Source organism: Sulfitobacter dubius (assembly GCF_027214245.1).
Lineage (GTDB): Bacteria > Pseudomonadota > Alphaproteobacteria > Rhodobacterales > Rhodobacteraceae > Sulfitobacter > Sulfitobacter dubius_A.
In genome coordinates, this window is sequence record NZ_JAPWHM010000004.1 from 169934 (window position 1) to 225225 (window position 55292).

General features: G+C 61.9%; 57 protein-coding genes (2 of these 57 running past the window's edge). 21 read left to right on the forward strand and 36 right to left on the reverse strand.

Translation table 11 applies throughout. The annotated features are described in order from the left end of the window. A protein-coding gene (locus O4H31_RS10885; protein ID WP_269345644.1) for a hypothetical protein crosses the window boundary here: on the forward strand, window positions 1-51 show its final stretch. Its footprint begins 294 nt before the window's first position; 51 of the gene's 345 nt are visible here — the last part of the coding sequence; its start codon lies off the left edge, out of view; it ends in the stop codon at window positions 49-51. A 1-nt stretch (window position 52) separates the two neighbouring features. Beyond that, the gene (grxD, locus tag O4H31_RS10890; protein WP_269345646.1) at window positions 53-415 is read left to right on the forward strand and encodes a Grx4 family monothiol glutaredoxin; all 363 of its coding nucleotides are present in this window, start codon (window positions 53-55) and stop codon (window positions 413-415) included. A 176-nt stretch (window positions 416-591) separates the two neighbouring features. Here grxD and rpiB read toward each other — a convergent pair whose 3' ends face one another. The 4 genes from rpiB to O4H31_RS10910 all read right to left on the reverse strand — a co-directional run bounded on the left by rpiB (window position 592) and on the right by O4H31_RS10910 (window position 2398). After that, a complete protein-coding gene (gene rpiB, locus O4H31_RS10895; RefSeq protein WP_132443529.1) occupies window positions 592-1041 on the reverse strand; it encodes a ribose 5-phosphate isomerase B in 450 nt (149 codons plus the stop codon). 102 nt (window positions 1042-1143) lie between these two features. Then, window positions 1144-1479 (reverse strand): MliC family protein, encoded by a 336-nt coding sequence (locus O4H31_RS10900; RefSeq protein WP_269345650.1) that lies wholly within the window; start codon window positions 1477-1479, stop codon window positions 1144-1146. Next, window positions 1476-1868 carry a cell division protein ZapA gene (locus tag O4H31_RS10905; protein WP_269345652.1) on the reverse strand — a complete coding sequence of 131 codons (393 nt, stop codon included), beginning with the start codon at window positions 1866-1868 and terminating at the stop codon, window positions 1476-1478. The genes O4H31_RS10900 and O4H31_RS10905 overlap by 4 nt, the downstream gene beginning before the upstream one ends. Next, window positions 1868-2398 carry a hypothetical protein gene (locus tag O4H31_RS10910; protein WP_067629153.1) on the reverse strand — a complete coding sequence of 177 codons (531 nt, stop codon included), beginning with the start codon at window positions 2396-2398 and terminating at the stop codon, window positions 1868-1870. The genes O4H31_RS10905 and O4H31_RS10910 overlap by 1 nt, the downstream gene beginning before the upstream one ends. 329 nt (window positions 2399-2727) lie before the next feature. On the opposite strand from O4H31_RS10910, the gene tkt reads away from it, so the two are divergent. Continuing rightward, entirely contained in the window at window positions 2728-4743 is a 2016-nt protein-coding gene (gene tkt, locus O4H31_RS10915; protein ID WP_269345655.1) for a transketolase, read from the forward strand. A gap of 83 nt (window positions 4744-4826) precedes the next feature. Here tkt and O4H31_RS10920 read toward each other — a convergent pair whose 3' ends face one another. Further along, entirely contained in the window at window positions 4827-5801 is a 975-nt protein-coding gene (locus O4H31_RS10920; protein WP_269345657.1) for a DUF808 domain-containing protein, read from the reverse strand. Between the two features lie 218 nt (window positions 5802-6019). Here O4H31_RS10920 and gap point away from each other — a divergent pair, with 218 nt between their 5' ends. Both gap and O4H31_RS10930 read left to right on the forward strand, forming a co-directional pair. Next, window positions 6020-7021, forward strand: a complete 1002-nt coding sequence (gene gap / locus O4H31_RS10925; RefSeq protein WP_269345659.1) for a type I glyceraldehyde-3-phosphate dehydrogenase — start codon at window positions 6020-6022, stop codon at window positions 7019-7021. 58 nt (window positions 7022-7079) lie between these two features. Beyond that, the gene (locus tag O4H31_RS10930) at window positions 7080-7223 is read left to right on the forward strand and encodes a hypothetical protein (RefSeq protein WP_201721995.1); all 144 of its coding nucleotides are present in this window, start codon (window positions 7080-7082) and stop codon (window positions 7221-7223) included. A gap of 322 nt (window positions 7224-7545) precedes the next feature. On the opposite strand, the gene coaD is transcribed toward O4H31_RS10930, so the two are convergent. From coaD to O4H31_RS10945, 3 genes are all read right to left on the reverse strand, one after another. Beyond that, window positions 7546-8043 carry a pantetheine-phosphate adenylyltransferase gene (coaD, locus tag O4H31_RS10935; protein WP_067629160.1) on the reverse strand — a complete coding sequence of 166 codons (498 nt, stop codon included), beginning with the start codon at window positions 8041-8043 and terminating at the stop codon, window positions 7546-7548. Window positions 8044-8175: 132 nt separating this feature from the next. Next, window positions 8176-8610, reverse strand: coding sequence for a CBS domain-containing protein (locus tag O4H31_RS10940; RefSeq protein WP_269345664.1), 435 nt, complete (start codon window positions 8608-8610; stop codon window positions 8176-8178). Window positions 8611-8671: 61 nt separating this feature from the next. After that, window positions 8672-9592 (reverse strand): LysR family transcriptional regulator, encoded by a 921-nt coding sequence (locus O4H31_RS10945; protein ID WP_269345665.1) that lies wholly within the window; start codon window positions 9590-9592, stop codon window positions 8672-8674. A 110-nt stretch (window positions 9593-9702) separates the two neighbouring features. Here O4H31_RS10945 and O4H31_RS10950 point away from each other — a divergent pair, with 110 nt between their 5' ends. The 6 genes from O4H31_RS10950 (at window position 9703) to O4H31_RS10975 (ending at window position 16676) form a co-directional block, all read left to right on the forward strand. After that, entirely contained in the window at window positions 9703-11202 is a 1500-nt protein-coding gene (locus tag O4H31_RS10950; protein WP_269345666.1) for a CoA-acylating methylmalonate-semialdehyde dehydrogenase, read from the forward strand. Between the two features lie 54 nt (window positions 11203-11256). Beyond that, entirely contained in the window at window positions 11257-12366 is a 1110-nt protein-coding gene (locus tag O4H31_RS10955) for a carboxylate-amine ligase (protein WP_269345668.1), read from the forward strand. Window positions 12367-12447: 81 nt separating this feature from the next. Continuing rightward, complete coding sequence (locus tag O4H31_RS10960) at window positions 12448-13590, forward strand: acyl-CoA dehydrogenase family protein (protein ID WP_269345669.1); 1143 nt, start codon at window positions 12448-12450, stop codon at window positions 13588-13590. Between the two features lie 7 nt (window positions 13591-13597). Then, complete coding sequence (locus O4H31_RS10965; protein WP_269345671.1) at window positions 13598-14641, forward strand: enoyl-CoA hydratase/isomerase family protein; 1044 nt, start codon at window positions 13598-13600, stop codon at window positions 14639-14641. Next, window positions 14638-15522 (forward strand): 3-hydroxyisobutyrate dehydrogenase, encoded by an 885-nt coding sequence (gene mmsB, locus O4H31_RS10970; protein ID WP_269345673.1) that lies wholly within the window; start codon window positions 14638-14640, stop codon window positions 15520-15522. Before O4H31_RS10965 ends, mmsB begins: the two co-directional genes overlap by 4 nt. An 80-nt stretch (window positions 15523-15602) precedes the next feature. Then, window positions 15603-16676 (forward strand): transketolase, encoded by a 1074-nt coding sequence (locus O4H31_RS10975; protein WP_269345675.1) that lies wholly within the window; start codon window positions 15603-15605, stop codon window positions 16674-16676. A gap of 37 nt (window positions 16677-16713) precedes the next feature. Here O4H31_RS10975 and uvrA read toward each other — a convergent pair whose 3' ends face one another. The 8 genes from uvrA to O4H31_RS11015 all read right to left on the reverse strand — a co-directional run bounded on the left by uvrA (window position 16714) and on the right by O4H31_RS11015 (window position 29498). Beyond that, window positions 16714-19599: an excinuclease ABC subunit UvrA gene (uvrA, locus tag O4H31_RS10980; protein WP_120350897.1), complete on the reverse strand. Its 2886-nt coding sequence runs from the start codon at window positions 19597-19599 to the stop codon at window positions 16714-16716. 66 nt (window positions 19600-19665) lie between these two features. Then, the gene (locus tag O4H31_RS10985) at window positions 19666-20841 is read right to left on the reverse strand and encodes an MFS transporter (protein ID WP_269345677.1); all 1176 of its coding nucleotides are present in this window, start codon (window positions 20839-20841) and stop codon (window positions 19666-19668) included. 6 nt (window positions 20842-20847) lie between these two features. Further along, window positions 20848-21411, reverse strand: a complete 564-nt coding sequence (locus tag O4H31_RS10990) for a class I SAM-dependent methyltransferase (protein ID WP_269345679.1) — start codon at window positions 21409-21411, stop codon at window positions 20848-20850. A gap of 72 nt (window positions 21412-21483) precedes the next feature. Next, entirely contained in the window at window positions 21484-22878 is a 1395-nt protein-coding gene (gene lpdA, locus O4H31_RS10995) for a dihydrolipoyl dehydrogenase (RefSeq protein WP_269345681.1), read from the reverse strand. 97 nt (window positions 22879-22975) lie between these two features. Continuing rightward, a complete protein-coding gene (locus O4H31_RS11000; protein ID WP_269345683.1) occupies window positions 22976-23575 on the reverse strand; it encodes a DUF924 family protein in 600 nt (199 codons plus the stop codon). A 65-nt stretch (window positions 23576-23640) separates the two neighbouring features. Continuing rightward, complete coding sequence (locus O4H31_RS11005; protein WP_269345684.1) at window positions 23641-24975, reverse strand: MFS transporter; 1335 nt, start codon at window positions 24973-24975, stop codon at window positions 23641-23643. A gap of 72 nt (window positions 24976-25047) precedes the next feature. Next, window positions 25048-26112 (reverse strand): tRNA preQ1(34) S-adenosylmethionine ribosyltransferase-isomerase QueA, encoded by a 1065-nt coding sequence (gene queA, locus O4H31_RS11010; RefSeq protein ID WP_269345685.1) that lies wholly within the window; start codon window positions 26110-26112, stop codon window positions 25048-25050. 44 nt (window positions 26113-26156) lie between these two features. Continuing rightward, a complete protein-coding gene (locus tag O4H31_RS11015) occupies window positions 26157-29498 on the reverse strand; it encodes a DUF3971 domain-containing protein (protein ID WP_269345687.1) in 3342 nt (1113 codons plus the stop codon). A gap of 108 nt (window positions 29499-29606) precedes the next feature. On the opposite strand from O4H31_RS11015, the gene O4H31_RS11020 reads away from it, so the two are divergent. The 4 genes from O4H31_RS11020 (at window position 29607) to O4H31_RS11035 (ending at window position 32907) form a co-directional block, all read left to right on the forward strand. Continuing rightward, window positions 29607-30080, forward strand: a complete 474-nt coding sequence (locus O4H31_RS11020) for a peroxiredoxin (protein ID WP_269345689.1) — start codon at window positions 29607-29609, stop codon at window positions 30078-30080. Next, entirely contained in the window at window positions 30077-30895 is an 819-nt protein-coding gene (locus O4H31_RS11025; RefSeq protein ID WP_269345691.1) for a ferritin-like domain-containing protein, read from the forward strand. Before O4H31_RS11020 ends, O4H31_RS11025 begins: the two co-directional genes overlap by 4 nt. 193 nt (window positions 30896-31088) lie before the next feature. After that, complete coding sequence (locus tag O4H31_RS11030) at window positions 31089-32417, forward strand: M23 family metallopeptidase (RefSeq protein ID WP_269345693.1); 1329 nt, start codon at window positions 31089-31091, stop codon at window positions 32415-32417. Then, window positions 32407-32907, forward strand: a complete 501-nt coding sequence (locus tag O4H31_RS11035) for a bactofilin family protein (protein ID WP_067623551.1) — start codon at window positions 32407-32409, stop codon at window positions 32905-32907. The genes O4H31_RS11030 and O4H31_RS11035 overlap by 11 nt, the downstream gene beginning before the upstream one ends. Before the next feature lie 81 nt (window positions 32908-32988). Here O4H31_RS11035 and O4H31_RS11040 read toward each other — a convergent pair whose 3' ends face one another. The 3 genes from O4H31_RS11040 to O4H31_RS11050 form a co-directional block, all read right to left on the reverse strand. Beyond that, a complete protein-coding gene (locus O4H31_RS11040; RefSeq protein ID WP_269345695.1) occupies window positions 32989-33957 on the reverse strand; it encodes a DUF3179 domain-containing protein in 969 nt (322 codons plus the stop codon). A gap of 98 nt (window positions 33958-34055) precedes the next feature. Then, window positions 34056-34610, reverse strand: a complete 555-nt coding sequence (locus tag O4H31_RS11045) for a peptidylprolyl isomerase (RefSeq protein WP_269345697.1) — start codon at window positions 34608-34610, stop codon at window positions 34056-34058. Then, window positions 34603-35109, reverse strand: a complete 507-nt coding sequence (locus tag O4H31_RS11050; RefSeq protein ID WP_269345699.1) for a peptidylprolyl isomerase — start codon at window positions 35107-35109, stop codon at window positions 34603-34605. The genes O4H31_RS11045 and O4H31_RS11050 overlap by 8 nt, the downstream gene beginning before the upstream one ends. 127 nt (window positions 35110-35236) lie before the next feature. Between O4H31_RS11050 and O4H31_RS11055 the strand changes: the two genes are divergently transcribed. From O4H31_RS11055 to O4H31_RS11080, 6 genes are all read left to right on the forward strand, one after another. Beyond that, complete coding sequence (locus O4H31_RS11055) at window positions 35237-36415, forward strand: phosphoglycerate kinase (RefSeq protein WP_269345701.1); 1179 nt, start codon at window positions 35237-35239, stop codon at window positions 36413-36415. Window positions 36416-36536: 121 nt separating this feature from the next. Next, window positions 36537-36836, forward strand: a complete 300-nt coding sequence (locus tag O4H31_RS11060) for an FtsB family cell division protein (RefSeq protein WP_067265383.1) — start codon at window positions 36537-36539, stop codon at window positions 36834-36836. 196 nt (window positions 36837-37032) lie between these two features. Further along, on the forward strand, window positions 37033-38046 hold the full coding sequence (gene pdhA / locus O4H31_RS11065; protein WP_269345707.1) for a pyruvate dehydrogenase (acetyl-transferring) E1 component subunit alpha: 1014 nt from the start codon (window positions 37033-37035) through the stop codon (window positions 38044-38046). Further along, window positions 38046-38432: a VOC family protein gene (locus tag O4H31_RS11070; protein WP_269345709.1), complete on the forward strand. Its 387-nt coding sequence runs from the start codon at window positions 38046-38048 to the stop codon at window positions 38430-38432. The genes pdhA and O4H31_RS11070 overlap by 1 nt, the downstream gene beginning before the upstream one ends. 1 nt (window position 38433) lies before the next feature. Then, window positions 38434-39840: a pyruvate dehydrogenase complex E1 component subunit beta gene (locus tag O4H31_RS11075; protein ID WP_269345712.1), complete on the forward strand. Its 1407-nt coding sequence runs from the start codon at window positions 38434-38436 to the stop codon at window positions 39838-39840. 10 nt (window positions 39841-39850) lie between these two features. Beyond that, on the forward strand, window positions 39851-41209 hold the full coding sequence (locus tag O4H31_RS11080) for a pyruvate dehydrogenase complex dihydrolipoamide acetyltransferase (RefSeq protein WP_269345714.1): 1359 nt from the start codon (window positions 39851-39853) through the stop codon (window positions 41207-41209). Window positions 41210-41280: 71 nt separating this feature from the next. On the opposite strand, the gene cysE is transcribed toward O4H31_RS11080, so the two are convergent. From cysE to O4H31_RS11165, 17 genes are all read right to left on the reverse strand, one after another. Further along, window positions 41281-42093 carry a serine O-acetyltransferase gene (gene cysE / locus O4H31_RS11085; protein WP_269345716.1) on the reverse strand — a complete coding sequence of 271 codons (813 nt, stop codon included), beginning with the start codon at window positions 42091-42093 and terminating at the stop codon, window positions 41281-41283. A 98-nt stretch (window positions 42094-42191) separates the two neighbouring features. Next, on the reverse strand, window positions 42192-46121 hold the full coding sequence (locus O4H31_RS11090; RefSeq protein ID WP_269345718.1) for a baseplate multidomain protein megatron: 3930 nt from the start codon (window positions 46119-46121) through the stop codon (window positions 42192-42194). Next, window positions 46121-46567 (reverse strand): NlpC/P60 family protein, encoded by a 447-nt coding sequence (locus O4H31_RS11095; protein ID WP_269345721.1) that lies wholly within the window; start codon window positions 46565-46567, stop codon window positions 46121-46123. The genes O4H31_RS11090 and O4H31_RS11095 overlap by 1 nt, the downstream gene beginning before the upstream one ends. Further along, a complete protein-coding gene (locus O4H31_RS11100; RefSeq protein ID WP_269345724.1) occupies window positions 46564-47451 on the reverse strand; it encodes a DUF2163 domain-containing protein in 888 nt (295 codons plus the stop codon). Before O4H31_RS11100 ends, O4H31_RS11095 begins: the two co-directional genes overlap by 4 nt. Next, window positions 47451-48083: a DUF2460 domain-containing protein gene (locus O4H31_RS11105; RefSeq protein WP_269345727.1), complete on the reverse strand. Its 633-nt coding sequence runs from the start codon at window positions 48081-48083 to the stop codon at window positions 47451-47453. The genes O4H31_RS11100 and O4H31_RS11105 overlap by 1 nt, the downstream gene beginning before the upstream one ends. Window positions 48084-48110: 27 nt before the next feature. Then, complete coding sequence (locus O4H31_RS11110; RefSeq protein ID WP_269345729.1) at window positions 48111-48770, reverse strand: phage tail tape measure protein; 660 nt, start codon at window positions 48768-48770, stop codon at window positions 48111-48113. Next, on the reverse strand, window positions 48763-48975 hold the full coding sequence (locus tag O4H31_RS11115; RefSeq protein WP_269345731.1) for a rcc01693 family protein: 213 nt from the start codon (window positions 48973-48975) through the stop codon (window positions 48763-48765). The genes O4H31_RS11110 and O4H31_RS11115 overlap by 8 nt, the downstream gene beginning before the upstream one ends. Beyond that, window positions 48972-49286, reverse strand: a complete 315-nt coding sequence (locus O4H31_RS11120; protein WP_269345733.1) for a gene transfer agent family protein — start codon at window positions 49284-49286, stop codon at window positions 48972-48974. The genes O4H31_RS11115 and O4H31_RS11120 overlap by 4 nt, the downstream gene beginning before the upstream one ends. A 2-nt stretch (window positions 49287-49288) precedes the next feature. Then, window positions 49289-49711 carry a phage major tail protein, TP901-1 family gene (locus O4H31_RS11125; RefSeq protein ID WP_269345736.1) on the reverse strand — a complete coding sequence of 141 codons (423 nt, stop codon included), beginning with the start codon at window positions 49709-49711 and terminating at the stop codon, window positions 49289-49291. 35 nt (window positions 49712-49746) lie between these two features. After that, window positions 49747-50157, reverse strand: a complete 411-nt coding sequence (locus O4H31_RS11130; protein ID WP_269345738.1) for a DUF3168 domain-containing protein — start codon at window positions 50155-50157, stop codon at window positions 49747-49749. Next, on the reverse strand, window positions 50154-50492 hold the full coding sequence (locus O4H31_RS11135; protein WP_269345740.1) for a phage head closure protein: 339 nt from the start codon (window positions 50490-50492) through the stop codon (window positions 50154-50156). Before O4H31_RS11135 ends, O4H31_RS11130 begins: the two co-directional genes overlap by 4 nt. After that, on the reverse strand, window positions 50489-51088 hold the full coding sequence (locus O4H31_RS11140; RefSeq protein WP_269345743.1) for a head-tail connector protein: 600 nt from the start codon (window positions 51086-51088) through the stop codon (window positions 50489-50491). The genes O4H31_RS11135 and O4H31_RS11140 overlap by 4 nt, the downstream gene beginning before the upstream one ends. Window positions 51089-51254: 166 nt before the next feature. Then, window positions 51255-52433 (reverse strand): phage major capsid protein, encoded by a 1179-nt coding sequence (locus O4H31_RS11145; protein ID WP_269345745.1) that lies wholly within the window; start codon window positions 52431-52433, stop codon window positions 51255-51257. A gap of 36 nt (window positions 52434-52469) precedes the next feature. Then, window positions 52470-53066, reverse strand: coding sequence for an HK97 family phage prohead protease (locus O4H31_RS11150; protein ID WP_269346337.1), 597 nt, complete (start codon window positions 53064-53066; stop codon window positions 52470-52472). 36 nt (window positions 53067-53102) lie between these two features. Beyond that, window positions 53103-53330, reverse strand: coding sequence for a GTA head formation protein, RCAP_rcc01685 family (locus O4H31_RS11155; RefSeq protein ID WP_386283658.1), 228 nt, complete (start codon window positions 53328-53330; stop codon window positions 53103-53105). Next, complete coding sequence (locus tag O4H31_RS11160) at window positions 53320-54495, reverse strand: phage portal protein (RefSeq protein ID WP_269345749.1); 1176 nt, start codon at window positions 54493-54495, stop codon at window positions 53320-53322. Before O4H31_RS11160 ends, O4H31_RS11155 begins: the two co-directional genes overlap by 11 nt. A gap of 70 nt (window positions 54496-54565) precedes the next feature. After that, on the reverse strand, window positions 54566-55292 hold the 3' portion of the coding sequence (locus O4H31_RS11165; protein ID WP_419723601.1) for a DNA-packaging protein. Its footprint extends 701 nt past the window's final position; the window shows 727 of its 1428 coding nt (coding positions 702-1428); its start codon lies off the right edge, out of view; its stop codon occupies window positions 54566-54568.

A 55292-nucleotide genomic window follows, 5' to 3' on the forward strand; every position in this document is an offset into this window, starting at 1 on the left:
GCGCGGCGCTATCACGCTGCGTTCAAGAAATCAGATACGAAGGACAAATGACATGAGCGATGCCGCCAACCAGATCAAAGAACAAATCACCAAAAATGACGTGGTTCTGTTTATGAAAGGCACCAAGGAAATGCCGCAGTGCGGTTTCTCCAGCCGCGTGGCCGGGGTGCTGAACTACATGGGCGTGAACTATAGCGATGTGAACGTGCTGGCTGATGAGGGGCTGCGTCAGGGGATCAAGGACTTCTCTGACTGGCCGACCATCCCGCAGCTTTACGTCAAAGGCGAGTTCGTCGGTGGCTGTGACATCATCACCGAGATGACACTCTCGGGCGAGTTGGACACGCTCTTTGCCGAGAACGGCGTGACCTTTGATAAGGACGCTGCGGACAAGATCCGCGAAGCCAACGGTTAAAGCGACCACAGGTTAGACGAAAACACCCCGGAGCGGCTTGGCCCTCCGGGGTGTTTTTTTGTCCGGCACCTGCAGGCGCCCCGCGCAGCACCACCAGCGATAGCGCCCTGCAAACTCGGCGTCGAAAACCGCCCCGAACGCACCCCAAACGGGCGCGCCCCGGCAGCACCTTAACCTCAGTCTTCAATCGCCGTGATCATATCGACGCGGCGGCCATGACGCCCGCCTTCAAATTCGGTATCCAGAAATGCGTCCACGATCTCAAGCGCAAGCCCGCCGCCGATCACCCGCGCGCCCATCGACAGCATATTCGCGTCGTTATGCGCCCGGATCATCTTGGCCGAGAAGGTATCGGCACAGACGCCGCAGCGAATGCCCTTGACCTTATTCGCCGCCATCATGATGCCCTGCCCCGTGCCGCAGATCAGGATGCCAAGGTCGAACTCCCCCGCAGCGATGCGTCGTGCGGCGGCTTCGCCGTGTTTGGGGTAATCCGTGCTCTCTGCCGTTGCCGGGCCGATGTCTTCGACCTCAAAACCGCGCTCGGCCACATGGCGCGCGATGTCTTGGCGCAGGGCGATGTCGGCATGGTCGCTTGAGATGATGATGCGGGGTTTCACGGTCATGGGAGAGTGTCCTGATTGTTGCGTCGCAAGATCCAGCACCCAAGGGGCACTTTTCGCGCCCCCCAGATCATATTGCCGCCCGCGCCGCAATCCCGCATGGGGTCAATATTGCGGCACACAGTCCGTATAGATCGGCGTCACCGCGTCGCTGGCCCCCTCGTGCCAGCCAAGGCGCGCACGGCCCTGATGTTCCCACCATTCATAGGATGACCCATCCGACGGCCAGCCATATCGCGCGCCAGAGCCGGAGGGCATGATTTGCAAATGGATCAACCGCCCTTCGACATAGAGCACCGCGACAGCGGGATCGGCATCGGGGACATAGACCACCGGCACCGCTACTCCACGATCACAAAGATAGGTCAAAGCGGTCGTCTCAGCACCGGCAGGAGCGGCCCAGAGCAGCGCACAGAGGGCTGCTCTGGCCAGTTTTCTCATTTGTCCGACTTCTCTTCAATCTCGGCGGCCAGCGCTTCGGCCCGTGCGGCGATCTCGGCCAAGGTGTCTTTGACACCCTGCGGCACAACGGGCACTTCGATACGCTCCGGCTCGATCTTGGTGTTACGCAGGCTGGTCAATTCGGCCTCACGCTCGGCCAATTCGGCGCGCAACTCAGCAATGCGGTCTTCGACGCTGGCGGTCTTATCGGCCAAGAGCAGACCGGCCATGAGCAGCATCCGCGCCTCGGGCATGCGGCCCACCTGATCGCTCAGCACGCGGGCTTCGTCGTCCAGCATTTTGGCGGCGGCGTGCAGATAGCTCTCTTCACCTTCCTGACAGGCGACCTCGAACTGGCGGCCGCCAATGGTGATCCGTATTTCGGGCATCAGTCGGCCCCTCCTGACTTGGGTTCTTCTTCGGCGCGGTCGTCCTCGGCGGGCGCTTCGGGTTCGGGCTCGCCGTCTTCGACCAGAGGTGCCAACGCGGTCAACACGGCGTCAATCTCGGCCATCTCAATGGCGCGGGTGGCGCGCAGGCTTTCCAACTCGGCGATCACGGCGGTGTCGATCAACTTGGGGTCGGCCAGCCCTTCGGCATTGGCCAGACGCAACTGCTCACAGGCCGCCGACAACTGCTCATTCGCCTGACGCAGACGCTGCACGTCCATATCAAGCTGGGTCACCCGGTCATTGTTGAATTCCATCTGATCGCGCAGGGCGGTCAATTCGTCCTGATGGCTTTCCTTCAGGGTTTTGACCCGGTCGGTCAGCTGAGCGTTGGCTTGCCGCTCGTCTTCCAGCGCCTGCACGATATCCTCATCCGGCTCGGCCGGGGCGGCGTTGAGCTGATCCAGCCCCTTCGCCATCCGATCCATCGCGGCCGTGATGCGGCGTTGATATTCTTCAAGTTCACTCATCCGCATGAAGTCTCCTCGTTCGTCCTGCTCTATCGGCGGCGTTTTCGCCTGCCGTGCCCCGTGGCGGCGGCCCGTTATGGCTGCCATATTCGGCAGATAGCGCGCAGCCGACGCAATGTCACGCGCGCGAATCGCCCGGATCAGCCGGTTTCCGCAATCCTAGCCAAAGCGCAGGCAAATTGCGCCCCCCCTTTCGTTTCAGCGACTTGAGGCACAGAGTTCACCTCTGCCCGTGCCGCGCACCGCTTCTGGCGCCCGGTTGTGCTTGAACTTTGCCCGATCGCTGGTATGCACAGGCCCAATCTGCCACAGCCGCAAAGGAACGCCCCGTGGATCTGACAGCCCTCGCACGCGCAAACCCCGATCACTGGTCCAAGGCCACCGCCATTCGCGCGCTGACCCTCGATGCCGTCGCCGCCGCCAATTCGGGCCACTCCGGCATGCCGATGGGCATGGCCGATGTGGCCACCGTGCTCTTTGAAAAGCACCTGAAATTTGATGCGTCCAACCCGCTTTGGCCTGATCGTGACCGCTTCATCCTGTCGGCGGGCCACGGCTCCATGCTGATCTACTCGCTGTTGCACCTGACGGGCTATGAGCAGTTCCCCATCGAAGAGCTGAAAAACTTTCGCCAGATGGGCGCGCGCACAGCCGGGCACCCGGAAAACTTCCTTGCCGACGCGATTGAGACCACCACCGGACCGCTCGGCCAAGGCATTGCCAATTCGGTCGGTTTCGCCATGGCCGAAGAGATGCTGCGCGCGCAGTACGGGGCAAAGGTCGTTGACCACCACACCTATGTCATCGCGGGCGACGGCTGCTTGATGGAAGGCGTGAGCCAAGAGGCGATCACGCTGGCAGGCCGCCACAAACTGAGCAAGCTCATCGTGATGTGGGACAACAACAACATCACCATCGACGGCCCGGTGACCCTGTCGGACAACACCGATCAGGTCGCGCGCTTCAAGGCCGCGCAGTGGCATGTGATCGAAATCGACGGCCACAACCCCGATGAGATCGACGCGGCCCTGACCGAGGCGAAAGCCTCTGATCTGCCCACCATGATCGCCTGCAAAACCCATATCGCTCTGGGCCACGCGGCACAGGACACCTCGAAAGGCCACGGCGCTTTGACGGATGCCGATCAAATGGCAGATGCGAAGAAAGCCTATGGCTGGACGACTGGCCCCTTCGAAGTGCCCTCGGATGTGAAATCCGCATGGGAAGAGATCGGCAAACGCGGTGCCGACGAACGCCGCGCTTGGGAAGAGCGTTTCGACAAAATGCCCCGCGCCAAGCGGGAGACGTTTAACCGAGCGCTAGCGCTGGAAGCGCCCAAGAAGATGAGCGCTACCGTCAAAGCCTTCAAAAAGCAGATCACCGAGAGCGCGCCCAAGATGGCGACCCGCGCGGCGAGCGAAAAAGCTCTCGAAGTGCTGAACCCGATCCTGCCCGAAACGGTTGGCGGCTCGGCGGACCTGACCGGCTCGAACAACACCAAGACCTCCGATCTGGGTGTCTTCGACGTGGACAACCGCGGCGGGCGCTATGTCTACTGGGGCATCCGCGAGCACGGCATGGCGGCGGCGATGAACGGCATGGCGCTGCACGGCGGCATCCGTCCCTATGGCGGCACCTTCATGTGTTTCACCGACTATGCGCGTCCGTCGATGCGCCTCGCGGCGCTGATGCAAATCCCCACGGCCTTCGTCATGACCCATGACAGCATCGGCCTTGGCGAAGATGGCCCGACCCACCAGCCGGTCGAGCATCTGGCGATCAGCCGTGCCACACCCAACACCTACGTCTTCCGCCCCGCCGACGCGGTGGAAACGGCAGAGGCTTGGGAGATTGCCTTCACCTCGAAAACTACGCCATCGGTTCTGTCCCTGACCCGTCAGGGCCTGCCAACCGTGCGTCTTGAGCATAAGAACAACAACCTCACCGAAAAAGGCGCCTATGTGCTGGCCGATGCCGAGGGCAAGCGTCAGGTGATCCTGATCGCCACCGGTTCGGAAGTGCATGTGGCACTGGCCGCGCGTGACCTGTTGCAGGCCGAGGGCATCGGCACCCGCGTCGTCTCCATGCCCTGTATGGAGCTATTCGCTGCGCAGGATGAAGCTTACCGCAAGCGCGTGCTGCCCGGTGGTGCCGTGCGTGTCGGTATCGAAGCAGGCATGCGTCAGGGCTGGGATCAATGGCTCTTTGGCGAGCGCGGCAAATACGGCAAGGCGGACTTCGTCGGCATGGACCGTTTCGGTGCCTCCGCCCCGGCGGAAGAACTGTTCGAGCGTTTCGGCTTCACCGCCGAGAATGTCGCTGAGAAAGCCAAGGCGCTGCTCTGATCCACGGATCACACGGCACAGCAAAAAGGGGCGACGGTTCAACCGTCGCCCCTTTTCTATTGTCCTATCACTAGAACCGCGTTTTACACCGCCGCCTTATGAAAGACCTTGCGCCAGATCGGCGTGATGATCTTCTCACCCACCGGGATTAGCAGCAGGCCAAGAGCCAGACCAAAGACGCCATCGATTGCCGCTGTTGTAGTCCACTCCACTGCCCCTTCGAATTGTGCGGGGACCGCATGGCCCACGGTGACTGCCACGTCGTGAATCCAGTTGTAGGGCGCCGCAAAGCCCATCTGCTCTAGCCCGTGAATAATGATCGACCCGCCAACCCAAAGCATTGCAGCCGTTCCGACGAACGTCAGCAGCTTCAGAAAGCCGGGCATCGCGCGCACCAAACCGCGCCCAAATGTCCGTGTCAGGGCAAAACGCCCCCTATTTGCCATCACCAGCCCCAAATCGTCCATCTTCACGATCAAAGCGACCGCACCATAGACCGCAACCGTGATCATCACTGCCACCGCCGCCAGTGTCGCCGCTTCCATCCAGAAATTGCTTTCCGGGATCGCCGACAACGCAATGGTCATAATCTCTGCCGAAAGGATAAAGTCAGTCTTGATCGCGCCCGCGGCCTTCTGCTCTTCCAGATGCGCAGGGTCTTCGATCACCTTCTCCTTGTCAGGATAATCCTCGTGCCCGTGCCCCCAGCCAAGCGCATGAGCAACCTTCTCAGCCCCCTCAAAACACAGATAAGCGCCACCCAGCATCAACAGCGGTGAGATCGCCCAAGGCGCGAAATTCGCCAAAAGCAACCCAACGGGCAACAGATACACCAGCTTGTTGCGCAACGAACCTTTGGTGATCCGCCAAATCACCGGCAGCTCACGCTCAGCCTTGAACCCATGCAGATACTTCGGCGTCACCGCTGCGTCGTCAATCACCGCCCCCGCCGCCTTCGAGCCCGCTTTGGCCGCCTGCCCGATCACGTCATCCACGCTCGCCGCCGCAACTTTGGCGATGGCCGCCACGTCATCTACAAGTGCCAGTAAACCGCTCATTCCGTGCCCCTTTTTGCGTGTTGCAACCGAAGTAGCATGTGCAGCCCATCTGGCAAGCCCGAAGCCGGAGCGACCTTTACCGCTAACATGCAGGTTTAACGCTAACATATGGAAATCATTTGGTTTTGCCCCTTTCCCCTGCCTGCCTTGCGCGGATATAGAACGCGCGACCCCGACATACGGCCTCCCTTCGCGCGGCCCGAGACAAGGAATGCACCATGACCATCAAAGTTGGCATCAACGGATTTGGCCGCATCGGCCGCTGCACCCTCAGCCATATCGCGGCCTCGGGGCGCCATGACATCGAAGTGATCAAGGTGAACGCCACCGGCCCGCTCAGCACTGCTGCGCATCTCATCAAATACGATTCCGTCCATGGCCGCTTCCCCGGCGAAGTCTCTGTCGACGGCGGCTATATGAACCTCGGCCAAAACGACATCGAGATGATGTCGAGCTACAACCTCGAAGAGCTCGATTGGTCCGGCTGCGACGTGGTTCTGGAATGCACCGGCAAGTTCAACGACGGCAACAAAGCCAACGTTCACCTTAAGAACGGCGCCAAGCGCGTCCTGCTCTCCGCTCCCGGCAAAAACGTCGATAAGACAATCGTCTACGGCGTGAATGACGACCAGTTGACCGCTTCCGACCGGATGATCTCAAACGGGTCTTGCACCACCAACTGCCTCGCGCCGCTGGCCAAAGTCATGCATGACGCCGTGGGCATCGAAAGCGGCCTGATGACGACGATCCACAGCTACACCGGCGACCAGCCGACGCTCGACCGACGCCACGATGACCTCTACCGCGCCCGCGCCGCTGCCATGGCGCTGATCCCCACCTCCACCGGGGCTGCCAAAGCTCTGGGCGAAGTGCTTCCCGCGCTCAAAGGCAAACTCGACGGCACCGCCATGCGCGTCCCCACCCCCAACGTCAGCGCCGTTGACCTGACCTTCCAAGCCAGCCGCGACGTGACGGTGGAAGAGATCAACGCCGCCGCCCGCGCCGCCGCCGATGGCCCGATGAAACGTGTGCTGGCCTATGATCCCGAACAGAAAGTCAGCATCGACTTCAACCATACGGAGCAAAGCTGCATCTTCGCCCCCGACCAGACCATCGTCGTCGCAGGCCGCACCGTGCGCGTGCTCGGTTGGTATGACAACGAATGGGCCTTCTCGGTCCGCATGGCCGATGTCGCCGTCGCCATGGGCAAACTGGGCTAAGGCTTGCACGGCGGGGGTGTGGCTGTAATATCAGGCCAACCCCGCCCGGAGCCGCGCCATGACCAATTCCATCGCCATCGTGCTGGCCCTCGTCATCGCCGGGGCCATGATGGTCGACCTCTATGCCTATGGCGCGGACCATATGATCTATCTCGGCAAAAAGCTTTTTGAATTGATCGAATGGGTTGCCTTTTGGCGCTAAGGAAAGCCGCGCCGCAACCCTCTTTTCTGTCCCATCGGAACCGGCGTGCTATCGGTCACCGACCGCAGACTGGTCTCAGCCGATTCAACCACGCCGCCGATCAAACGGCGCTGCGACAAGACAATCTGCTGAGGGTCTTACAGGCACGACCACGAATGGGCTTCTCCCACCGCATGCTGGCCCCGGCCGCTATCATCGCCGCCCAAGGCCGCTGACGACAAAAAGACGCGACCGCCACTCACGCGCCACGCCCCTCCCCTTCATCCTTTTAAAAATACCGCGCAGAACCGCGCCGCACCCGGTCCGCTCTCTACTCCGGACGCTACTTCCGCGCAAAGCGCTCAATCAGCACTTCGTTCACCGCAGGGGTCACAAATTTGCTGACATCGCCATCAAGCCGCGCAATCTCTTTCACCAGTTTGCTGGCGATGGCCTGATGCGTGGCCTCGGCCATCAGAAAGACCGTCTCGATAGAATCGTCCAACTGCCGGTTCATGCCAACCATCTGGAACTCATACTCAAAATCCGACACCGCCCGCAGACCGCGCACGATGGTCTGCGCCCCGACATCGCGCGCGCAGTCGATTAGCAGGTTTTCGAAAGGGTGCACCACGATCTCGACGCCGGTTTCCTCGGCCAATTGCACGCATTCCGCTTCGATCAGCGCGACACGTTCCTCAAGGCTAAAGAGCGGCCCCTTGTCGCGGTTAATCGCCACGCCGATCACCAGCCGGTCGACCATACGGGCGGCGCGGCGGATGATATCGATATGCCCCAGCGTGATCGGGTCGAACGTACCGGGATAGAGGGCTATGCGCATGTAATTGTCCTGCGTATCTGCTGCGTTGCGGCACAGCCAAGCATTTCACTGCCGCAAGCGCAAGTCGGTTAGCGGTAGCACTGTTCCGCGGTCAGCCCGCAGAACCGCCCTGTCGTGGCCCCTGAAAACGCCTCAGTGGCCCATGATCATGCCTTCGAGGGCCTGCTTCTCCATCGACAGTTCCTGCAACTGCGCCTTGACCACGTCGCCGAGAGAGATCAGCCCCACGAGTTCCCCGTCTTCCAACACGGGCATATGGCGAAACCGTCCGTCGGTCATCTGTTGCAACACCGCGTCAGAGCGGTCATCCCGGCTGCAGGTCACCAGCTTACGGGTCATGATGCTCTCAGCCGCCTGTTGCAGGCAGCCCGCGCCCGAACGGCCCAGTTCGCGCACGATGTCCCGCTCAGACAGAATCCCATCTGGCGTCTTGCCATCGGCCGAGATCACCAGCGTCCCGATCCGCATTTCAGCCAGCATCGCCGCCGCCTCAGAGATCGCCAATCCGGGTTTGGCCGTAACCACCTTGCCATCGGGCTTGGTCTTGAGAATCTGCGATACGAGCATCTGACGCCTCCTTTGATGCAGGGCAAAGTCCCCTCCAGCGTCACCGCGAAATCCTTTCATGTCAAGCTTTTGGCGCAGTCTTCTGCGCGGCTTCGGCCTCCAGCCGGGCAGTCTCGGCCCGAAGCCCGGCGGCCAGCGCCTCGGCAAAAGCCGCCAGTCGGGCGTTGCGGCGGTCGTCTGCATGGCGGATCAGATAGAAGGCCCGCTTGAGGCTGACGGCCTGCGTCAGGATGCGCCGCACGCCTTGGGTTGCGGCAAGCGAAAAGTCATGCGCGATGCCTATCCCACCGCCCTGCTGGATCATCCGCACCTGAACGGAGACGGAATTTGACGCCAAGGCCACGCGGCTGATGCCGAGGTCGGCGAGGTAGTCCAACTCCCGATCAAAAATCATATCCGGGATATAGCCAACCATCCGGTGCCTTTGCAGATCGCCAACCGAGGTCACCTCGGGGTGGCGTGCGAGATAGCTTTCCGCGGCCGCAAGATGGAGGTGGTAGTCCGTCACTTTCTGTACCACCAGCCGCCCTGCCGTGGGCGCGCTCACCCCGATCGCCATATCCGCCTCGCGCCGGGACAGGTTGAAAACGCGCGGCAATGCGATGATCTGCACATCCAGATCGGGGTTTTTCGCCGCAATGGCCGCACAGACCTGCGGCAGCAGATAATTTGCCGCCCCATCGGGCGCACCCACGCGGATCTGCCCTGAGAGTTGGTCGCTTTGCACCGGCACCCCGGCGGTGGCGGCGCGCATCGCCTGCTCGGCCCGCTCTGCCCGCTGCATCAGGTCACTGCCAGCCTCGGTCAGCATATAGCCTTGGGGCGATTTGACGAAGAGCACGGTCTGCAGCGCCTTTTCCAAACGCGCCATGCGGCGACCCAGCGTTGCGGGATCGAGCCGCAGCAGCTTGCCCGCGCCCGACAGGCTCTGCTCGCGCGCCACGGCTAGAAACAGCCGCAGGTCGTCCCAATTCTGATCCATTTCGCTGCCTTCCATAGATTTGCAAAAATGCAAGACGGTTTTGCCATCCTTCCTCTGTTACATTGCTTTTTGCAAGGCTATCGTGCCGCCAACCAAAGAGGAGACCGATCATGCAAGAGATGACCCACTACCTGAACGGCGAACACGTCAAAGGCACCTCCGGGCGCTTTGCCGACGTGATGAACCCCGCCACCGGCGAAGTGCAGGCGAAAGTGCCGCTCGCCAATGGCGATGAGCTGAACAAAGCCGTGGAATACGCTGCCGCCGCCCAGCCCAAATGGGCCGCGACCAACCCACAGCGCCGCGCCCGCGTGCTGATGAAGTTCGTCTCCCTGCTCAACCGCGACATGGACAAGCTGGCCGAAGCGCTGAGCCGTGAGCACGGCAAAACCCTGCCCGACGCCGCCGGTGACGTGCAGCGTGGCCTTGAAGTGGTGGAATACTGCATCGGTGCGCCGGAACTGCTGAAAGGTGACTTCACCGACAGCGCGGGTCCGGGCATTGACATGTACTCCATGCGCCAAGCGCTTGGTGTGACCGCGGGCATCACGCCCTTCAACTTCCCCGCCATGATCCCGATGTGGATGTTCGCCCCCGCCATCGCCTGCGGCAATGCCTTCATTCTGAAGCCTTCCGAGCGTGACCCCTCTGTGCCGCTGATGCTGGCCGAATTGCTGGAAGAAGCCGGACTGCCCAAGGGCATCATTCAGGTCGTGAACGGCGACAAGGAGGCGGTCGACGCGATCCTGCACCATGACGTGATCCAGTCGGTGGGTTTCGTGGGCTCGACCCCGATTGCCGAGTACATCTACGCAACCGGCTGTGCCAACGGCAAGCGCGTGCAGTGTTTCGGTGGCGCCAAGAACCACATGATCATCATGCCCGACGCAGACATGGACCAAGCCGCCGACGCGCTGATCGGCGCGGGTTACGGTGCTGCTGGCGAACGCTGCATGGCGATCTCCGTAGCCGTGCCGGTGGGCGATGAGACCGCCGACCGCCTGATCGAAAAGCTTGTGCCGCGCATCGAAAAGCTGAAAGTCGGCCCTTACACCTCCGGCAATGACGTAGACTATGGCCCGGTTGTGACCGCTGCCGCCAAAGCCAATATCGAACGTCTGGTGCAGTCCGGTATCGACCAAGGTGCAGAACTGGTTGTCGATGGCCGCGACTTCAAACTGCAAGGCTATGAGAACGGCTATTTCGTCGGTCCGCACCTTTTTGACCGCGCCACCAAGGACATGGACATCTACCAGCAGGAAATCTTTGGCCCCGTGCTGACCTGCGTCCGCGCCAAAGACTACGAAGAGGCGATCGGCCTTGCCATGGACCACGAGTATGGCAACGGCACCGCGATCTTCACCCGTGACGGCGACGCGGCGCGTGACTTTGCCAACCGGATCAACGTCGGCATGGTCGGCATCAACGTGCCAATCCCGGTGCCGCTGGCCTACCACACCTTTGGCGGCTGGAAGAAATCCGTCTTTGGCGATTTGAACCAGCACGGGCCGGATGCGTTCAAGTTCTACACCCGCACCAAGACCGTGACGGCCCGTTGGCCCTCGGGCATCAAAGAGGGTGGCGAATTCTCCATCCCGGTGATGGAGTAAATCATCACGCCGGCTGCCCCGCGGCAGTCGGCCCTAAAGAACGGGGCCAGCGCCATGCAAAAAGAATTTACCATCGGAATTGAAGAAGAGTATCTTCTGGTCGACAAGGATTCACTGGCGCTGGCTGACACCCCCGAAGGGTTGATGGAAGATTGCCGCAAAGACCTTGGCGATCAGGTCAGCCCCGAATTTCTGCAATGTCAGATCGAGATCGGCAGCAAGCCTTGCAAGACCGTTGGCGAGGCCCGTGAGGACTTAAAGCGTCTGCGCAGCACGATCTCCAGACACGCCGCCAAGCATAATTTGTCCCCCGTGGCCGTCTCCTGCCATCCTTTCTCCGATTGGAAGAACCAAGAGACGACGCATAAGGAACGCTACGACCAGCTTGAGATTGAGTTGGGCGGTGTCGCACGCCGGATGCTAAGCTGTGGGATGCATGTCCATGTGGGCATTGAGGGGGATGACCTGCGCATCGACCTGATGCCGCAATTCGCTTATTTCCTGCCCCACCTGCTCGCACTCTCGGCCTCGTCGCCCTATTGGCAGGGCGAAGACACCGGGCTGGCGTCTTACCGTCTTGCGGTGATGGAGAGCATGCCGCGCACGGGGCTGCCGCCCTTGCTTCATAGTTGGGGAGAGTATGAGCGCAGCACGCAGGCGCTGATTGACCTCGATATCATTCCCGACCAGTCGAAAATCTGGTGGGACCTGCGCCCGTCGACCCATTACCCGACGCTGGAAAGCCGCATCTGCGATGTACAGCCGCGCTTGTCACACGCGCTTGGGCTGGCGGGGCTGACACAGTCCCTCACCCGCTTCCTGCTGCGCCTGCGCGACAGCAATCTGCGCTGGCGCGAATATGACCGCTTCCTGATCGAGGAAAACCGCTGGCGCGCGCAGCGCTACGGCGTGAACGAGACGCTGATCGACTTCGGGGGGCCGACGCTCAAACCCTTCGACCAGATGTTCGAGGAAATCATCGGCCTGATCGCCGAAGACGCCGAGGCGCTCAGATGTCTGGATGAGGTCTGCGCCCTGCGCGACGTGGTGAAACAGGGCACATCCGCCGACCGTCAGCGCAAAGTCTGGGCCGAAGCGCCCGATGGCAAGGGTGGCGAGGCCGTCGTGCGCCATCTGATAGAGGAATACCACGCCGATCTGTGACGCTTGTTGCGGCACCTTTCGGCTGATAGAATTAAACAAGTGTTCAGTTCCAGGGACACATGACTTCAGGGAGGAGCCGCGATGGATTTCGCATTGAACGAGGAACAGACCGCCATTTTCGACATGGCCCATGCATTCGGGCAGGAGAATATCGCGCCCCACGCCCACCAATGGGAGAAAGACGGCACTATCCCCAAAAAGCTTTGGCCAGAGGTCGGCGCATTGGGGTTCGGCGGGCTCTATGTCTCTGAAGACACCGGCGGCGCGGGGCTCACACGTCTGGACGCCACGCTGGTCTTTGAGGCGCTGTCGATGGCCTGCCCCTCGGTCGCGGCGTTCCTGTCGATCCACAATATGTGCGCCAAGATGCTCGACACCTTCGCCAGTGACGAGATGAAAGAGCGCGTCATGCCCAAAGTACTCACCATGGAGACGGTGCTGAGCTACTGCCTGACTGAACCCGGCTCCGGCTCCGACGCGGCAGCGCTCAAGACCCGTTGCGAGCGCACCAACGAAGGCTATACGCTGAACGGCACCAAGGCGTTCATCTCGGGCGGTGGCTATTCGGATGCCTATGTCACCATGGTCCGCACCTCCGACGACGGCGCGCGCGGCGTCTCCACCGTCTATGTCGAGGATGGCACGCCGGGCCTCAGCTTCGGCGGGCTGGAAGACAAGATGGGCTGGCGCAGCCAGCCGACGGCGCTGGTGCAATTTGATGACTGCAAGATCGGCGCGGAGAACCTTGTTGGCGAAGAGGGCAAGGGCTTCAAATACGCCATGGCGGGCCTCGACGGTGGGCGGCTGAACATCTCCGCCTGCTCGCTCGGCGCGGCACAAACTGCGCTGACCAAGACGCTGGAGTACATGGGCGACCGCAAAGCCTTTGGCCAGAGCATCGACCAGTTCCAAGGGTTGCAGTTCCGCCTTGCCGATATGGAGATCGAATTGCAGGCCGCACGCACCTTCCTGCGCCAAGCGGCGTGGAAGCTCGACACCGGCGCCCCGGATGCGACCAAGTTCTGCGCCATGGCCAAGAAATTCGTGACCGAGACGGGCAGCAAGGTCGTCGACCAATGTCTGCAATTGCACGGCGGCTATGGCTACCTTGCCGACTACGGGATCGAGAAACTGGTCCGCGACCTGCGGGTGCACCAAATCCTTGAGGGCACGAATGAGATCATGCGCGTGATCGTTGCCCGCGACATGCTTAAGAACCGCTGAGGCCCCCATGAGTGATATCCACATCCGCATAACGGGCCGCGCCGGACGCATCACGTTGACGCGGCCCAATGCGCTGAACGCGCTGAGCTACGACATGTGCATCGCCATCGAAAAGGCGATCGACGACTGGCGCGATGACCCAGAGGTCGCCGTGATCGTGCTGGATGCCGTGGGTGAAAAAGCCTTCTGCGCGGGCGGTGACGTGGCGCAGCTTTACCAAACGGGCAAGGACGGAGATTTCGACTTCGCCCGACGTTTTTGGGCCGATGAATACCGGCTCAACAACAAACTTCACGGTTTTCCCAAGCCAGTGATCTCCTTCATGCAGGGCTTCACCATGGGCGGCGGGGTCGGCATCGGCTGCCACGGCTCGCACCGCGTCGTGGGCGAGAGCAGCAAGATCGCCATGCCCGAATGCGGCATCGGGCTGGTGCCCGACGTGGGCGGTACGCTGCTGCTGGCACAGGCACCGGGACGGATGGGCGAATACCTTGGCCTCACCGGCGCGCGGATGGGCGCAGGCGACGTGCTCCACGCCGGTTTCGCGGATTATTTTATCGCGCAGGCCGAATGGCCCGATCTTATCGCGCAACTGGAAGAGAACGGTGATCCCTTCATCCTCGACCGCGCTGCAAGCTCCCCGCCCCCGTCCACGCTGGCAGAGGTTCAGGAAGAGGTGGACCGCCTCTTTCATGGCGAAAGCCTTAAAGAAATCGACGCGGCGCTTGCGATGTCTGACAGCGATTTCGCCGCAGAGACAGTGAAAACCCTGCGCCGCAACTCCCCCCTGTCGATGGCCTGCACGCTAGAGATGCTGCGCCGCCTGCGCGGCCCCGGCATCGGCATGGTCCCGGCACTCGAACAGGAATACCGCTTTACCGCGCGGTCACTGGAAAAAGGCGATTTCATCGAAGGTGTGCGCGCCGCGATCATCGACAAGGACCGCAGCCCCAATTGGCAACACCCCGACTGGGACGTGCCGCAGGCCGATATCGACGCCATGCTCGCCCTCTTGGGCGACAACGAATTGAAGTTGGAGGAAAATTCATGAGTAATCTTACAATCGGTTTCATCGGTCTGGGCAATATGGGCGGGCCCATGGCCGCCAATCTCGCCGCCGCGGGCCATACCGTGCGCGGCAATGACGTGGCCGGCACCACCGCCGAAGGGGTCGCCGAGGCCAAGACCATCGCAGAGGCGGTCGGGGATGCCGATGTGGTCATCACCATGCTGCCCAACGGCGCGATCCTGCGCCAAGTGGCCGAAGAAGCGGTCGCACATATGGCGCCGGGCGCGCTGCTGATCGATTGCTCCACCGTCGACGTGGAAAGCGCGCGTTTCGCGGCAGAGGCCGCGCAGAAGGCTGGATTGCTCTTTGTGGATGCCCCCGTCTCTGGCGGGATCGGCGGCGCGCAGGGCGGCACGCTTACCTTCATGGCGGGCGGCGCGGAGGCAGCCTTTGAAAAGGCCAAACCGCTGTTCGACATCATAGGTCAGAAAGCCGTTCATTGCGGCGATGCGGGCGCAGGCCAAGCGGCGAAAATCTGCAACAACATGATCCTTGGTGCCACGATGATCGCCACCTGCGAAGCCTTTGCACTGGCTGACAAACTGGGCCTTGATCGCGAACGGATGTTCGACGTGGTCAGCACGTCTTCGGGCTATTCATGGTCGATGAACGCCTATTGCCCGGCCCCCGGCGTCGGCCCCCAATCGCCCGCCGACAACGACTACAAACCGGGGTTCGCGGCAGAGCTGATGCTCAAAGATCTGGGGCTGTCCCAGCAGGCTGCGGAAATGGCCAATGCCGACACGCCGATGGGCGCGCTGGCCAAGGAACTCTACACCCGTTTCGTCGAGGAAGAAGGCGGCAAGGGCAAAGACTTCTCTGCCATGCTGCCCCGTTTTGAGCAGCGCGGCTGGCAAGGTTAAGCCGACCGCCCCCCACCCGGGAACGACCCGGCCCGAGCAGGCGTTAACTTCAGAATGACCCCATCTGAGGAGATCACCTGATGCGACGCCTGCTCATTACCACGATTCTGACCACCGCCTGCGCGACCGGCCCGCTGGTCGCCGCCGGAACCGGCTTTGCCCCGGCCCAGCCCGCGGTTGCCTTTGACAGCAACGGCCCTGAGACGCTTTGGCTCGCCAAAGATGACAAAAACAACAAGGGCAAAGACAAGAAAGACAAAAAGGCGAAGAAGAAAGATAAGCAGGAGAAGAAGGCCGAGAAAAAAAGAGAAAAGCGCGAGAAACAAGCCGAGAAGCACAAAGAGAAGAAGGCCAAGAAAGATAAGGAAGACGATAAGATCGAGATCAAGATCAACGGTGATAAGGTCAAGATCAAAGGTGATGAGGTCAAACTGCCCAAGGGCATGGACCGCGCCGAGTTTGATGAGCGCGTGACCCGCTTTACGCAGGACCGTGAGACTGTGGTCACCCGTCTTCTAAACACCCCGGCGCCCGAAGGGCGTGACATGGCCGCTATCCTCGGTGCGGCGGCGCTTGCCCTGGCCGCGCCTGAATTGAACGCATCCGCCCTCCCCGAGGACGAGCTGATTACCTATCGCAACTGCCCCCCTGGTCTGGCCAAGAAGGACCCGCCCTGCGTGCCCCCCGGGCTGGCAAAACAGGGCGTGACCTATGAACAATGGGCCAGCTATTCCGACGATGAACTGGACACATTGCTGGAAGAGCGCCGCCAACCCTATCTTGAAGCCGATCCGCTGACGGAACGCGAGTTGCTCCTACTTGAGTCCCACCAAATCGCACAGCTCTACAGCCTTGATGCCGCGCCTGCTGGTCATCGCTATGCGCTGATCGATGGCCAGCCCGTGCTGCTGAGCAACGAAGATCACACCGCGCTGCTTCGAATTAACGAATTGGCACGGGTGCCCACCATAGGCTCAGGCGTAAACATCGCACCGACCGCCGCGCTGACGCAGGCGGACCTCATCAATCTCTACCGTCTGCCCGAGCCGGAAGAAGGCTATAACTACGCGGTCCTGAACGGTCAAGTGATCTCGCTACGCGATAGCGCCTACGAGACGCTGCAACTGATCCGCATCGCCCGCGCCGTGTTGTAAGGACACGCCACAGGCCAAGCCAACCAAGTGGTGGCGGTTATTCCGCCGCCACTTTTGTTTGCTTATATAGCATCGGTTTGAGGTACTTCCCGGTATGGCTTTCGGCCACGTCTGCGACCTTTTCGGGCGTGCCCGTGGCCACAACCCGGCCACCGCCGTCACCGCCCTCAGGGCCGATATCAATAATATGATCGGCGGTTTTCACCACATCTAGGTTATGCTCAATCACGACCACGGAATTGCCTTGATCGACCAATTCGTGCAGCACTTCCAACAGCTTGCGCACGTCTTCGAAATGCAGGCCCGTTGTCGGTTCATCAAGAATATATAGCGTGCGCCCGGTGGAACGTTTGCTCAACTCCTTGCTGAGCTTCACCCGCTGCGCCTCACCGCCCGACAGGGTCGTGGCCTGCTGTCCGACCTTGATATAGCCCAGCCCCACTCGCATCAGCGCATCCATCTTTTCACGGATCGAAGGCACGGCGGCAAAGAAGCTTTGCGCATCTTCTACGGTCATATCAAGCACGTCGGCGATGCTCTTACCCTTGAACCGCACTTCCAGCGTCTCGCGGTTATAGCGGGCGCCTTTGCAGGTCTCGCATTCCACGTAAACATCCGGGAGGAAGTGCATCTCGATCTTGATGACCCCGTCACCCTGACAGGCCTCGCAACGCCCGCCTTTCACGTTGAAAGAGAAACGCCCTGGCTTATAGCCGCGCTCTTTCGCTTCCGGCAGACCGGCGAACCAATCCCGGATCGGCGTGAACGCCCCGGTGTAAGTCGCTGGGTTCGAACGCGGAGTCCGACCGATGGGCCGCTGGTCAATGTCGATGACCTTGTCGAGATGTTCCAACCCTTTGATGGTCTGACAGGGCGCAGGCGTCTGCCGCGCGCCATTCAGGTTCATCGACGCGGTTTTGAAAAGGGTTTCAATCGTAAGGGTGGATTTGCCGCCCCCCGACACACCCGTAACACAGACGAATTTACCCAGCGGGAAATCGACAGTCACATTCTGCAAGTTGTTGCCAGTAGCCTTTACGACCTGCAGCTTCTTCTTGTTCCCCTTGCGTCGCTTGGCCGGGACCGAGATTTCACGAACGCCGGTAAGATACTGACCAGTAACAGAATTGGGATCATTCGCCACCTGTTCAGGCGTGCCATGGCTCACTACTTGCCCGCCGTGAACTCCAGCACCCGGCCCGATGTCGAACACATAATCGGCCTCGCGGATGGCCTCTTCGTCATGCTCTACAACGATCACCGTATTCCCCTGATCCCGCAGGTTCTTTAAGGTATCCAGCAACCGGTCATTATCGCGCTGATGCAGCCCGATCGACGGTTCATCAAGCACGTAAAGCACGCCCGTCAGGCCAGAGCCGATCTGGCTTGCCAGACGGATACGCTGGCTCTCGCCACCACTTAAAGTACCACTTGAACGAGACATCGTAAGGTACTCTAGACCCACGTTATTCAGGAATCCTAGGCGTTCCCGAATTTCCTTTAGAATGGCCTTTGCGATCTCATTCTTCTGCGGGGTTAGATGATCCGGCACAGCCTTGCACCAGTCAAAGGCTTCACGGATCGACATCTCCACCACCTTACCGATGTGGAGCAACTCGTTCTCATTGCCAGTCGTGGGGCCAATGCGTACCGCAAGCGCTTCGGGCCGCAGGCGATAGCCGCCACAGGTGCCACAGGGGCGGTTGTTCTGATAGCGCTCAAACTCTTCGCGGACCCAGTTGCTGTCCGTTTCGCGGTAGCGGCGCTGCATATTGGGGATCACCCCCTCGAACACCCGCTTGACCTCATAAACGCGCCCGCCTTCGTCATAGCGGAAGGTAATCTCTTCCTTGCCGGAACCACGAAGGAACACCTCTTGCACCTTCTCAGGCAGGTCTTTCCAGCGGGTCTTTTGGTCAAAGTTATAATGCTTGGCAATGGCTTCGATGGTTTGCTTAAAGTACGGGGACTTCCCCTTACGCCAAGGCGCCAAGGCCCCGTCATAGATTTTCAGGTTCTGGTCGGGCACCACCAAACGCTCGTCAAAAAAGAGCTCGACACCAAGGCCATCACATGAGGGGCAAGCCCCAAACGGCGCGTTAAAGGAGAACAGTCGCGGCTCAATCTCGGGAATTGTGAAGCCACTGACAGGGCAGGCAAATTTTTCCGAAAACGTATGACGCTCGGGCTCGCCTTCACTGGGCGCCGTTTCGAGAATGGCAATGCCATCGGCAAGGTCGAGCGCTGTGCGCAGCGAGTCCGCCAGGCGCGTTTCCAGCCCTTCGCGCACCACGATCCGGTCGACGACAACATCAATATCATGGCGGAATTTCTTATCCAAAGTCGGCGGCTCATCCAGATCATAGAACTCACCGTTCACCTTGACCCGTTGAAAGCCTTGCTTGCGCAACTCTATGAACTCTTTGCGATATTCACCTTTGCGGTCGCGAATAATCGGCGCCAGCAGATAGGCCCGCGTGCCCTCTTCCATGGTCATGATCCGGTCGACCATGTCCTGCACCTGCTGGGCTTCGATGGGTTTGCCGGTGGCCGGGCTATAGGGGGTGCCGACGCGGGCGAACAACAGCCGCAGATAGTCGTAAATCTCGGTCACCGTCCCGACAGTGGATCGGGGGTTCTTTGAGGTGGTCTTCTGTTCGATTGAAATCGCGGGGCTGAGACCGGAAATGTGATCCACATCCGGTTTTTGCATCATATCAAGGAACTGCCGCGCGTAGGCCGACAGTGATTCCACATAGCGCCGCTGCCCTTCGGCATAGATCGTGTCGAAGGCAAGGCTCGACTTGCCCGAGCCGGAAAGCCCGGTAATTACAACCAGTTGGTCACGCGGAATATCCACGTCGATGTTCTTTAGATTGTGCTCGCGCGCGCCGCGCACTTCGATGTTCTTCAGCTCAGCCATGACATGCCCCTCTTAACGGTTTGTACATAGGTGCTGATGCAGTGTTTTCCAACGGAAAAGTGAGAACTAAACAGGAACGCGCCGACTGCGACGTCGGGCCGCACCAAGGAGGAGATGTGCCACCAGCCCCATAGCAAAGGCCCCACCCGCCAATAACGGCAAGGCCGCGCCGCCAAAGCTCGCTAACCCGAACGCCATAACCGGTGTGCCAAGGCTGTTTCCAAGGTTCCCCATCTGCGCCACTGCGCCGTTTGCCTGCGCCTGCGCGGCGGGGCCGCTGTTGAGTTGCGCGACCGCGGTAAAACTTGCGCCTTGGATCAACCCCATGGCGGCAGCCAGTGCCAAACAGGCCAAGGGCGCGCCGGGGGCGAGCCAGAGCCAAAGCATAGAAAGGGCGGAAAGGGCAAAGCCAGTTTGTACAACAGAGACCGCCGGTAGACGGCGAAGCAATGCGACGCCGATGGTCATCGAGACCGCGATGCTGGTCAGCGGCATGGCCGCCATGGTGGGCGCGCGCCATGCTTCCGGGAGGTAGGGCGGCAGGACAGTGAGGATGGAAACGAAACTGAATGTATAGAACAGCCAGCCCGCCGCAGGGGCGGAAAGGAAGGGAGATCGGTAGATCGCGACGTGATCACGCAGTATCTGCGGCAAAGAGAATGGCGGCTGAGGGCCCTCGTCCTGCAGGCTGCGCAAGCTGCCGGAAAGCACAAGCGCACAGCCCGCCATATAGAGCGCGTGGACGGCGAAAAGCGCAGGCACGCCCCATGTCAGCGCAAGCGGGCGGCCTATGAGGGTCAGGATCGCGAACGCCACGCCAAAGAAGGTGCCCCAGAGGGTCAGGGTAAACCCACGGTCCTTCACGGTACTGAGTTGTGCAATCAACGTCGGCGCGGCAACTACGATGCCCAGATGCGACAGCCCCTCGACCACGCGGCTGGCCAGCATCCAACCAAATCCCGGCAGCAACGCCTGAAAGGTAGATACAGCCGCGCCCAGCCACAGGGCAGATAGCAGCGCACGACGATAGCGGATACGGGCGACCACCAGCCCCGCCACAACGCCAAGGAGGATACCGACACCGCCCACCATTGAAACCAAGAAGCCCAGCGACGCTCCGGCCTGCGGATAATTCTTTGGAAGCAGGTCGAAGATGACGCTCATCTTGCCATATTGCGCCGCCGCCCCCAGGCCCGCGGCCCAAAGCGCGAAAACGCGCGGAAAGGAGGTTTGGTCAGCCATCGGCTCTCATTTCTTCTGGGCCAGCGCCCAAGCGCACAGCGGCATTTTGGGATCGTTAGTCAGGTCATCCGTGCTTTTGTCGAAACCCGGCGGCCAGTCGGGTTCAAGATTGCGGGCGGCGGCGGCACGGTTGCCCCATTGTCGCGCGATGACCCGGCTCTCGTCGAAGCCGGCTTCGATCAGCAAGTTCTTCAGCCCCCGTGCGGACCAGCGCGAATTGTCATTGGGGGCCGCATGAAAGGGGATGAAAAACGGCACAGCGATCCAGAAGTACCCCCCGGCTCTCAGCATCTGTTGCACATGGGCCAGCGCCGTATAGGGCCCATCAAGATGCTCCCAGACCTGATTGGCGAGGATCAGATCAAACTGCCGCACGGCACTGGTTTCGGGGTCGGTAAACGGACCTGCGCAGATGTCATAGGTCGGATAGCCAAACTGTGTATAGCTCTTGAATGCGAAGCGCTTACCGAACCTGCCCGAAATTTCGGCTGCATCCAGCGTCGCAGGGTTCAAACGGCCAATCAGCCGACGGCTGCTGCGGTGCATGACGACACGGTTAAGGCTGACCACGACATGGCTCCCGACGGCTTGGCCAAATTGCGGCGGGGCGAGGCGCGGTCAATGCACCCTGCCCCGCTCGCGTTACATGTGGATCACGCGGTCAAAGGCGTCGAGCACGGATTCGTGCATCATTTCGCTGAGTGTTGGATGCGGGAAGACGGTGTTCATCAGGTCTTCTTCGGTGGTCTCCAACTGGCGGCCCACAACGTAGCCTTGGATCAGCTCGGTCACCTCGGCCCCGACCATATGTGCGCCCAGAAGTTCGCCGGTCTTGGCATCAAAGATGGTTTTCACCATCCCTTCCGGCTCACCCAAGGCCACGGCTTTGCCATTGCCGATGAAGGGGAAACGACCGACCTTGATGTCATAGCCTTGCTCTTTGGCCTTCGCCTCGGTCAGACCGACAGAGGCGACCTGCGGGTGGCAATAGGTGCAACCGGCGATACTTTCGGGTTTGACGGGATGTGGTTTCTGGCCTGCGATGAGTTCGGCAACCATCACCCCTTCATGGCTCGCTTTATGCGCAAGCCACGGCGCACCAGCAATGTCGCCGATGGCATAGAGTCCGTCGACACCTGTGCGGCAATATTCGTCCGTCACCACATGGGTCCGGTCGACTTTGACGCCAAGTTCTTCCAGCCTCAGACCTTCGGTATTACCGACGATGCCAACCGCAGAGATCACGGTGTCGAACTCAAGTTTTTCGACTTTGCCGTCACGTTCGATATGGGCGGTAACCTTGTCGTCCGCACGGTCGAGCTTCTTGACCGTGGCCTTTTGCATGATGGTCATGCCCTGCTTCTCAAACGCCTTCTTGGCGAATTTAGAGATTTCTTCATCTTCTACTGGCAGAACACGGTCCATCACCTCGACCACGGTCGTGTCAGCGCCGAGTGTGTTGTAGAAGCTGGCGAATTCGATCCCGATGGCGCCGGAGCCGATGACCAGCAGCTTCTTGGGGTCATGGACGGGCTGCAAGGCGTGGCGGTAGGTCCAGACGCGCTTGCCATCCGCCTCAAGCCCCGGCAGTTCGCGGGCGCGAGCGCCGGTTGCCAGAACGATGTTCTTGGCCGTCAACTCTTCGCTGCCCTTGTCAGTTTTGACAGAGACCTTGCCCTTTGCCGGAATAGAGGCTTCGCCCATGAAGACGTCAACTTTATTCTTCTTCAGCAGGTGTTTGACTCCGCCTTCCATCTGCTTGGCGACGCCACGCGAGCGTTTGACCACCGCCTCTAGATCATAGTCGATCTTATCCGCTGCCAGACCAAAGTCCTTGGCGCGGTGCATCAGGTGAAACACCTCGGCAGAGCGCAGCAGCGCCTTGGTGGGGATACAGCCCCAGTTGAGGCAGATGCCGCCCAGATTTTCCCGCTCAACAACCGCGACCTTCAGGCCAAGCTGTGCGCCACGGATGGCGGCGACATAGCCGCCCGGCCCCGCACCGATCACGATCAGATCAAAGGATTTGGCAGCCATGGCAAGGACCTCGCGTTAGGGTTTGCAAATATAGTTTACCGCTAAACCATATTTGCAATCGCCACAACCACGCGAATTCATCCTGCCTTGCCGAAGCTCAGGCCGCTTGCAGATTTTCACGCAGCTGTTTGACGGTCCGGCCATATCCGCCTTCGTCGATATAAGAGGTCTCCTGCGCTGTAAAACTGCGCGACAGCGCCGCGTTGCGGTAGGGAAAGCGGCCAAACTGACGGATCACTTCGCGGTGCGCGCGGGCGTGCAGCAGGTTGCTGCCACTGCTTTCCGGCATCCGTTCGCACATTAAACGCACGCAACGGTCCTGATCGCAGAGGTTCTCTGAGTGCATCAGCGGCAGGTAGAAAAACTGCCGCTCGGGCGCTTCCACGCGCATGTCCCAGCCCTTTTCGATCCCCAGTTTCGCCGCCGCGAGGGCGATACGATCGCTGGCAAATGCCTTGCCGGTATCGCGAAACATATTGCGCGGGAATTGATCAGTCACGATCAAAAAGGCCAGCGCGTCGGTGGGATTGGTCAGCCAATGGTTCAGCTTGCCCGCCTCTGCCTCACTCCAGAGCCCCTCGAAACGGCTGCGGATCTCGGCGTCCAGCGCATCAGAACTATTGTACCATCCTGCCGGACCCACGTCCTTGAGCCAGAAATTCAGTACATCTTGGGGTTCTGCATTTGTGGCAGCCATCCCGCACACTCCTTTGCCGCATCTCGGGCGTTTCGTTAAAGTTAAGAACGTCTTACCCCAAAAGCCTAGTCACGTTTTATGTCATCTGCGACATCGTTATCGCTATCAGAGGCGTTTTTGTCAGCTTCGGCGTTTTCTTGAGCAGCTTCTTCGGCGGCTTCCTGTTCCGATTCAATTGCATACTCTTGCGCGATTTCCACGGCCACCGCGGTGGCCGAGGGGTAAATCGGCACGTAGTTGCCCGTCTCATCCACCGGAACCGCAGCACGCTGCGTTTTACGGTAAGACGCATAGCCGGCCAGCGCGGCAAAGAGCACGGCGGTAAAGAGGTAAAAGCCTCCCGGCCCCAGAGCCGTGCCCATCATCCAACCGGTAATCACCGGGCCAAGGACGGCACCTAAGCCGTTGATAAACAACATCCCACCCGAGGCCGCGGCCATATCCTCCTGTTCGAGGAAATCGTTGGTATGGGCCATGATGAGCGAGTAAAGCGGGTTTGACATGCCGCCCACGACAAAAGCCGTGGCGAGCAAGATCGGAAAGATATGCCCCAGCATCATGCCGACCATGGAGCCCGCCCCACCGATCAGCGCGGTGATGACGATCAGGCTGCGTCGGTCCATCCGGTCAGAAATCCAGCCGATGGGATATTGCAGGATCACCGAACCGACAAAGAAGGCTGCCACGAAAAGTGAGATCTGCGCGACGCTCAGCCCTGCTTCGGCACCGTAAACCGCTGCCATGCCGAACTGCGCCGAGAAAACACCGCCCAAAAGGAACATGCCGACACAGCCGAGCGGAGAGGTCTCCATCAGGGTGCTCAGGCTCATCGGTTTGGTGGTGCCGAAGGGCGGTGTGGGGCTGATCGACAGCAGGATCGGCGTGACCGCGATGCTCACCAAAACCGAAGGAATGACAAAGAGCACAAAGCCCGACGGGTCAGCCGTCAACAGCAGCGCTTGGGCGATAACGATGCCGAGTGTTTGCACGATCATATAGGCCGAAAGCGCCTGCCCCCGGTTCTCGTTGGTGGCCGCATTGTTGAGCCAGCTTTCTGCAGTCACGTAAACAGCCGAGAAACAAAAGCCGATCAGCACCCGGCCCAGCGACCAGACGATCGTATTGGGGAAAGTCGGGTAGAGGATCATCACCGCCGAGATCAGCGAGGCCAGTGCCGCAAAGACCCGCACGTGGCCCACACGCCGGATCATCCCCGGTGCCATCCGCGACCCGCCCAAGAAACCGACGAAGTAAGCCGACATGACGACCGACATTTGCAGGGTCGAAAACCCTTCGATGCCGCCGCGAATACCCAGCAAAGTGCCCTGCATGCCGTTCCCGACCATCAACAGGCACATGCCCAGCAATAGCGCCCATGCGCTTGAAACCACTTGAATCATCGGTCAATTCCTTGTTCGCCCAAGCCCTCCCATGGACGGCAATCGCAGGCTAGTCACCCCCTAGAACGACATTCAAGCGGGTTTTTGCGCCTCAGGCAGCAGAAGAGAGGAATCGCCGTATGAAAAGAAACGGTATTTTTCGGCGATGGCATGGGCGTAGATGTCTTTTACCTGCTGCACGCCCATCAAGGCCGAGACCAGCATCATCAGCGTGGATTTGGGCAGGTGGAAATTCGTCATCAGCCCGTCGGTCACGTTGAAGTCGAACCCCGGAGTGATGAAAATATCGGTATCCCCTTCCCACGCCGCGATCAGCCCGCCGCGCGCCGCTGTTTCGATCAGGCGCAGCGCGGTGGTGCCCACGGGGATCACGCGCCCTCCGGCGGCACGGGTGGCGGTGATCTCTTTGGCGGCCTCGGCGCTCACCCGGCCCCATTCGGCGTGCATTTTGTGCTCGGAAATGTCATCGACCTTGACCGGCAGGAAGGTGCCCGCCCCGACATGCAGGGTGACATGGCTGAAAGTGACCCCCTTGGCCGCCAGCGCCGCGAGCAGCGCCTCGTCGAAATGGAGCGACGCCGTGGGCGCCGCGACCGCGCCCGCGTGGCGGGCAAAGACGGTTTGGTAATCCGTCATATCCTGCGCGTCAGCCGCGCGCTTTGCGGCGATATAGGGCGGCAGCGGCATGGCCCCGGCCGCGTTCAGCGCGGCGTCGAAATCATCACCTGTGCAGTTGAACCGCAGATGCCCTTGCCCGTCTTCCACCGCCTCAAGCGTGGCGCGCAGGTCGTCGGAAAAGACGACTTCTTCGCCGATTTTCAGTTTGCGCAGCGGTTTGATCAGTGCCGACCAAGTGCCGTCGCCGCGGGGCTCCAGTAGGGTCACTTCGATCTTAGCCTGCACGGCACCTTGGGCCGAGGCGCGGTGGCGCAGCCCGGAAAGCCGCGCGGGGATCACGCGGGTATCGTTCAGCACCAGACGGTCACCGGGGCGCAGCCAATCGGTCAGATCGGTTACCCGCCTGTCATGAAGCTGAGCGCCTTCGGCCACCAAGAGCCGGGCGGAAGAGCGCGGATTGGCGGGGCGCGTGGCGATCAATTCCTCAGGCAGGTCGAAATCGAAATCGGAAAGCTTCATCGGCGCGGCTCCTGCGGGTCTGGCGGCATAGGTCGCCTCGGCGCTTAGCGATCCTCTGGCACCCGGGCAACCGGATTCGCTTGGCCCTGCACCTGCGGCACAGTGGGCGGCGGGCGGCGGAACAGCTCGCGGAACATGCCGGGCGTGAGGGCCGAGAGCGGATTGACCGAGACATTGGGTTCTTTCGCGGCCCCGGTCAGGCGGTAGTTGAAACCGATCAGCCCCTCGCCCTTGCGGGTGAACAGCGAGCCTATCCCGTTGAACATATAGACCGGAGAGATCACGCCCTGCATGTCGATCAGGCCGCTGTCGAGCGCATAGACCCCATCCATCGACAGGCCCAAGGACGCGCCAACGGCGCTCGCCTCGGTCAGGGTCAGGCGGTTCGGGGTCAGACGAAACTTCGCCTCAACATCGTCAAAGTAAATTCCATCGCCACTGAGTTCGTTGATCAGCCCCACAACCGAGATCGCATTGACCAGCGCCGCGATCCCCGGCGCGTCTTGAATGGCGACGTTATTGACCTCAAGCTGCCCGTCAAAGGCCCCGCCCGACCCGACAGGCAGCAGCGTGAGCGACAGGTTCCCCCCGACGACCTGTTTCACCAGCCCGGCCGAGCGCAGTATCCCGCCCGCATCGTCCGAGACCACGCGCACCGCGCTGCGCCCGCCTTGGGGCAGGACCCGCCCCTGCACAGGCGTGCCCCCGTTGAGCCGCGCGGTAAAGGACCCGTCCATCCCCTTAGCCGTGTCAAAGGTGCCTGCAAGGTTCGTGAGGTAAATCGTATCGGTGATTTGCAGCCGGTCCAGCGCCACGCGCATCGGCGGTCCGGCTCGCCCCCCGGCCCCGCCGAATTCGGCCCGGCGCATGTCCAGCGTGCCGCCGCCCAGCACCACCTGCACCGGATTGCCCTTGCCACGCCCGATCAGTTGCACGGGGATATCAAGCCAGTCGCCGCGCCGCAGACGGTCTATCCGCACGCGGTCCAACGCGCCGCCGGGTTCAAGGTCAATGGAGCCTGCCACCCGCAGCCCCGGCGCGTTCAGTTGAAAGGCGTCGATGTTCGGCGTCTCGCCCAAGCGTCCCGCCAGTCGCAATTCGCCTTTGGTCGCTGGTGCTTTGGACCACGATAGCTGCGGCACGGAGACGCCCAAGCCCGTTAAATCGCTTCGCAGCGAAAACCGCGGTGCCGCGCCTTTCTTGAGGTCCACCGCAATCTGTCCGCTGCTCTCCCCGCGAAGGCTGCCGGGGGGCAGTGCGACGCCAAACGCTTCGAGCCCCGCAGGGGTCAGCGACACTTGGGCTGTCAGTCTGCTTTCGTCAGAGCCGGGACCGATCGCCTGCGACCATTCCCCGTCGAAACCCACGCCATCAATACGTCCTTCGCCGCCGATGGTGATGCGGTCATTGCTGGCGGTGATGGCCAGTTTGCTGGCCTGAAGGCTGCGGTCCTTGACCAGCGTATCGGTCGAAAGCGACAGCAAATCCCCCGCGAAGTGATAGCGCACATCTTCGGGCTTGCCCCCCTTTTTCAACGGCAGCGCCAACGTGCCTTTCAGCACCGCCTTCCCATCCGCAAGCGTCACCGGCAGCCCGGCCTTGTCCATCACCTGCATTGGCGGTTGGTTCAGCAGCGACAGCGCGGCGGTCAGGGTTGACCGGGTATTGAGCCGGATCACAGAAGGACTGCCGTCTTTCACGCGCACATCCGGGATGATGAAAGACGACCCATCCAGCGTCACCGCCCCGCCCTGCGGCGCGATCACCTCGCCTGCGTCCACCGTGACGACAAGACGGTTGTCGAGCAGGCTCATATGGCCGCTGCCATCGGTGATATGCGGCAGGGTTTTCAAAAACCGCACCTCGGCCCCGGCGTAGTCGAAGGCCACATAGGTCTGCGGCACCTGCCCCGGTGCCATGCGCAGCGCCAGATCAAGGTTGCGCATCCGGCCTGCATGAAGGTTCTCGTCCAGCCATTTGCGGGTCTTGGGTTTCACCCCCTCGGGCCAGAGCGCCAGCAAACGCTCCGGGCTCAGCCTGTCCATGCGCCCATCGAGCGACAGGTTCCAGCCCTCAGGCTCGGCCACAAGCGCCCCATCAAGGCGCAGGCTACGGCCCTGATCGCTAATCTCCAAACGGCCCAGTTTCAGGCGAAACGGGTTGAGGCTGAGTTCAAAGTCGATATCCGCCTGATCCAAGGCCACCGTCTCGGGGTAGACATCCGCCGGGTTGGCGCGCAGATCGCGTAAGGAAAACTGCCCCACCATCCGCCCCGGAATGCCGCCCGTGACATCGCCCAGTTGCGAAGTGCCGGTGATGTTGCCCGACACCCAAGGGCTGTCGAGGGACATCTCGTCAAAGCGCAAAAGCTGGCGCGCAGGGTCATAGCTGAAGTAGCTCTGTGCCCCATCAAAAGGGATCGGCTTGGTCTGTGAGTTGGGCTGCAACACGCCTTTGCCGATTTGCAGCGATGCGTTGATCGGCGCAAAGCGGCCCGCGCTGTCGATCCCGCTGCGCACCGCGCCCGAGATATCGGCCCGTAGCACCTCTAGCCATGAAAACGCAGGCCCCTGTGCTGCGATGTCGCGCGCATCGATCCCGTCGAATGTCACACCAAAGGTCGCGGCGTTCTGGCCGATGCGGCTGCTGTAATTCGCGGTGAGCGTGGCCACATCGGCCCCACCGCTCAGCACCGCAAGATCGGCCGTTAGGTCAAGCTGATCGCCATCGCGCGCCAAGCGCAGCCGCCCGCCATCGCCGGTCCAGGCCCGGCCCGCGCGGGCATCCTCGAACCGCAGGGTCAGGGCGCGCAGCTCAACCGAGCGCAGGGCCGAGAGCGCGGGTGCGGCCAGCACCTCGTCGATCTGACCGATGAGTTGCGGCAGGGTCGCCGCCTCCCGCTCGGGTGGCGCAATCCCGGCCCCTGCGCTCAGGCTCACCCGGCCATCCGCCCCCCGGCGCAGGTTTGCCACCACGCCTGAAAGGGAAATCGCCCGCGGCTGTGCCACACCGCGCAGCAGTGACCGCATCGACAGGCTGGCCTTGAACTCATTGAAACTGACGATCTCGTCGCCTTCGGGGGTGGTGACAAAGATGTCTTGCAGGCGCACACGAGGCCGCCAGCCCTCGTCGACGACAAACTCCATCGCGCCAAAATCCACCCGCGCCTGTGGCAGGGCGTTCGCGATCCGCGCCTCGATCCGCTCTTGCACCCAAAGCGGCGCGGGGATCGGACGCCCGGTGAAATAGACCGCCGCCCCCGTCGCCAGCGCCGCGAGTAGCACCAGCACCGCGACCGACGCGATCCCCGCGCGCCGGCGCGGCCTGCGGCGGGGCGACCCTTCGCCGTCTGGCGCAGGGGGGCTGGAAGGGGATGGGTCGCGCATCGGGCTCCGGTTCGGATGGGGCGGCTTTCGGGGGCGGCTTTGACGTTGTCAAATCAGATGCAGTATGACAGCCCTGAACGACCCTTAACAAGCCAAAGGAACCGCCCCATGTCGCAGATCGGACCCCAGCCCGGCCAACCGGCCCCGGATTTCACCCTTCCCGTGACTGGCGGTGGCGAGATTACGCTGTCTGCCTTGCGCGGCGCGCCGGTGGTTCTGTTCTTCTACCCGCGCGATGACACGCCCGGCTGCACCAAGGAATCGATCGGCTTTTCGGAGCGGCTTTCGGAGTTCGCCGAGGCGGGCGTGCAGGTCTTCGGCATTTCGCGCGACAGCATGGACAAACACGATAAGTTCGCCGCCAAACACGCGCTGACGGTGCCGCTGTTGTCCGACACCGATGGGGCGGTGACCGAGGCCTATGAGGTCTGGGTTGAAAAAAACATGTACGGCAAGAAATCCATGGGCATCGAACGCGCGACCTATCTGATCGACGGGACAGGCCAGATCGCGCAGGTCTGGCGCAAGGTGAAGGTGCCCGGCCATGTGGATGCCGTGCTGGACGCGGTGCGTGGCGCATGATGCCGCTGGCGGAAATGGCCGAGGCGGTACTGCGCACGGCGGATGGGCGCGAGAAGACCGCACTGTCGCGGAAATTCGCAGCTGAATGGCTCTCGGCCCGAGCCGAAGGCGCGCGCCCTGAGGTGGGCCGCGCTGATCCGCCGCTGCACCCTGCCCGACCTGCCCAGCCCGAATTGCTCAGCCCGCGCGAAGTGCCCCGCCGCCGCCCGGGCACGCCTGAGGGCCGCGCGGCGCTGTTGCATGCCGTGGCGCATATCGAGTTGAACGCCGTAGACCTGCATTGGGACGTGATCGCGCGGTTTTCGCATGTGCCGCTGCCCTTGGGGTTCTTTGACGACTGGGTCAAAGCGGCGGATGACGAATCCAAACATTTCAACCTGATGTGCGATTGCCTTGAGGAAATGGGCAGTCATTACGGCGCGATGCCTGCCCATGCGGGCATGTGGCGCGCGGCAGAGGATACGGTGGATGATCTGATGGGTCGCCTTGCCGTAGTGCCGATGGTGCTGGAGGCGCGGGGCCTTGATGTGACGCCCGGCATGATCGAGATATTCCGCAAGGCCAAGGCCGACAGCGCCGTGGCAGCACTTGAGACGATTTACTCCGAAGAAGTCGCCCATGTGGCCTATGGCAGCAAGTGGTTTCACTTCCTTTGTGGGCGCCATGACGAGGACCCGAAAGACCGGTTTCACGTCCTCGTGCGCAAGTATTTTCACGGCGATCTTAAGCCGCCTTTCAACGAGGAAAAACGCGCCGAGGCGGGAATCCCGCCCGATTTCTACTGGCCTCTCACGGCGGACGGGGGCCCAAGCTGATCCGGCCATAAGACAGCAAGTGCTTGGTATCGGCGGATTTTTGCCAATTTCTTAGCGCATAATAAGGCGGATGGGGGATTGCCGCGCAGGCATGGGGCAATAGGGTTGCCCCATTCGCAGGCACTGGCTATTGACGTTGGGCGCGGGCCGGGCTGCCCCGCCGCGCCGACGGGACGGGACAAGGGACGACAACATGCGCACACGGATTGCCATCAAGACGCATGCTCTGCTTGAGCATTACTTTCCCGAACGCCGCGTCTTTCTGAAATCCGACAGCGATACACGTTTCATCCGCCTGCGCCCCGGCACCCAGATTATCGGGCTGGCGGGGTCGGCCTTCCTCGTATCTTGGGCGATTATCGCCACGGCGATCATTTTGATGGACAGCATCGGCTCGGGCAATTTTCGCGAGCAGGCCAAACGCGATCAGCGCACCTATCAGGCGCGATTGAACGAGCTTTCCGCGCAGCGTGATCTGCGGGCCGAAGAGGCACTGGCTGCACAGGACCGTTTCAACGCCGCGCTCACGCAGATTTCCGTCATGCAATCCGAACTGCTGTCCTCCGAGACCCGCCGCCGCGAGTTGGAGACCGGGATCGATGTGATCCAATCCACCCTGCGCGACACGATTAAAGACCGCCAAAAGGCCCGGCTGAAGCTGGCCGAATTGGAAGGGAGCCTTGAGAACGGTGAGGCGGGCAGCCTGCGCGCCGATGCCGATCAAGCGCCGGTCGATTTCCTTGCCCAAGCTCTGGCACGCACCGCGGCAGAGCGCGACAAAGTTGTGGTCGACGCGCAGGATGCGCTGCTGCAGGCCGATGAAATGGCGCAAGAGATCGCTTTGATGCGCGATCAGAACGACGCGATCTTCCGCCAGCTTGAAGAAGCGATGAGCGTTTCCGTCGCCCCGCTTGACAAGATGTTCCGCAGCGCGGGCATGCCGACCGACCGTATCCTTGCCACCGTGCGCCGCGGCTATTCCGGCCAAGGTGGTCCGATGACGCCGCTGTCCTTCACCACCCGCGGCGAAGAGCTTAGCCCCGATACGCTGCGCGCGAACCGTCTGCTGAACCAGATGGACCGGCTAAACCTCTACCGGATCGCCGCCGAAAAAGCGCCATTTGCGAACCCGGTCAAAAACGCTTTCCGCTTCACCAGCCAGTTCGGCTATCGCCGCGACCCCAAGACAGGTGGCCGCCGGATGCACAAGGGCGTCGACTTTGCCGCTGGCATGGGCACGCCGCTTTATGCGACCGCCGATGGTGTGGTGATTCACGCCGGCTGGTCCTCGGGCTATGGCCGTTTGGTCAAGATCCAGCACGAGTTCGGCATTGAGACCCGTTATGCCCACATGTCCAAGCTGCGCGTGAAAGTTGGTCAAAGAGTCTCGCGCGGGCAGCATATTGGTGATATGGGAGCATCAGGACGGGTCACCGGTGTCCATCTCCACTATGAAGTCCGCGTAGGTGGCAAGGCTGTTAACCCCATGATCTATATCAAGGCTGCAAACGATGTTTTCTAAAAGCAAAATCAACGATCCCGCGCCCCAGGATGCAGATGCGTCCAAACCGGCACCTTCCAGCGCTTCGGCGGCCCCTGCGCCCTCCAAGCAGAGCGAATTCAAGGCCAGCGCCCCCAAGGCGAAGCCGCCCGCATCCGTTCTGTCTTCGGACCTGCATGTGACCGGCAACATGAAGACCACGGGCGATGTTCAGGTTGAAGGCACTGTTGAGGGCGACATCCGCGCGCATCTGTTGACCATCGGTGAAACAGCGACGATCAAAGGCGAAGTGGTTGCCGATGACGTGGTGATCAATGGCCGTATCGTGGGCCGCGTGCGTGGCCTCAAGGTGCGCCTGACATCGACCGCGCGGGTCGAGGGCGACATCATCCACAAGACGATCGCGATCGAATCCGGCGCGCATTTCGAAGGTTCGGTGCAGCGTCAGGACGATCCGCTGAACCCCGGCGCAAAATCCGCTCCGGCGCAGAAGCCGAACCCGGCGTCCTAAGACCTGCGGTCGGTTCACAGTATTCACGGGCGTCGCAGGAAACTGCGGCGCTCGTTTTCATTTTAGGCTTGCAGCGCGGGCTTAACGCCCCAGCATCCAAGTGCCGTCTGGCCAAAAAGCATCGAAGGCGAAGGCAAACATCACATCATGCGGCACGTCGCGGCCGGCGCTGTCACGCACGCGGATGCTGCCCACGTCACGTCCCTCACTGATCTGTCCCGCGTCCAGAGCAGAGGCCTGCCCTGCCCGCCACGTGATCGTCACACCGGCCTCACGCACCTCGCCTTCCTCGGCCAACCGATTGAGCCGCCACGCCCGGTCTCCCACACGCACCACACGCTCTAGCGGGGCAATCCCGTGTGGCGGCTGCGCGCCGTCGTAGAGGAAGGGTTTGGCCGAGGAATCATAGTTCCGGTAAGGGTTGCGGCCATAGTCGCGGTTATAGGAAGGTTCCTCCATCACCAGCCCATCGGGGTGACGCGCGGTGAAATCGGCCCAGCTTTCCAGCCAGCTTGGGAGGTGCTTTAGCTCAGTGCCCGTCAGCGCGCCCACGATGGCGCGGCCTTCGGCCTGTTGCCACCAGCTTTGGGTCTCGCGGTCATACATCACCATGTCGGAATGGCGCAGCTTGCCTGATACGCCAAAGCGCAGGACCTGCCCCGCGACGCGGCGGTCAAAGACCAGCGCAGAGTTGCACAGCGGGCAAAAGGTCACGGCGATGGGCTGGCCATTAACCCTATCGTTAACAATCTCATGCCATGTCAGATAGCGAATCGGATAGGCGCGTGGTTTGGCACCCTCTATCGCGACCGTGATCACCGGCTCGCGCGGGGCGATGCGGGTTTCGGCGCGCACAACTTTGAAATTCGGTGCATCAAGTGCCGGGATGCCATCCTTGGGCGGCCCGCCCGAGATGATTTCGGACCAATCTGTGATGCTTGTTTTGGAAAAATCGGTCTCAGGCCATTCCCCCTGCCAGCGGGCGGGATCGGCGAGAAGACTGTTGGCCGCAAGGCCAAGGCTCAGAACGATGGCGCTTAATTTTATCATGGCCTGAGCGTGCCGGATGCGGGGGTGAGCAAGCAAGCCCACCCCACGCGATCGAGAACAGATGTTACTCGGTCCCCGATGCGACTTGGGGCCGACTGTTACTCGGTCACAGTGACCTTTTGCATAACGTCCGGCGTGCCGACAACGGCACCGTTGGGGCCGGTGCCGCGTTTGATGGCATCGACCACGTCCTGCCCTTCGGTGACCTTGCCGACGACGGTGTACTGACCGTCAAGGAAGGGGGCTTCGTCGAACATGATGAAGAACTGGCTGTTGGCGCTGTTCGGGCTCTGGCTGCGGGCCATGCCCACGACGCCCTTCTCATAGGCGATGTCCGAGAACTCCGCCTCAAGGTCGGGCTTGTCCGAGCCGCCCATGCCAGCGCGCGCGGTGTCGCCATCGGCGCGGCCAAACTGCACGTCGCCAGTCTGCGCCATGAAGCCGTCGATCACGCGGTGGAAGACCACCCCGTCATAGGCGCCTTCTTCGGCCAGTTCAGTGATCTGCGCGACATGGGCGGGTGCCACATCTTCAAGCAGGTCGATCTTGACGGTGCCATTGGCCTCGCCCGCGACGTCGATCTCAAGCCCGGTGGCCATGGCCGCCGAACCGAAAAGCGCCAAAACGGCGCTGGAGCCTACGAGCTTACGCATCGGCGGCCACCTTGACGGAGATCATGCGGTCGGGGTTCGCAGGCGGCTCGCCCCGTGTAAGCGCGTCGACATGTTCCATGCCCGAGATGACTTGCCCGTAAACGGTGTACTGACCGTTGAGGAAATCATTGTCCTTGAAGTTAATGAAGAACTGGCTGTTGGCGCTGTCGGGGTTGGCCGAACGGGCCGCACCGATGGTGCCACGGGCGTGGGGAACTTTGGAGAATTCCGCAGGCAGGTTCGGCATGTCCGAGCCGCCGGTGCCAGCCGCACGCAGGTTAAAGTTGTCTTCCATGTTGCCGTTGGCCACATCACCCGTCTGGGCCATGAAACCTTCGATCACGCGGTGGAAGGCCACGTTGTCGTATTTCCCGGCGCGGGCCAGTTCTTTCATGCGCTCGACGTGCTTGGGCGCAAGGTCAGGCATCAACTCAATCGTGACGGTGCCGCCTTTGAGTTCCATCAGAATGGTGTTTTCGGGGTCTTTGATCTCGGCCATGGGGCAATCCTTTGGTTTGTCTTTGCCAGATACCTAAGGAGCTTGGCCGCGATTGCCAAGCCGCGCATTGACCTGGAGCCAGATAACAGCAAAACACAGCGCAACGGATTGGATTGGGAGAAGACCGATGGGCTGGAAGTCACTGGACGATATGGAACTGGACGGCAAACGGGTGCTTTTGCGCGTCGACATTAACGTGCCTGTCGAAGATGGCCGCGTGACCGACGCCACGCGGATCGAGCGGATCGTTCCCACGGTGACCGACATCCTGGCGCGCGGCGGCAAGGTGACGCTGCTGGCGCATTTCGGACGGCCCAAGGGCAAGGTCGTGGACGAGATGAGCCTGAAACAGGTCCTACCCGCGCTGGAAAAGGCATTGGGCCGCGATGTGGCGTTCGTGCCCTCGCTGGATGCCGCTGCCGAGGCGCAGGGCGATCTGCAACTTATGGAAAACATCCGCTTTTATCCGGGCGAAGAAGCCAACGACGAAGGTTTCGCCCGCCAACTGGCCGATCTTGGCGATATCTACTGCAACGACGCTTTCTCGGCGGCGCACCGTGCCCATGCATCGACCGAAGCGCTGGCGCGGCTGTTGCCTGCCTGCGCGGGCCGTTTGATGCAGGCGGAACTCTCAGCGCTGGAGGCGGCACTCGCCAAGCCTGAGCGCCCGGTGGGGGCCGTGGTCGGTGGGGCCAAGGTTTCGACCAAGATCGCGCTTTTGGAAAACCTTGTGAACCGGTTGGATGTCTTGGTCATTGGTGGCGGCATGGCAAACACCTTCCTCGCGGCGCTTGGTGCTGATCTGGGCAAGTCGTTGGAAGAGCCGGATTATTACGACACGGCCAAAGGCATCATGGCGCAGGCCGAGAAGGCGGGCTGCCGCGTGATCTTGCCCGTCGACGGTCTGGTCGCGCGTGAGTTCGCCAAAGGGGCTGCGCATGAGGTGGCCCAGCTTGGCCCTGATGCTAAGCTCGCCGGTGACCAGATGGTGCTGGATGCGGGCCCCGATACGGTCGCTTTGGTCGAGACGGCCTTTGCCGGGCTGCGGACCTTGATTTGGAACGGTCCGATGGGGGCCTTTGAAATCCCGCCCTTCGATACCGCCACCATCGCCGCAGCCCGCGCAGCAGCGGCCAAGACGCGCGAAGGCACGCTGACCTCGGTCGCCGGGGGCGGTGACACGGTTGCTGCGCTGAACCAAGCGGGCGTGGCGGATGATTTCACCTATATTTCAACCGCCGGGGGCGCTTTCCTTGAGTGGATGGAAGGCAAAACCCTGCCCGGCGTTGCCGCTTTGGGCGGCTAAGCCGCGCAAAATCGTGATTTCGCGGTAAAAACAAAGGGTTTCCCGCAATTGTGGGATTCCCATGTCGAATCGCCTGTGTCATACTGATGTCACGTCCGCCAAGAGACGCAGAGGCAGAACCATGACACGCAACACCCGTCCGGCTTTCGGTACATTGCTGTTCTTCGCAATCGCTTTCGCGCTGAGCCTGTATTTCACCTTTGCCGCCGTGCAAGGGGATTTTGGCCTGTTCCGCCGGACCGAGATCGTGGCCGAGAACCAAAAGCTGAGCGACCGTCTGGCCGAGGTCCGCGCCGAGGTTGCGCGGATGGAGAACCTGACCCGGCGCCTGTCGGACGATTACCTTGATCTTGATCTCTTGGACGAACGCGCGCGCAAGGTGTTAGGCATGGTCCGAACCGATGAGATCGTCATTCGCTGACCTTTCGCGCCTGATCGCCCTGCCCCGCGCCTGCGGCCTTGCAATCACTTAAAATCTCTGGCCTCCTTCGCCTTGTCAGCCATGGTGCGCGCGCCACGTCACAAAGTCTCTCGCAATTCATTCCGGAATGCGCTAGGGAATAGTTTAACGCTAAACTACTTTTGGCACCTGACCAAAGCCGACGGAGGAGACGTCCATGGCCGCGAGGAAATCGAGCAAGAAACCCAATGTCTCTGCGGAGGAGCTGACCAGCTACTACCGCGACATGCTGCTGATCCGGCGGTTTGAAGAGAAAGCCGGACAACTCTACGGCATGGGGCTGATTGGGGGGTTCTGCCACCTCTATATCGGGCAAGAAGCCGTTGTTGTCGGCCTTGAGGCCGCCGCCGAAGAAGGCGACAAGCGCGTCACTTCCTACCGCGATCACGGGCATATGCTGGCCTGCGGCATGGACCCCAACGGCGTTATGGCCGAGTTGACGGGCCGCGAGGGTGGCTACTCGAAGGGCAAGGGCGGGAGCATGCATATGTTCTCGAAGGAAAAGCACTTTTACGGCGGCCACGGCATCGTCGCGGCGCAGGTGCCGCTCGGCGCGGGGCTTGCCTTTGCCGATCAGTACAAGGGCAACGGGCGCGTCACCTTCACCTATTTCGGCGACGGTGCGGCGAACCAAGGCCAGGTCTATGAGACTTTTAATATGGCCGCGTTGTGGAAACTGCCGGTGATCTTTGTGATCGAAAACAACCAATACGCCATGGGCACTTCGCAGCAACGCTCGACTTCCTCGGCCGAAATCTGGGAGCGCGGCAAGGCCTTTGGCATTCCCGGTGAGGCGGTCGACGGGATGGACGTGCTGGCGGTGAAAGAGGCCGGTCAGAAGGCCGTGGCCCACGCCCGCGAGAACGGACCGTATATCCTTGAGATCAAGACCTACCGCTACCGCGGCCACTCCATGTCCGACCCCGCGAAATACCGCACCCGGGAAGAAGTCCAGAAAATGCGCGACGAGCGTGACCCGATTGAATCGGTCCGCACCCTACTGCTCGAAGGTAATCACGCCAGCGAAGACGACCTCAAGGCCATCGACAAAGAGATCAAGAAGATCGTGAACGAGAGTGCCGATTTCGCCAAGGAAAGCCCCGAGCCTGCGCTCGAAGAGCTTTGGACCGATATCTACGCAACCGAAGTTCCGCAGGAGGCCGAAGCCTGATGCCGCATTTCGAGATCCACGCAAGCGACGTCGCGGCCGCCAAAGCTTTCTATGCCGGATTGTTCGGTTGGGAATTTTCTCCCATGGAGGGGGGCGAAGACGCTTCCTATCACCTGATCGAAGGCCGAGACATCGGTACGGGCAAAGGCCTGACCGGTGGCATGATGACACGCGGTGACGCGACCCCAACTGCTGGCGGCCCGATCCGTGGCGGCACCATGACTTTTGAGGTCGAAGACTGTGACGCCCGCTATCGCTGGGCGCTTGATAACGGCGGGGCCGAGGCCCTTCCCCCCACAGATTTTCCGGGCATCGGCCGCTGCGCCTATGTCGAGGACGGCCAAGGCAACGTCGTCGGAATGATTACTCCTGCGGAGAAAAACTGATATGGCAACCGAAATTCTTATGCCCGCCCTCAGCCCTACCATGGAAGAAGGCACGCTGGCCAAATGGCTGGTCAAGGAAGGCGATGAAGTCTCTTCTGGTGACATTCTGGCCGAGATCGAAACCGACAAGGCCACGATGGAATTCGAAGCCGTTGACGAAGGCACCATCGGCAAGATCCTGATCGAGGAAGGCACCGAAGGCGTCAAGGTGAACACCGCTATCGCCGTTCTGCTGGAAGAAGGCGAAAGCGCCGACGATATCGACAGCGCGACATCGGCCCCCGCCGAGGACAAGGGCGAGGACGCCAAACCCGCAGAGGCCAAATCCTCGAGCGACGGCGATAATGAAGGCGGGCGCGCCAACCCCGCCGAGGGCAAGAAACAGCCCGAGCCCGACACCAGCCCCGACTGGCCCGAAGGCACGGCGATGAAGCAGCAGACCGTGCGCGAAGCGCTGCGCGATGCCATGGCCGAAGAGATGCGCCGCGACGAGGATGTGTTCCTCATGGGCGAGGAAGTGGCCGAGTACCAAGGCGCCTATAAGATCACTCAAGGGATGCTGGACGAATTCGGCCCCAAACGGGTGATCGACACGCCGATTACCGAACATGGTTTTGCCGGGATCGGTGTTGGTGCGGCCTTTGGCGGTCTTCGCCCGATTGTCGAGTTCATGACCTTCAACTTCGCCATGCAGGCGATGGACCAGATCATCAACTCTGCGGCCAAGACGCTTTACATGTCCGGCGGCCAGATGGGCGCACCCATGGTCTTCCGCGGCCCCAACGGTGCCGCCGCCCGCGTTGGCGCGCAGCACTCTCAGGACTATGCCGCTTGGTTCATGCAAATCCCCGGCCTCAAGGTCGCGATGCCCTATTCGGCGAGCGATTACAAAGGCTTGATGAAAACCGCCATCCGTGACCCGAACCCGGTGATCTTCCTTGAAAACGAAATCCTCTATGGCCGCAGCTTCGATGTGCCGGATATTGAGGATTACACCGTGCCCTTCGGCAAGGCTCGCATCTGGCGCGAAGGGTCGGACGTGACCATCGTCAGCTTTGGCATCGGCATGACCTACGCGCTGGAAGCCGCCGAGAAACTGGCCGAGGACGGCATTGAGGCCGAGGTCATCGACCTGCGCACCCTGCGCCCGATGGACACCGATACGATCCTCAAATCGGTGATGAAAACCAACCGCTGCGTCACCGTCGAAGAAGGCTGGCCGCAAGGCTCCGTCGGCGGCTACATCAGCGGCGTGATCATGCAAGAGGCGTTTGATTACCTCGACGCTCCGGTCATCACTTGCACCGGCAAGGACGTTCCCATGCCCTATGCCGCCAACCTTGAAAAACATGCGCTGGTCACCACCGACGAGGTGATCGAAGCCGTGAAATCAGTCACTTACCGGTAAGGAGCGGATCATGCCCACAGAAATTCTCATGCCCGCCCTATCCCCCACGATGGAAGAAGGCACGCTCGCCAAATGGCTGGTCAAGGAGGGCGACGAAGTCTCCTCTGGAGACATCTTGGCTGAAATCGAAACCGACAAGGCCACGATGGAGTTCGAAGCCGTCGACGAGGGCACCATCGGCAAGATCTTGATCGAGGAAGGCAGCGAAGGCGTGAAGGTGAACACGCCAATCGCTGTACTGCTCGAAGAAGGCGAAAGCGCCGACGATATCGATACTTCCTCCGCCCCGGCCAAGGAAGAAAAACCGCAGGCCGAAGCGGCGCCCAAAGCCGCCGAAGCCGAGACCCCCGAAGCGGGCTATGGCCGCGGTGCGACGGATGCGAATGACGCACCGGCCAAGAGCGACGCCAAAGCCCCCGCCGCCCCCAAGGACGACAAGGGCGAGCGCATCTTCGCCTCCCCCCTCGCCCGCCGGATCGCCGCCGACAAGGGTTTGGACCTGTCGCAGATTGATGGCAGTGGCCCGCGCGGTCGGATCGTCAAAGCGGATGTCGAAAACGCACAGCCGACTGCGGCAAAATCCGACAGCGCGGCACCTGCCAAAGATACCGCCCCGGTCGCCCAAGCCCCGGCCACAGGCCCCTCTGCCGATGCGGTCGCCAAGATGTACGAGGGCCGGGAGTACGAGGAAGTCACCCTCAACGGCATGCGCAAGACCATCGCCGCGCGCCTTACCGAGGCAAAGCAAACCGTGCCGCATTTCTACCTGCGCCGCGACATTCAGATCGATGCGCTGCTTTCGTTCCGCAGCGATCTGAACAAGCAGTTGGAATCGCGGAGTGTGAAGCTCTCGGTCAACGACTTCATCATCAAAGCCTGCGCGCTGGCTCTGCAATCGGTGCCGGATGCCAATGCTGTTTGGGCCGGTGATCGGATCCTCAAGCTGAAGCCTTCAGATGTGGCCGTGGCCGTGGCCATCGAAGGCGGTCTCTTCACCCCCGTATTGCAGGACGCCGACACCAAATCGCTCTCGACCCTCTCGGCGCAGATGAAAGACCTTGCCACCCGCGCACGGGATCGGAAACTCGCGCCGCATGAGTATCAGGGCGGCAGCTTTGCCATTTCCAACCTCGGTATGTTCGGGATCGACAACTTTGATGCGGTGATTAACCCGCCGCATGGGGCGATCCTTGCTGTCGGTGCTGGCGTGAAAAAGCCGATCATCGGGAAGGATGGCGAAGTAACTGCGGCCACAGTCATGTCGGTCACCCTCTCGGTCGATCACCGCGTGATCGACGGGGCGCTCGGTGCGCAATTGCTAAATGCGATTGTCGAGAACCTAGAAAACCCAATAGTAATGCTGGCCTAAGACCGGCATCCTTTCCAAAACATAAAAGCCGGGGCATGCCCCGGCTTTTTTTGCAACGCTGGCTTCTGCGCCTATTCGCTGTCCGGCCCAAAAAGATGGTTCATCGACATCGACGGCTGATCGCAGCCCGCCTCTCCCACGATCCGCGCCGGAATCCCGGCGACGGTCTTGCAGGCGGGCACTGCCTCCAGCACTACAGATCCCGCGGCGATACGGCTGCAGTGGCCAATGGTGATATTGCCCAATACCTTCGCGCCCGCGCCGATCAACACGCCATTGCCGATCTTAGGGTGACGGTCCTCTTCTTCCTTGCCGGTCCCGCCTAGCGTCACAGAATGCAGCATCGAGACGTTGTCGCCCACCACCGCCGTCTCACCGATGACGATGGAATGCGCGTGGTCGATCATGATGCCCTTGCCCATCTTGGCCGCCGGGTGGATATCAACGCCAAAAATCTCGCTCACCCGCATTTGGATGAAATAGGCCAAATCGCGTTTGCCCTTGGCATAGAGGTAATGACCAACCCGGTAAGCCTGCACGGCCTGATAGCCTTTGAAGTACAGGATTGGCTGCAACAGCCGATGGCAGGCCGGGTCACGGTCATAGATCGCCACCAGATCAGCGCGCGCCGCGGCGACGAGGTCCGGGTCTTCGGCATAGGCCTCCTCGACCATTTCGCGCACGACCATCATCGACATCTCGTTAGACGACAGCTTCGCAGCGATGCGATAGGAAAGCGCGTTCTCGATGGATTTATGATGCAGGATACAGGCGTGAACAAAGCCGCCGATCAGCGGCTCATCACGCACCGCATCCTCAGCTTCTTGCTGAATCTGATCCCAAACCGGGTCCACTTTCGAGATATTTCTGTGTGTCTGCGCCATGGCACGGGCTCCTTCACTCTGCCGCTAGGGTAGCTCATGCAATAGCGTAGGACCATTTGTAAATCCGCACATGCTCAAAATCGTGATAACGCGCGGGCCTATCCGGACACCACTAAACCCGCGGCAAGCCCCGCGCCGTAGCTGGCAGAGACCTGCGCCACCGTTACCTCAAACGCCCCGGTCAGCCCATCGGCCGCCCGTGCCGCAGCACTGTAGGTCCACCCGGACGTATCAAGCAGTACGTCCCGCAGGTGCTGACCGCCTGCAAAAACGCGCAGAAGATACCACTCACTTTCTTCGCCAAGCGGCACCTCTGGCCCGTCCCAGGCATCACCGTCGATCCGCGTGCGTCGGATCCAGCTAAAGGTAATATCACCACCGGGCAGCGCCTCGGCCCGCAGATGGCACGGGCTGTAGGGCCGCAGGCCATTCCCGTCAAACGCATGAACCTGATGCACATAGGACGGATCATCCACCGGGCGCCGAGCAGGACCTATGCGGTAGTGCTGAGCCACGCGGCGCAGATGCGGGCTGAACTCGACCTGTTGCGGTCTTCCATTCATCAGTACAAAGCGCGACGCTACAGGCCAAACCTCCGGAATCAGCCCATCACTTCCGGCCTGTCCGCGCAGGCGGCCCGTCAGCCAATAGGTCGCGGGGGCGACGAGCTGCGCCTCCTGAAATTGAAACAACTCCCATCGATCCGCGCTGCCATCGCCGATGGCAGCAAGGTTCGCCCCATTCAACAGCGCCTCTTTGCTAACCGATTCAAGGCTGCCGCTGCTGAGTTTAACTTCGAGCACCGGTCCTGCGTCGATCACCCCCGGCCGCGCCGCGCGCAGGGCCGTTTGGGTGACCCCCATAATGGACCGACTGGAAACGACGCCGTTGAGCGCATAATCAGCATCAACCGTAGAGCGGTAGACGGCGACTGACCCCGGCCAAGGGGTTGCCGTCACCGCCAGATGCGGCGCATGGGGCACCTCATCCCCGCGCAAAAGCGGCAGGTCCATGAACTGGGACAAGACTGGCAGCGGCGGCGCAAAAGGCCGCAGGAACGCCAGTTCTTCTTCGAGCGGCGCGGGGTCATAGACGTCGGGTTCAATCCGAACGGCATCAATCAACAGGGAACCGGCATGTTCGACGCGGTCAATGCGGTAGCACCCCGGCCCCTCCGCGCCATCGCCCGGCAGTTCGATCACATCCCCCGCACCGATAGCCATCTGCGATGGCGGTAACGCCAGCCGCAGCGTCTCGCGGGCGACACGCGCTTCGGTCAACCAGCGCTCGGCCACCTGCCGCCCCTCGCCCCGGGTCAGGGCCATGTTCAGTTCGGTCCCGGTGACCGCATGGGTCGCCTCATCCGGCAGAACCGCCTCTTCCGCGATCGCGTCGAAATCCGCATCGGCCTGAATGAACCGCAGCCGAACACGGCCCGATTCCTCGGCCTCAGCCTCCCGCTGCTGCTCTGTCAGCCCGCCGAGGTCGGGGTGAATGGCCAGCCTGTCGGGGTCAAGTGGTGCCGCATCCGTTCCATCACGCATCCGGAACTGCAAAACCCCATCGCGTTCGATCGCGTCGAACCCATAGCGCAGCATCAGAGGTTGCAAGGCGGCGCGCGCCTCTCCGACCTCGTCCACGGTATAACCGCGGACATAGCCGAAAAGCTGAGAGGTATCGAAATGCATCACACCCGCGCGGCGACAAATCTCCCCGACCACCGAGGCCAGCGAACGCGCCGAAGCCCGTCCGTTCAGCCAATGACCCCGGCTATAATTCTCCCCATCGCTCCATAGATCGACATTGTTTGGAAAGAAGGGAAAAGGCCGCGTGTCCCACGCCCAGACAAAGGCGCGCGCCATATCCAGCATCGGAGCGCCATATTCGTCCGAGATCGGGTTGCGCGCCGGATCACGCCAATATTCCGACAGCGCGCGCAGATATTGCATCTGCATCAAATCGTCCCGTGCGCCGGTGGAATGATGCGGCAAGGCGCTTTCCGAGCTTTTCAGATCGAGGAACTTGTTGGGTTGGTTCGCGCCTTTGTCAATTGCGGCACAGCCGTATTCCGTGAACCAGATCGGCTTGGACATGGGCTGCCATTCCGTGGGTGCTGCCTGCCGTTCTCCACCGATGCGCGGATGGTGATGGTTCTGCCACCAGCGGCGCAGGTCTTTGTAACGATAGACCCAAGGTTCATCATGGGCGCCATCGGTGATCGGCGTTCGGATCTGTGCCGCACGTGCTTCGGGCGAATGGTAGTACCAGTCATACCCCTCACCACCTTCGATGTTGGATTTCAGATAGCCGACATCGTAGATCGCGGGCCAGTCTTCCCCATCGACATGCCCCTCCTCATCGCGCCAATCGGCCAGCGGCATATAGTTGTCGATCCCGATGAAATCGATCTGCGGGTCGGCCCACAGCGGATCGAGGTGGAAGTAAACATCACCGCTGCCATCCTGCGGCTGATGGCCAAAATACTCTGACCAATCAGCGGCATAGCTGATCTTGGCATCCGACCCGAGCAAGGCACGCACCTCTCCGGCCAAGGCCCGCAGCGCGGTCACCGCAGGGAAGCTATTTCCCGCCGCACGTATCTGCGTCAGGCCTCGCATCTCAGAAGAGATGCAAAAGGCCTCGACCCCGCCCGCCGCGGCACAGAGTGCGGCGTAGTGCAGGATGAACCGCGACAGGGTCCATTCCGCTGGGCCATGGTAGCTCACCGCGCCCTCAGTCACCGTGAAATCCGCCGCTGTGGCTGTGCCGAAAAACGCGGCAACCTCTGCCGCTGCCGCCGCTGACCCATCCGGGCTGCCCGGCCGCCCCGGTGCGACCGAAAGGGTGATCCGCCCGCGCCACGGCAAGCGGGGTTGATCCTCAGCATCGCTATAGGGGTCTGGCAAGCCGTTGCCTTCGGTCTGATCCATCAAGATGAACGGGTAGAACATCACCGCCTTGCCCGCCGCCTTTAGCGCGTGAATAGCCTCGACCACCGCGGCATCGGCTGGCGTGCCGCCATAGATCGGGCGCGCGCCGTGCTGGGTGATGACCTCGGCCGTGGCGCGCGTCACCCCAGACACCCGCCACGGCATGTTCTCCCCGTCAATGTCCGGATCTTCCACCTTGGGGCGCAGGCGGCAATCGCCACAGCGCAGATCGCTGCCGAACCATGACACAACGAGAGAGGCTGCTTCTAGCCGGGGCAGTTCCTCTGTCAGGGTCTCCAGGGACACCGAGAAATCAGTCTTGGCCGCCGGTGAATTCACATTGGCGCTCCAGCGGCTGCCGGGGCCGTCGGTATAATGGACCGGCGTGGTCGCCAGCGCATATTCCCCCGTGCCGGGGATCAAGGCGACCCCCTGCACACCAAAGGCGGGCGCATGTTCCCAACCTGCCGCCTGCGGCTGTTCGGGGCGCTTAACCTCGAAAGAGAACTGCGGCACGCGGTTGCCGAACTGCGCCAAGGCGAGGTCTTCCATCACCACATAGGCCGTGCCGCGATAGGCTGGTACCCGGTCCGCGCCCTCAATCGCGGCGATGGTCGGGTCGGGCTGCTGATCCACCTCGCCCCGGTAGATACGCATGTTCAGATCGTCCGGGGCAATCTCCTCCCCATCTGCCCAAATGCGCCCAATGCTGGTGATCTCCCCTTCGCAAAGCGCAATGGCAAGGCTGACGGTATAGCTGTACTCGGTCGTCTTTGGCGTCGGAGGACCGCCCTTGCCTCCCCCGCTGACATGGGTGACTTCTTGGAACTGCGACGCCCAGATGACATGCCCCGCCAATCGCATCCGGCCATAAAGCTGCGAGATCGCCGCCCCCTCGCCGGAGCCCGTGAGCCGAAAGCGGTCCACTTTACCGGTCTCGACCGCCTCCCCGCCTTGGCCCAGCAAGCGTTGATCGACCAGCCGCCCAAGGCTCGCCCCCACCGCCCGGCCCACTGCGACAGAAGACAGCCCCGCCAGCGTGCCCCCGATGGAGCCACCAACCGCGGCCCCCGCTGCCGAAAGAACAATCGTCGCCATCAGGAGACCTCCTCAGGAAATATAAATCGCGCCACGATGCGCCGCTGCCATGGCAGGCTAAGCGGGCTTTCGACGACCCCGTGCCGTGCATAGGCGTGAATAAAACTGGGGCTGGCGCCGATGCGCGCCTGCAGCCCAAGGTGCTTTGCCACAGCGCCATGACGCATTCGGAAAAGCAGCACATCACCGGGCGCGGGCGCAGCGCTGTTCTTCACCGCCATGTGCCGCAGCGCCGCCGCCCAGAGCTGTTCCTCCCCCTGCGGCTCGGACCAGTCCATCGAATAGGGCGGCACTGCCTCGGGTTCAGCCCCCATCCGTTCACGCCAGAGCCCGCGGATGAGACCGAGGCAGTCGCAGCCCGCCCCCTTTGCCGCAGCCTGATGCACATAAGGCGTGCCGATCCACCCGCGCGCCGCATGCAGCAACGGTTCCCCCCCGGCGCTCATCTGCGCGTCCCGCCCGCGTTCGCACCGTCCGAGCGCGGGACGGCCATCATCCAATCCTCACCTGGCAGATCTGGAAAACCTTGATAGTTCAGCAGGTTGTTGAATTTCAGCCGACAAGTCTCCAGCCGCTTGTCGCAGCCTGCCGTAAGCCGTACGCGAGTGCCCTCCGCGACCGCCCCGCGGATCGGCTCCCAAAGCTCGATCACCCGCTGCCCATCCTCATGGTAGTCACGTTTTACCATGCCCCAGAGCCCCGCCGCCGGACCATCCAACACGTCAAGCCGCCCACGCGCGAACCAGCCCTCATCATATCCCGGGAATGCAGCCCAGCGGAAACACTGCGCCTCTGCCACAGTCTCAATCGCGCGTTCCTCGGCATAGCCGGGCGTGGTGAGATCAAAGCGGCAATCGCCATTCCCTAGAACCGCCGAACAGGGCTTTTGAAAGACCCGTCCCAAGGGGCGGTTCAGCGGCTCCGTCAACCCCCGCAGTTCGGCACGAAAGCTGCTGCCCGCACGGTGCAACTCGCCGATCGATCCGCGAAATTGCAGCACCCGCTGCGCAGGCTCCGCCCAGTTCACCAACCACGCTTGCACCTCGGCCCCATCGAACCGTCCCTGCTCAATCTCATCCTCGCGGATCGCATCATCGCTGAGCGCGCCAAGCGCCTCGGTGTTGTCGACCGACAGCCCGCTGGTTTGGGCCAGCGCCCGCGCACTCAGCCCTGTATCAGCCCGAAAGGTGACCCCCGCGAATGCCAGCGGCATATCGTGATCGGTAAAGGCAAACACCGCCCCATCCGCCCGCGTCACCCGCCAGCAATGGCAAAGCGTTGTCACACCGCGCGCGATATGGTGCGCAAACCCTGTATTGAGCCCTGCCATCAGATCCGCACCTCGATTACCGGCACGTCGGGCACCTGCCCGGCCTGAAAACTCTCGACCGAGATCAGAATGCGGTCCGTGTCAAAGCGCACAGGCACGTCGAACTCGAAGCCCGCGAAAATCTCCATCTCAGGGTCCGGCGGATGGGCAAAGGTAATGATCCCCGTGCTTGCGTCGACCTCGTATTCGACACCCTCGCGCAGCTCGTCTTGCTCCACCCCCACACGCACCGTTCCGGCCACAGGCTTGGTGATCGGACGGCGGTAAGAATGCGCGCCGGAGCGGTAAGTCTTGGTCAACTGAAACGCCGCCCGAACCCCGTCTCCATAACCGATGCTCTGGTCGTCAAAGGCCACCGAAAGCGCCGTCTTGCCCGTTTTATAGTCGGCCCAGTCCTTCCAGCGAAACCCGTACATCTGCCCCAGTCGCGCTTCGAAAAAAGCAATCAAGAGCTGAAGGTCATCGATAGAACGCATCCCCAGCCCCGCATCATAGACCCGCCGAGAATGGGCCCAAGGCGTGTTGCGTTCCTCATGGCCATTGCCCAGCGTGACCACATCCGTCTGCCGCTGCGGCCCCCCGACTGATCCAAAGCTCAGCGAGGGCGGAAATCTGACATCGTGAAATTGCATGATCTGCTCCTTTAACCGCCGCGCGGCTTATCGGTTGCGGTTGCCCGTGCTGAGAGCGCGGCTTAGTTGAGCGGCAATCTGGCTTTGGCTGCGCTGAAACCCCTGCACATCGGGCGTGGTGATGTTCACCACGATGGTGGTCGCCCCCCCGCCATTGCCGCGCACCCCCAGCTTGCCATCCACCCCCCGCGCCAGCGGCATGATCGCCTCTGGCCCGGCCTCTCCCATCAGCCCCGTGCCGCCGCGCATGGGAAACGCGGTGGCCGAAGTCACCACCCCGCCCTGCGCAAACGGCATGACCTTGCCTTGGGAAAAGGGCGCGCCATTCGCGAAGGGCAAAATACCTTCCACAACACTGCCCACCCCCTCGCTGATCAGCCCGCCGAAGTGATCCGTCACCGGGCGCATCGCGGCGTTGTAGGTCGTACGGATCATCGATTGCGCCAAGTCGCTCAGCGCGTCCGACAGTTTGGCGCCGTCAAAAACCACCCCGTCGAACGCCCGGCGCAACCCACGGCTCAGCCCTTTTTCGAGGGTCGCCACATCTTTGCCCGTCGCGGAAAGCGCGCTGCGCATGCGCCGCAACTCACCGTCGAACCCGGCAACCAAAACGCTGGTTTGAGCCAGCGTCTCATTCAGCCCGTCAGCGCGGCTCTCAAGGTTCTCTAAATCATCAAAGTCAGCCATCATCGGCCCCTTTCATCTCGTCTGGATAGGCGGCCATCAGCGCGGCGAGGCCCTCGCTCAGCAGCGGCGCTGCCGCGGACGGTGGGCCCAGCATCAACTGCAACTCCGCCGGCGTCAGCGCCCAGAATTGATCCGGCGGCAGACGCAATCGTGACAGCCCCACCCGCAGCAAGGCGGGCCAATCAAAGCCCTGCGCCGCGCTCACGCCTGCACCGTAAAGGCCCGCGCCAGCAATTCCGCCGCCGCCCGTGCCGCCGCCATCGGCCCACCCTCAATCTGTGCATGTTCGAGCGTTGCGGCATCCATCACCGCTCCGCCCCCGCGTAGCCCGGCAAGCAGCAGGGCCAGTACATCGCGGCTGGAAAAGCGATTGCTTTCAAATCGCTCCACCAAGGCCATAAGGCTGTCGGCCTCCAAAGTCGCCTCCAACTCGGCCAAGGCGCCAAGGGTCAGCCGCGCCTGATGCCGCTTGCCATCGATCACCAGGCTCACCTCGCCGCGCCATGGGTTTGCCATGCTCACGCCACCACATCGGGGGTAAAGACCAGCTCCCCCGCCGATTGCAGGCTCAACTCAAACGTGGCCTCCCCATTCAGCGACCCCGCGTATTCCAGGGCAGAGACCTGAAACGGCCCCTGCACCACACCGAAATCCGGGATGATGACCTGAAAATCTGGCGTTAGCCCGTTAAAGAATAGCTGCCGCGCACGTTCATCCGTGCCCGCATCGCGAAACACCCCCGAGCCACTGATCGCGGCCGAGCGCACCCCCGCGCCCGCCAGCAACTCCCGCCAGCCCCCGCTTGAATCGAGCGAGGTCACATCCACCGTTTCGGCGTTGAAACTCACCCGCTTGGCCCTCAGCCCGGCGATCGTCTCAAACTGACCATCGCTGGTCATATCCACTTTGACCAAAAGGTCTTTGCCCGCTTGCACTGCCATCTCTATCTCCTCGCACCAATCTAGAATCTGAAGTCTTACGCATCCGCGACCCGGGCGCGGAATTGCAGGTCGATCTGCCGCCCCGCGGCCCCGTCAATCCGCCGTGCCGTCGCTTTGAGAAAGGCCATATCCACCACATGCCCGCGGCTAAGCGCTGGCTGCGCCCCATGCAGCAAATCGCAGATCAACGCCGCGCAGCCCTTCGCCGTGCTGAACCCCGGCACGCTGGTGATCACCGACAGGGTCAGGCGGTGCTCCGCGCCCGCGCCCTCGGGGTCTGACGCATCCTTCGCCATCTCCTGCCCAAGCAGCACATAGGTCTCCGGCAAGCTTCCCCCCGGCACCACGTCAAAGACTGCGTCACCGATCAGCGCGGTGAGGCCCGGATCGCTCTGCAACAGATCATAAACCGCCGCCTGCAAAGCCCCTGAAAGAGCGTAGGTCATACCGCCACCTCCTCATCGGCAAAGCAGGTCAGATACCGCCCGCCCGCATCGCTCTCGGCCACCGCCCGGATCACGAAAACCCGCGCGCCTTCCCGAAACCGCTGATCCGGCGTCGGCCTGTCGGGCGCGCCTTGCGGTGCCGCGCGGACCGTGATCTTGAAACCCATCCGACTGACGGCCACCCCACCTGCGGTGGTTTCCCGCCCCGTCCGCGCGCGAACCTCTGCCCAGAGGGTGCCCAAAGGCTGCCAGACTTCGGTATGCCCCCCCGCGCCATCGGTCACCCGTTCTGGGGCTTCCAAGACCAGCGGGCGGTTTAAATGCGGGCGGCTCATCTCGTACCACCAAAGCCGACACGTACGCGTCGGTAGCGCTCAATCAGGCTGCTGACACCAAAGGGCATGCACCCTTCGCCAAGCGCCGTATCGTCGCGGTATTCATAGTAATGTGCGGCCAGCAGCATCACCGCTTGGGCCAGATCATCCGGCAGCCCGGCCCAATCGACGGCCATGCCTGCGTCGAAACTGATCAGCGCGGCTCCGGCACTCGGGATGCGGGGCAAGGCGGCTGTGCTGGCACGCAACCGCGGCATTTGCGCATCGCGCTCGAGCCAATAGCGGTCGGGGTCAACCTGCGTCTCTGCCCCATCACGCGCGACCAACGCCACCCGCGCGATGTCCTGCACGGGCGCAACCGGCAATACCTGCGCCGCCGCATCGCGCCAAAAGGTCAGCGACAGGGCAAAACGCCGGGTGATCAACACCTTGCCCGTCCGCGCCTCCACCGCCGCAATTGCCGCGCGCAGGAAACTGCGCAGCACCGGTTCCTGAAGGCCGTCCTGCCCAAAACCGCTGCCAAGGCGCAGATGCATTCTGAAGGCCTCAACCGGCAAGACCGCATCCGGCACATTTGTCTCTTCGATCAACATCATCGAACGTCTCCAAAATTCGCTCCCTCGCCCCATGGGGCCATGCGCTTATTCCCGGACGCGCACCGGTTGCATTGCTCGGTCGGAGGGGAGCAGCTAGACAACACAACCTTGCAGGCGCACGTCCGGACCGGGGCCAAGTTGCCCCGGCCCCGGCTTCGGCATTGGCTTACGCCAGGCCGAATTTCATCAGCTTGATCGCCGCGAAGTCGCTCACGTCACCGCCGACACGTTTGGTCGCATAGAACAGCACATGCGGCTTGGCGCTGAAGGGATCGCGCAGGATCCGCAGATCGGGGCGCTCAGCCACCGTGTACCCGGCCGAGAAGTCACCAAATGCGATGGCCATCGCATCGGTCGCCGGGTCGGGCATGTCCTCGGCCACCAGCACCGGATAGCCCATCAACCGCGCAGGCTCTCCTGCGGCCAGCCCATCCGACCACAGAAAGCGCCCGTCGGTGTCTTTCAACTTGCGCACCTTAGCCGTGGTCTTGGAGTTCATCACGAAGACCGCGTTCTTGCGGTAAGCCGCGCCAAGGGCGTAGACCAACTCGATGATCGCATCCGCCTCGGGATTGGCGTTGGTGCCGCTGGGGACATAGCCCAGATTACCCCAACTCCAGACGTCGTTATCGACCGCCGGATGGCTCAAAAAACCGGTCGGCTTGTCGATCCCATCGCCGCTGACAAAGGCCGCCGCCTCGGCCCGTGCGAATTTGTCGGCGATGCGGCCCGCGAGCCAGCCTTCGATATCAAAGGCGCTGTCGTCCAGCAGCCGTTGGCTTGCCTTGGGCAGTGCGCTCAACTCATGCAGCGGCACGGTGATCCGGTCGATCTGTGGCGTGTCCGTCTCGGCCTGCGCACCACTTTCGGTGGCCCAGCCCGCCCCCACATCAGCATGATCCACCAGCACGTCATAAGACGTGGCCTCGACCTGCACCACCGCCGCAATCGCGCGGATTGATGCGCCCGAATTCAGCACAGATTGCACCCGCTCCGATGTCTGCGGATCCACCAGATAGCCGCCATCCGAGTTCACCGCCGTTGACATCGATTTTCCGTCCAGTTCCAGCCCCCGCAGCCCGTCGTCGTCGCCATTGCGCAAATAGGCGTCAAAGGCTTTCTTATGCGGTGCATCATGCTCAATTGCGCCGCCCAAAGGGCTGCGGGCAGGCAGGGTCATCTTGCGGTCCATCATGGCAATTCGCTCTTCTGATTGTTGAAGTTTCGTATTGATCTCGGCCCGAAAGCCGTTGAAGTCACTGACAAAACCGCTCACGGCCTGCCGCACTTCCTCCGCCGGGGACAGATCTGCGCCCGCCTTTGTGCTCATCTCGCTCTTGGTCATTGCTTTTCCTCTGATCTTGCTCAGTCAAACTCAGGCTCAGCCGCGCGCCATATCGCGCCGCGCCGCGTCAAAGGCCGCCGCCATGTCCCGCAGAACATCACCCACAGCCTTGAAATCCCCCTTGGACCCCACCCGCGCCGAGGGCAGCATCGGAAAGGTCACCAAAGACACCTCCCAAAGCTCCAACTCCGTCAGCAGCCGTTGCCCCTTGGTATTCTTGCCCGCCTTCACGGTGCGGTAGCCGATGCTGAGCCCGTCGATGGCTCCTGCCTCAATCAGCGCGGCCGCTTCCCGCCCCTTAGCAACACTGCTCAGGATGCGCCCCTTGACCCACAGGCCCCGGCCATCCTCATGCACCTCATCCCAGACCCCGATGGGCTGGGCAGGATCATGCTGCCACAGCATTTTGACGCTGCGCCCGGCCTTCGTGACTTGGGCAAGGCTCGCCGCATAGGCACCGGCTTCCACCACGTCGCCCCCCTGATCCACCGCGCCGAAAAGGCTGGCGTAGCCGCTGATCTCCAGCCCGCCTTCTACCTCAGCCACCGTGCCGAAACGGGCGAACTTATGTTCCAAAGCGGCCCCAGCACACAGACCTTCCCCGTTCTCCGGCAAAGCGCCGGAGTTAATCATCGGATAACCCATTGTTATTTCCTCTTTTTCAGCCCGCTACGGCGCCACCACCAGAAAGGATTGCACCGCCTGCGCCAAGATCACCGCGACCACGCCGTAAACCGTCAACCACAAGCGCCGTTCCAGCCGCTCCATCATCTGCTCGATCCGGTCGAGCCGCTTTTGCATGTTCTCGCGGTGCACTGCGCTCAGCGTCTCATGCGCCTGAAGCCGCAAGCCCGGCGCGCATTCGAACCGCTCGATCTCGCGCAATTCAGGCATCATTCGCCACCGCAGACAGCCCCAACAGGGCGCGCTTTTCCGCATCGCTCAAGAACGCCGCTGCCGAGACCCGCGCCCATTGCGCATCCCTCTCCGCCGCCAAGGCCGGCACTTGGTCTAGGTCCGGCTTCAAACTCACCGGCTCGCCCAGATACCCGCTCAACCACTCCGCCAGCGCAGCCGTCACCCGTGTCGCCAGGGGCAGAACGGTCAGACGATAGAACGCCCGATGCGCCTCTTGATAGTTGGCATAGGTCGCATCCCCCTGCACCCCGATCAGCATCGGCGGCACCCCAAAGGCGAGCGCAATCTCCCGCGCCGCACTCTCCTTGGTCTTCTGAAATTCCATGTCCGAGGGCGAAAACCCCATCGGCTTCCAGTCAAGCCCACCTTCCAGCAGCATCGGTCGCCCCGCATTGCGCGCGCCCTGATGATGGCTCTCCATCTCGCTCACAAGCCGGTCATATTGATCCTCACTCAGCTTGCCCTGCCCCTCGGCCCCGCGATAGACAATCGCCCCCGAAGGCCGCGCCGCGTTATCCAGCAGCGCCTTCGACCAACGGCTCGCGGCGTTATGCACATCCATCGCCATCGCCGCCGCCTGCATCGGGCTAAAGCCATAGTGATCGTCCTGCGGGTGAAAGTTGCGGATATGACAAACCGGCGTCACCGGCCCGCTGGCGTCAAAGCGATGCTTGCGCCCGCCCACTGCATATTCATAAGCCACCGGCCAACCATCCGCCCCCGGCACCACGCTCATCCGGTCCGAGCGCAGCACATGCAGCTCGACCGGCAAACCACCCTCGCCGCCCACCGCCTCGACATAGCCATCGCCGCTCAGCAGCATCTGACCGTAAAGCGCCTCAAGCAACTCTGCCCGGCCTTGCCCCGCGTTCGGGCGGCGGATCAATTCCATCAGCGGGTGTTCGTCATAGCGCCGCGCCGCGTCCTGCACGACCAGCGGCAGCGCCGCCGCCGCCTCGGCAATCAGCTTGACCGAGCGAAACCCCACCGGATTGCCGCAAAAGCCCGAGCGCGTCAGGCTCACACTGTCCCGCGGGCTCCATGCAACGCGACCTGAGGATTGATAGGCCACGACCGGCCCGGTCGCCGAAGCTTTCTGCTCAACGGTCTCAGCCGCGCCGCGCCGTAGAAAATCGAATACCATCTGTCGCTCCTCGTTCTGCCCGGCCTTTGCAGCAGCGTGATCCTCTGCTGCCCGGCGTTGTCAGACTGTCTCAATAAAATGTTAAAGGCCGGGTAACCGACCGCACGCTCCCCTGCGCAACGCCCGCCCTACAGCTCCGCACCCCCGGACTGCGCCACTGCGCGGCAGGTTCAATCATCAGCTCATGCAGCGCCCACACCAGCGCATCGACCCGGTCCGGGCTGCCCTTGCCCTCATAGCCCCGCGCCGTCATCAGACACATCTGATCCTCCAATGCATCCAGCCCCGGCAAATGGCTCACCCGCCCCTGCTCATAAAGCGCCGCCACCGGCTCTGCTCGCGCGACCTTGCCCCGCGCCGCATGCACGGTCTTGAGCGACACGAGCGGATCGACCTGCCGCAGCACCTCAGAAACCAGCTGCCCCCCTTGGTTCACCTCGGCCACCAAACGGTCCGCCCCATAGCGCGTCATCGCCGCAATCGCCGCCTGCGCCCAGCCATTGGGCGTGGCCCCCTGCACCGTGCAATCGGCCAAGACCACCGCCCGCCAATCCTGCGGCGGCCCCTTGGTCTGCGCGCCCACCGCAACGATCCCGCACTCATCCGAGCCTGCGCCGCTGGTCGTCGCCGGATCCAAGCCCACCACGATCCGATCCAACTCAGGCGCCGCCTGCACCCGCCCCGCCTCCAACAAAGCAGACGTCCACAGCGCCCCCTCTGCATCCGCCAGCAAAACCCCATCCAACTCCTGCCGCCCCAGCCGTGTCCCGCGATAGCGCGCCCGCACTTCTTCGAGG

What these genes read in the sequence shown, in the direction of transcription:
- O4H31_RS11040 (WP_269345695.1), bottom strand. Translation starts at nt 33,957, where the DNA reads ATGATAAAATTAAGCGCCATCGTTCTGAGCCTTGGCCTTGCGGCCAAC.
- O4H31_RS10945 (WP_269345665.1), bottom strand. Translation starts at nt 9,592, where the DNA reads ATGGATCAGAATTGGGACGACCTGCGGCTGTTTCTAGCCGTGGCGCGC.
- O4H31_RS11100 (WP_269345724.1), bottom strand. Translation starts at nt 47,451, where the DNA reads ATGGCAGGGCTCAATACAGGGTTTGCGCACCATATCGCGCGCGGTGTG.
- O4H31_RS11070 (WP_269345709.1), top strand. Translation starts at nt 38,046, where the DNA reads ATGCCGCATTTCGAGATCCACGCAAGCGACGTCGCGGCCGCCAAAGCT.
- O4H31_RS10905 (WP_269345652.1), bottom strand. Translation starts at nt 1,868, where the DNA reads ATGCCCGAAATACGGATCACCATTGGCGGCCGCCAGTTCGAGGTCGCC.
- O4H31_RS11035 (WP_067623551.1), top strand. Translation starts at nt 32,407, where the DNA reads ATGTTTTCTAAAAGCAAAATCAACGATCCCGCGCCCCAGGATGCAGAT.
- O4H31_RS11020 (WP_269345689.1), top strand. Translation starts at nt 29,607, where the DNA reads ATGTCGCAGATCGGACCCCAGCCCGGCCAACCGGCCCCGGATTTCACC.
- O4H31_RS11130 (WP_269345738.1), bottom strand. Translation starts at nt 50,157, where the DNA reads ATGACCTACGCTCTTTCAGGGGCTTTGCAGGCGGCGGTTTATGATCTG.
- O4H31_RS10920 (WP_269345657.1), bottom strand. Translation starts at nt 5,801, where the DNA reads ATGAGCGGTTTACTGGCACTTGTAGATGACGTGGCGGCCATCGCCAAA.
- O4H31_RS10930 (WP_201721995.1), top strand. Translation starts at nt 7,080, where the DNA reads ATGACCAATTCCATCGCCATCGTGCTGGCCCTCGTCATCGCCGGGGCC.
- lpdA (WP_269345681.1), bottom strand. Translation starts at nt 22,878, where the DNA reads ATGGCTGCCAAATCCTTTGATCTGATCGTGATCGGTGCGGGGCCGGGC.
- uvrA (WP_120350897.1), bottom strand. Translation starts at nt 19,599, where the DNA reads ATGGCTGAGCTGAAGAACATCGAAGTGCGCGGCGCGCGCGAGCACAAT.
- O4H31_RS11120 (WP_269345733.1), bottom strand. Translation starts at nt 49,286, where the DNA reads ATGGCAAACCCATGGCGCGGCGAGGTGAGCCTGGTGATCGATGGCAAG.
- O4H31_RS11055 (WP_269345701.1), top strand. Translation starts at nt 35,237, where the DNA reads ATGGGCTGGAAGTCACTGGACGATATGGAACTGGACGGCAAACGGGTG.
- O4H31_RS11000 (WP_269345683.1), bottom strand. Translation starts at nt 23,575, where the DNA reads ATGGCTGCCACAAATGCAGAACCCCAAGATGTACTGAATTTCTGGCTC.
- O4H31_RS11045 (WP_269345697.1), bottom strand. Translation starts at nt 34,610, where the DNA reads ATGCGTAAGCTCGTAGGCTCCAGCGCCGTTTTGGCGCTTTTCGGTTCG.
- gap (WP_269345659.1), top strand. Translation starts at nt 6,020, where the DNA reads ATGACCATCAAAGTTGGCATCAACGGATTTGGCCGCATCGGCCGCTGC.
- O4H31_RS11105 (WP_269345727.1), bottom strand. Translation starts at nt 48,083, where the DNA reads ATGCAATTTCACGATGTCAGATTTCCGCCCTCGCTGAGCTTTGGATCA.
- O4H31_RS11150 (WP_269346337.1), bottom strand. Translation starts at nt 53,066, where the DNA reads ATGATTAACTCCGGCGCTTTGCCGGAGAACGGGGAAGGTCTGTGTGCT.
- grxD (WP_269345646.1), top strand. Translation starts at nt 53, where the DNA reads ATGAGCGATGCCGCCAACCAGATCAAAGAACAAATCACCAAAAATGAC.
- O4H31_RS11135 (WP_269345740.1), bottom strand. Translation starts at nt 50,492, where the DNA reads ATGAGCCGCCCGCATTTAAACCGCCCGCTGGTCTTGGAAGCCCCAGAA.
- cysE (WP_269345716.1), bottom strand. Translation starts at nt 42,093, where the DNA reads ATGGCGCAGACACACAGAAATATCTCGAAAGTGGACCCGGTTTGGGAT.
- O4H31_RS11030 (WP_269345693.1), top strand. Translation starts at nt 31,089, where the DNA reads ATGCGCACACGGATTGCCATCAAGACGCATGCTCTGCTTGAGCATTAC.
- O4H31_RS10900 (WP_269345650.1), bottom strand. Translation starts at nt 1,479, where the DNA reads ATGAGAAAACTGGCCAGAGCAGCCCTCTGTGCGCTGCTCTGGGCCGCT.
- O4H31_RS11060 (WP_067265383.1), top strand. Translation starts at nt 36,537, where the DNA reads ATGACACGCAACACCCGTCCGGCTTTCGGTACATTGCTGTTCTTCGCA.
- O4H31_RS10955 (WP_269345668.1), top strand. Translation starts at nt 11,257, where the DNA reads ATGCAAAAAGAATTTACCATCGGAATTGAAGAAGAGTATCTTCTGGTC.
- O4H31_RS10910 (WP_067629153.1), bottom strand. Translation starts at nt 2,398, where the DNA reads ATGAGTGAACTTGAAGAATATCAACGCCGCATCACGGCCGCGATGGAT.
- O4H31_RS10985 (WP_269345677.1), bottom strand. Translation starts at nt 20,841, where the DNA reads ATGGCTGACCAAACCTCCTTTCCGCGCGTTTTCGCGCTTTGGGCCGCG.
- O4H31_RS10960 (WP_269345669.1), top strand. Translation starts at nt 12,448, where the DNA reads ATGGATTTCGCATTGAACGAGGAACAGACCGCCATTTTCGACATGGCC.
- O4H31_RS11110 (WP_269345729.1), bottom strand. Translation starts at nt 48,770, where the DNA reads ATGGCTGACTTTGATGATTTAGAGAACCTTGAGAGCCGCGCTGACGGG.
- O4H31_RS11005 (WP_269345684.1), bottom strand. Translation starts at nt 24,975, where the DNA reads ATGATTCAAGTGGTTTCAAGCGCATGGGCGCTATTGCTGGGCATGTGC.
- O4H31_RS11025 (WP_269345691.1), top strand. Translation starts at nt 30,077, where the DNA reads ATGATGCCGCTGGCGGAAATGGCCGAGGCGGTACTGCGCACGGCGGAT.
- O4H31_RS11075 (WP_269345712.1), top strand. Translation starts at nt 38,434, where the DNA reads ATGGCAACCGAAATTCTTATGCCCGCCCTCAGCCCTACCATGGAAGAA.
- O4H31_RS11160 (WP_269345749.1), bottom strand. Translation starts at nt 54,495, where the DNA reads ATGGTATTCGATTTTCTACGGCGCGGCGCGGCTGAGACCGTTGAGCAG.
- O4H31_RS10940 (WP_269345664.1), bottom strand. Translation starts at nt 8,610, where the DNA reads ATGCTCGTATCGCAGATTCTCAAGACCAAGCCCGATGGCAAGGTGGTT.
- O4H31_RS11145 (WP_269345745.1), bottom strand. Translation starts at nt 52,433, where the DNA reads ATGACCAAGAGCGAGATGAGCACAAAGGCGGGCGCAGATCTGTCCCCG.
- pdhA (WP_269345707.1), top strand. Translation starts at nt 37,033, where the DNA reads ATGGCCGCGAGGAAATCGAGCAAGAAACCCAATGTCTCTGCGGAGGAG.
- O4H31_RS11155 (WP_386283658.1), bottom strand. Translation starts at nt 53,330, where the DNA reads ATGATGCCTGAATTGCGCGAGATCGAGCGGTTCGAATGCGCGCCGGGC.
- O4H31_RS11125 (WP_269345736.1), bottom strand. Translation starts at nt 49,711, where the DNA reads ATGGCAGTGCAAGCGGGCAAAGACCTTTTGGTCAAAGTGGATATGACC.
- rpiB (WP_132443529.1), bottom strand. Translation starts at nt 1,041, where the DNA reads ATGACCGTGAAACCCCGCATCATCATCTCAAGCGACCATGCCGACATC.
- O4H31_RS10950 (WP_269345666.1), top strand. Translation starts at nt 9,703, where the DNA reads ATGCAAGAGATGACCCACTACCTGAACGGCGAACACGTCAAAGGCACC.
- O4H31_RS11050 (WP_269345699.1), bottom strand. Translation starts at nt 35,109, where the DNA reads ATGGCCGAGATCAAAGACCCCGAAAACACCATTCTGATGGAACTCAAA.
- coaD (WP_067629160.1), bottom strand. Translation starts at nt 8,043, where the DNA reads ATGCGCATAGCCCTCTATCCCGGTACGTTCGACCCGATCACGCTGGGG.
- O4H31_RS11140 (WP_269345743.1), bottom strand. Translation starts at nt 51,088, where the DNA reads ATGATGTTGATCGAAGAGACAAATGTGCCGGATGCGGTCTTGCCGGTT.
- O4H31_RS11090 (WP_269345718.1), bottom strand. Translation starts at nt 46,121, where the DNA reads ATGGCGACGATTGTTCTTTCGGCAGCGGGGGCCGCGGTTGGTGGCTCC.
- queA (WP_269345685.1), bottom strand. Translation starts at nt 26,112, where the DNA reads ATGAAGCTTTCCGATTTCGATTTCGACCTGCCTGAGGAATTGATCGCC.
- O4H31_RS11080 (WP_269345714.1), top strand. Translation starts at nt 39,851, where the DNA reads ATGCCCACAGAAATTCTCATGCCCGCCCTATCCCCCACGATGGAAGAA.
- O4H31_RS10965 (WP_269345671.1), top strand. Translation starts at nt 13,598, where the DNA reads ATGAGTGATATCCACATCCGCATAACGGGCCGCGCCGGACGCATCACG.
- O4H31_RS11095 (WP_269345721.1), bottom strand. Translation starts at nt 46,567, where the DNA reads ATGAGCGCCGGGGGGGAACCGTTGCTGCATGCGGCGCGCGGGTGGATC.
- O4H31_RS11015 (WP_269345687.1), bottom strand. Translation starts at nt 29,498, where the DNA reads ATGCGCGACCCATCCCCTTCCAGCCCCCCTGCGCCAGACGGCGAAGGG.
- O4H31_RS10975 (WP_269345675.1), top strand. Translation starts at nt 15,603, where the DNA reads ATGCGACGCCTGCTCATTACCACGATTCTGACCACCGCCTGCGCGACC.
- mmsB (WP_269345673.1), top strand. Translation starts at nt 14,638, where the DNA reads ATGAGTAATCTTACAATCGGTTTCATCGGTCTGGGCAATATGGGCGGG.